The following is a 57,280-nucleotide window of genomic DNA, read 5'->3' on the forward strand; positions in this document are numbered from 1 at the left end:
ATCTGCCGGAGCGATTGCCCGGCTTCATGAAGCCGGGCAATCGCACACCGTTCCTCGATCGAAAGCTGGCGGTATCTCGACATGGCAACACCTGTACGTGGTGTTGCACTTCGTTTGTGAACTCAGAGGGGTCCATGGCGCCGCGAACACCAATGCCTGCGGAGCTTGCGGAGCGATGGACCCCGGAACAAGTCCGGGGTGACAAATGACGTAGGAGGTGTCCGAGGGCGCTCACAACCTCACAAGTCCGCCAGCCGCATCGCGACGTCGTTCATGAAGCGCACGTCGTCGCCCGCCGCCAGCCATCCGGCCTCGGCGGCGATCGCGCCCAGCATGTCGGAAAGCGGCTCGATCTCGGTCTTGTGATAGCGGCCCAGCACATGGCCGGTGACCAGCGCCTTGTCGCCGGGATGGCCGATGCCGATCCGCACGCGGCGAAAAGCGTTGCCGATATGCGTCTCGGTCGAGCGCAGGCCGTTATGCCCGGCCGTGCCGCCGCCGGTCTTCACCTTGACCTTGAACGGGGCGAGGTCGAGCTCGTCGTGGAACACCGTCACCGCGTCGAGGCCGAGCTTGTAGAAGCGCATCGCCGCGCCGATCGCCTGGCCGCTCTCATTCATGAAGGTGCCGGGCTTCAAGAGCAGGATCTTGTCGCCGCCGATGCGGCCTTCCTGCGCCCAGCCCTGGAACTGCTTCCTGGGCGGATCGAACCGGTGCACCTCGGCGATCGCGTCCGCCGCCATGAACCCCACATTGTGGCGGTGCATGGCGTAGGACGCGCCGGGATTGCCGAGGCCGACCCAGAGCTGCATTTGAATCTCCCCTCCCCTTCAGGAGCGTTGGGTCGAACGTGCCCCGCACGTTCTGAACAGCGCGGGGCGCTATTCACCCAACGCTGGTCGGGGGAGGGGCATGTGCGGCAAGTGACCGCATGCGTCCACCAACAGGCCCCTCTCCCAACCAGTTCAGGGTGAATATCACCCCGTGATATTCAGGTCATGCCGGGGGCATGACCGACCCTGAACTCCCCTGAAGGGGAGAGGGCTTTGATGCCGATTACTCGCCCTTGGCTTCGCCTTCGCCCTCGGCGGGCGTTTCGCCGGCGGTCTCGCCCTCGGGCGCGCCGCCTTCGGTCGCCTCGGCCTCGGCGGCATGCTCCGCGGCGGCTTCCTCGGCCAGCGCGGCTTCTTCCGCGGCGGCTTCCTGCACCTCGGACTTCATCGCCGACGGGGCGATCAGCGTGGCGACGGTGAAGTCGCGGTCGTCGATCGCGGAAGCCGTGCCCTTGGGCAGCTTGACCTGGCTGATATGGACCGAATCGCCGATGTCGAGGCCCTTGAGGCTGATCTCGATCTGCTCGGGGATCTCGGCCGCGTCGCACACCAGCTCCAGCTCGTGGCGGACGATGTTGAGCACGCCGCCGCGCTTGATGCCGCGCGATTCCTCCTCGTCGCTGAACACCACCGGCACCGCGACGGTCACCTTGGCGTGCTCGGAGATGCGCAGGAAATCGACATGCACCGGGCGGTCGGTGACGGGATCGAACGCCACGTCCTTGGGCAGCGTGCGCACGGCCGATTTGGCGGCGCCTTCCACCATCACCACGGAATTGAAGAAGTGGCCGGTCATCAGCGCCTTGACCAGCGCCTTTTCCTCCACGTGGATGGACACGGGGTCCTGCTTGTTGCCGTAGATCACGGCGGGTACGCGGCCTTCGCGACGCAGCGCACGGGAGGCTCCCTTGCCAACCCGGTCACGCGTCTCGGCCGACAGCGACAGCTGCTCGCTCATCTCATGTCTCCGTTTGCGCTATATGCCCGCCATGCCTCCAGGGATGTCAGCGGCGGGAAGCTGGCGCGCATAGGCGAAAGCGGGGCGGGAGGCAAGGTGCAGCCCGGCCCTTGGCGATTCGTCAATATTCGACGCGCTCGGTCCTGATCCCGCGCTTGCTGAGCGCGTCCTGCACGCTGCCCTTGCCCGACAAATGCCCCGCGCCGACCGCCATGAACACCGTGCCGGGCTTTTGCAGCCGCGTCCTGATCCAGTCCGCCCAGCGATCGTTGCGGTCGGTCAGCAGGATCTTCTGGACATTGGGCATCTCGCCCAGCTGCGCGTTCATCTCCTCGGCCAGCGCATCGGGGTTGCCCGCCGCCCATTCGTCGACCATCCGGTCGAGCGTCGCCTCGATCTCGTCGAAGCCGTCGATGGTGGAGACCAGCAGGCCGGTCTGGTCCGCCTCGGGCATGGTGTCGAAAAAGCCCAGCTGCTCCTCGAACCCCTCGAGCGCGATGACCGGCTTGTTCGTCGCCTTGGCCGCCGCCGCCAGCTGCATCTCGACCCCGCTCGCCGGATCGTATCCCGCCTTGGTCAGCGGCAGGAGGCCGAGCAGCACCGACGCGTACCATGGCTCGAACTGGTCGAACGCGGCCGGCGGCAGGCCAAGCGAGGCGAGCGCGGCGGCATAGGGCGCGCGCCTCGCCTCCGGCAGCTTCTCAGTCAGCGGCGGCCCGTCGGGATCGATCGCGAGCGGCATCATCGCCTTCGCCGCCGCCTGCTGGTCTTCGGGCTGGATCACCTCGACCACCATCTCGCCGGACATGTCGAAGGCGTTCTTCACCGCCTCGTCGAACCAGCCGAGGCCGGGCTTCAGCACATGCACCGTGCCCAGCATGTAGATCGTCGTGTCGGCGTCCTTCACCACCCACAAGGCCGGATCGGCGTCCTTGAGCGGAGCGGGGGCGGGGGTGGGAGCCGCCGCCGGCGCGGTCTGCGCCGCGGCGGGGAGCGATCCCAGCGCGAGGGCGCCGGTGGCTATGGTGGTCAGCAAGCGGGACAACATAGGTTTTCCTTCAAGGCAGGAGGGGCAACAATTCAGCGGTATTTGAGCCACAGCCAGACGACGCCGGCGGCGACGATGGTGCAGAAATAGATGGCGATGCCATCAGGGGCCGGCAGCAGCCCGCCGCGCCACAGCAGCCACCAGACGGGCGCGCCGATCCAATAGGCGTAGATCGCCAGGAGCGCGCCCTTGTTATAGGCGGCCGCCTCCTGCTCGTCGGCGACACGCAGATGCCAGTAGATCGAGATGAGCGGCGCCGGCACGCCGATCAGCAGCGCCAGCGCGATCGCGTAGCCCGCCGGTATCGGATCGTCGTTGAAGATGCTGGGCGATGTTCCCGCCATCAGCATCACGATGGCGATCACGCCGCCAAGCGCGCCGGCGACGGCCAGCGTCACCACATTGCGGCGGTCGCGCGGCGCGGCCTCCTTCAGCGGCGACATCGAACGCAGCCCGCGATAGCTGACGTAGATGCACAGCGCGGCGAACAGCGAGACCCCGGCGAGCAAGGCTATCAGCGTCGTGGACATCGCCCCGCCGCCCTTTTCGGCATGGCCGACGATTATTCCGGCGATCATCGAACAGGCGCACAGCGCGCCGATCAGCGAAGCGACCAACAGTGCGATCCTACCCAATGTCCTGGGCCCGCTCCGCACATCCTCATCAATCGCCATGGCCGTCCCCATCATCGAAAATCTCCTCGATCCGCATGTCGAACAGGCGCGCAAGCTTGAACGCCAGCGGCAGCGACGGATCGTATTTTCCCGTCTCGATCGCATTCACCGCCTGGCGCGAGACATCCAGCCGCGCGGCGAGTTCGGCCTGGCTCCAGTTGCGCTCGGCGCGCAGCACCTTCAGCCGGTTCTCCAACGATCGCTCCGTGTCAGCGTCGCCTGACCGAATGTCAGGTTTCCATGACCAATGCCAGCGAGTCGCGGTTGTGTCAACAACACCTGACATTTTGTCAGCCATGGGTGACTTTCGCGAGGGAATCCGCGCTAGCGATCGATTCGCGGGCTCGCCACGCCGCGCTTCGCCAGCATCGCCTGCACCGAATCGGGGCCGACCAGATGCCCCGCGCCGACCGCGAACAGCACGGTGCCCGGCCGCTTCATCCGCTCGATCAGCCAGCCGGTCCAGGCGCGGTTGCGGTCGCGGATCAGCGCGGCATAGACCGCCGGGCCCAGATCGGCCTCGCCCAGCCCTTCGGCCAGGCCGGAAACGTCGCCCCTGGCCCAGGCCTCGTCCTCGTTCGCGGCGTCGCCGGCATAGGCCTCTTCATCCTCCAGCAGCCGCAGCAGATCGGCCTCCGGAATCGCGCGGACCGCCGCGATCACCGCGTCCGGGTCCTCGACGCTCAGCACCGGCTTGCCCGCCTTCAGGAACAGGCGTTCGAGCGTCGCGTCCGCGCCCGCCTCGTCGGTCGCGCCGTCGTCGGGCAGCCCGCCCATGCCCAGCGCGAACACCGCCATCCAGGTCGGCAGATGGTCGAACATCGCCGCGGGAAAGCCGCTCTCGTCGATCGTCCGCTTGACCGCCGCGCGCTTGCCCGGCCGCACCCGGTCCAGCAGCGGCGGGCGCTTGACCTCCATATCGGCGGCCATCTCGGCGACCAGCTTGCCCTCCAGCGCCGCGAAATCGGCGTCGCTGCTCTCGACCACCAGCTCGTCCGCCCGCGCGATCACCCGGTTCAGCGTGCGCGACCGCCATTTGAGCGTCGGCCGCAGGATGTGGATCGTGCCGAACAGATAGATCACCGTGTCGTGATCGGCGATCCGCCAGATCGCCGGCGCGGGGGTGAAGGTCTGGACGCGCTCGGCCCCGGGCGGCGCCTGCTTGTGCAGGCGATCCGCCTTCTGCGCCGGCGCGGCCGCGGCGGTCAGCGCCAGCACCGCGGCAAACGTGGCGCGCACCAGGAAAGTCAGGGACATCACGACCGGTTCTCGCTGCGCTCGCGAAACGGGTCAAGCGGCTTGCCGAAGTCGTCGCCTTGACCCTCCGCGCGCCTTGCCTGTAGGCGCGCCTGCGTGACCGGGCCCTCGCTTTCGTTCCAGGACATGATCCTGACGCTCCACCGCTACTGGGCGGACCGCGGCTGCCTGATCCTGCAGCCCTATGATATGGAGATGGGGGCGGGCACCTTCCATACCGCGACGACGCTGCGCGCGCTCGGCCCCGATCCGTGGAACGCCGCCTTCGTCCAGCCCTGCCGCCGGCCGACCGACGGCCGCTACGGCGAAAATCCCAACCGCCTCCAGCATTATTACCAGTATCAGGTGATCCTGAAGCCCAGCCCGCCCGATCTCCAGGCGCTCTATCTCGGCAGCCTCGACGCGATCGGCATCGATCCGCTGAAGCACGACATCCGCTTCGTCGAGGACGATTGGGAATCGCCCACGCTCGGCGCCTGGGGCCTCGGCTGGGAGGTCTGGTGCGACGGCATGGAGGTCACCCAGTTCACCTATTTCCAGCAGATGGGCGGCTACGACTGCAAGCCCGTCTCGGGCGAGCTGACCTACGGCCTCGAACGCCTCGCCATGTACATCCAGGGCAAGGATTCGGTGTACGATCTGGCGTTCAACGCGCCAGTCTCCCTCTCCCCTTCAGGGGAGAGGGCCGGGGAGAGGGGCAGTTCGCCATCCTATACCTATGGCGACGTCTTCCTCGAAAACGAGCGCCAGATGAGCGCGTGGAACTTCGAGGTGGCGGACACCGATCGCCTGTTCGACGGCTTCCGCAAGGCGGCCGCCGAATGCGAGCTGTGCCTCGACAGGAAGCTGCCGATCCCCGCCTATGAGCAGGCGATCAAGGCCAGCCACATCTTCAACCTCCTGAACGCCCGCGGCGTCATCTCGGTCGCCGAACGCCAGGCCTATATCGGCCGCGTCCGCGATCTGGCGAAAGGCGCCTGCGCCGGCTGGATGGAGAAGAACGGATGGAGCGCGTGAGCGCCACCAAGATCCGCCCCCGCGAAAGCGGGGGAGAGGGACCGCTCGCGAAGCGAGTGGTGGAGGGCGCGCGCGCCACCGCGACGGGAAGAAGGTTGGTTCACGCGAAGGCGCAAAGCCGCGAAGAATTTTTGTTTACGCGGAGGCGCGGAGACGCGGAGATCTGTCCCCGCCGCGCCAGCGGCCCTCATTTCCATGCGTCAGCCAAGGCTCCTGCATTTGAAGGGACAGGCAAGGTCGCGCCGCTGCACAACAGCTCCGCGTCTCCGCGCCTCCGCGTGAACCATCCCTTTTCTCCTCGCGCCTTCGCGCCTTCGCGCGAAGGATGTTTGTTCGCGCAGAGACGCGGAGACGCGGAGGTGCTGGTTTCCCGCGCGAAGCGCCCGCAAACCCTCACCGCTGCCGCGCGCCGGACCCGTGAGGGGAAAGAGCCGCTGCGCGGCAGTGCCGCCTCTCTGCGTCTCCGCGCCTCCGCGCGAACCAGCCTTCTCCTTTCTCCTCGCGCCTTCGCGCCTTCGCGTGAACCCATCTTATGACCGACTTCCTCCTCGAACTCCGCTCGGAGGAAATCCCCGCGCGCATGCAGGAAAAGGCGCGCGCGGACCTCGAACGGCTGTTCGCCGCCGAACTCGCCAAGTCCGGCCTCGCCGCGGCGGAAATCATCACCTACGCCACGCCGCGCCGCCTCGCGCTGATCGCCCGCGATTTGCCGGGCGAAACCGCAGCGGTCAGCGAGGAGATCAAGGGCCCGCGCGCCAACGCCCCCGAACAGGCGCTCGAAGGTTTCCTCCGCAAGACCGGCCTGACCCGCGACCAGCTCACCGAGCGCGATGGCGTGCTCTACGCAATCACCGAAAAGCCCGGCCGCGCCGCCGCGGAGGTGCTGGCCGAGGCGATCCCGGCGATCGTCCGCGCCTTTCCCTGGCCCAAGTCGATGCGCTGGGGCGCGGCCTCCGCCTCCACCGAAAGCCTGCGCTGGGTCCGCCCGCTGCAGGGCATCGTCGCGCTGCTGGGCGAGGATGTCGTCCCCTGCGAGATCGTCGGCGTGCAAGGAGCATCGGCAGGAAAAGTGGGTACCGGTTTTCCGTCCGCCGATGCGACCCTCAAAAGCTCCGCGGCGACGGTCGGCCACCGCTTCCACCACCCGGGCGTCATCACCATCGGCAGCGCCCACGATTATGTCGAAAAGCTGCGCGCCTGCCACGTCGTCGTCGACGGCGCCGAACGCCGCCGCCTCATCGCCGATGGCGCGGCAAAGGCCGCCGCCGACGCCGGCCTCGAGCTGATCGAGGACGAAGGCCTGCTCTACGAGAATGCCGGCCTGACGGAATGGCCCGTCCCCCTTCTCGGCCGCTTCGACGAGGCGTTCCTGACGGTCCCCCCCGAAGTCATCCAGCTCACCGCCCGCGTGAACCAGAAATACTTCGTCCTGAAAAATCCTCCCCCGGCGTCGCCGGGGGAGGGGGACCACCCGCAGGGTGGTGGAGGGGGCTCGCCCCAGACGATCCGTCTCGCCAACGCCTTCATCTGCACCGCCAACATCGACGCGACCGACGGCGGCAAGGCGATCGTCGAAGGCAACCAGAAGGTCCTCGCCGCCCGCCTCTCGGACGCGCGCTTCTTCTGGGACCAGGACCTGAAGGTCCCGCTCGACGAGCAGGCGAAGAAGCTCGGCCAGATCGTCTTCCACGAAAAGCTGGGCACCGTCGCCGACAAGGTCGACCGCGTGGCGAAGCTGGCGAGATGGCTGGTCGAAGAGGGGATCATAAAACCCTCTCCCCTTCAGGGGAGAGGGAGGAGCCGCGAAGCGGCGGAGGGAGAGGGGCAGGACGCTTCGCACTACGACCCGGCTTCGATGCTAGACACACTGCCCCTCTCCCCAGCCCTCTCCCCTGAAGGGGAGAGGGAGCATCTCGCCGCCCTCGCCGAACGCGCCGCGCGTCTCGCCAAGGCGGACCTCGTCACCGGCATGGTCGGCGAGTTCCCCGAGCTCCAGGGCGTCATGGGCGGCTACTACGCCGCCGCGCAAGGCGAAGACCCCCAGGTCGCCGCCGCCATCCGCGATCACTACAAGCCCGTCGGCCAGGGCGACGAGGTGCCGACCGATCCGGTGACGGTTGCTGTGTCGCTGGCAGATAAGTTGGATACGTTGTCCCAATTCTTCATCGTTGAGGAGTTTCCGACAGGTTCCAGGGACCCGTTTGCATTACGCCGTGCTGGATTGGGCGCGCTAGCTCTGCTCCAGGAAAACAACCTGCGGGTCTCGTTGCGCGCGGCTTTGTTCAAACCTCTGCTCGACCGGTCGATGCAGATGTTCGCCGGCGATGAACTTCGAGCAGCGAGCGAAGTTCGTGAACTTGTGGCTCAGTTTTCGGATCCAGAAAGAGGTGAAAGTCTTTATCTCTCAATGATATCAAATACTAAGGACCGTGCGCGAAGCGAGCGAGACACTTGGTTCGCAGACAAGATACTCGGTACAATCTACTATGTATCTGCGTTTCTCGCCGACCGCCTCAAGGTCCAGCAGCGCGAGGCGGGCGTCCGCCACGACCTGATCGATGCGGTGTTCGCCTTGGGCGGCGAGGACGATCTCGTCCGCCTGCTCGCCCGCGTCCATGCATTGCAGGCGTTCATGGCCACCGCCGACGGCGCCAACCTCCTCGCCGGTTACAAGCGCGCGGCGAACATCCTGAAGAAGGAGGGTTGGGAAACCCAGCCCTCTCCCCTTCAGGGGAGAGGGAGGAGCCGCGAAGCGGCGGAGGGAGAGGGGCAGGACGCTCGGCCCAATGACCCGGCTTCGATGTTGGACACACTGCCCCTCTCCTCGGCCCACTCCCCTGAAGGGCAGAGGGGGAAGATTCCGCTGTCCTACACGCCCGAACCGGCGGAGAATGCCCTCATCGCCGCGCTCGATTCGGCCGCGCCGCGCGCCGAGGCCGCAATCGGGGCGGAGGATTTCGAGGGGGCGATGGCGGCGCTGGCGACGCTCCGCGCCCCTATCGACGCGTTCTTTGACAGTGTGACCGTGAACGACCCCGATCCCGCCAGGCGCGAGGCCCGGCTGAACCTCCTCGCGCGGATGCGCGATGCGGTCCATTCGGTCGCCGATTTCTCGAAGATCGAGGGCTGACCAGAACCACGCCAGACACTGAACATACTGAACACAGCGTGATCTCCTCCCCGGAAAATCAGACGCTTGCGACAGGGACTTGAGAATGACCCAATATGTGTACCGCTTCGGTGGCGGCGTTTCGGACGGGGGCCAGGGCGACAAGAATCTGCTCGGCGGCAAGGGCGCGAACCTCGACGGCATGGCCGCGATCGGCCTGCCCGTGCCCCCCGGCTTCACCATCTCCACCCCGATGTGCGCGCGCTATTATGACGAGGGCGAGCGCTTTCCGGAGGATGTGAAGGCGGAGGTCTCCGCCGGCATCGCGCATATCGAGAAGGTCACCGGAAAGACATTCGGCGACGCCGCCGATCCGCTGCTCGTCTCCGTCCGCTCGGGCGCGCGCGTGTCGATGCCGGGCATGATGGACACCGTCCTCAACCTCGGCCTCAACGACCGGACGGTGGAGGGCCTCGCCGCCGCCTCCGGCGACGCCCGCTTTGCCTGGGACAGCTATCGCCGCTTCATCCAGATGTATGCGGACGTGGTGCTGGAGCTCGATCACGGCGCGTTCGAGGAAGCGCTCGAAATCGCCAAGGAAGACAAGGGCTACACGCTCGATACCGAGCTGACGTCCGAAGACCTGCAGGCGCTTGTCGCCGAGTTCAAGTCGCTGGTCGAGGCCGAATGGGGCAGGCCCTTCCCCCAGGATGTGCACGACCAGCTCTGGGGCGCGATCGGCGCGGTGTTCGGATCGTGGCAGTCCGAACGCGCCAAGGTCTATCGCCGGCTGAACGACATCCCCGGCGACTGGGGCACCGCGGTCAACGTCCAGGCGATGGTGTTCGGCAACATGGGCGAGACCAGCGCCACCGGCGTCGCCTTCACCCGCGATCCGGCCAAGGGCGACCGGGCCTATTATGGCGAGTTTCTGATCAACGCCCAGGGTGAGGACGTCGTCGCCGGCATCCGCACGCCCCAATATCTGACCAAGGCGGCGCGCGAGGCGGCGGGGGCCAGGCCGCTGTCGATGGAAGAGGCGATGCCCGAGGTGTACGGCGAGCTCGCCCGCGTGTTCGATCTGCTCGAGCGGCATTATCGCGACATGCAGGACATCGAATTCACGGTGCAGCAGGGCAAGCTGTGGATGCTGCAGACACGGAGCGGCAAGCGCACCGCCAAGGCCGCGCTCAAGATCGCGGTGGAGATGGCGGCCGAAGGGCTGATCAGCGAGGAGGAGGCGGTCGCCCGCGTCGATCCGGCGGCGCTCGATCAGCTGCTCCACCCGACGCTCGATCCGCAGGCGCAGCGCGACGTGCTGACCAAGGGGCTTCCGGCGTCGCCAGGCGCGGCCAGCGGCATCGTCGTGTTCGATTCGGACACCGCCGAGAAGCGTGCGGGGACGGGGGAGGACGTCATCCTCGTCCGCGTCGAGACCAGCCCCGAGGATATCCACGGCATGCACGCCGCGAAAGGCATCCTGACGGCGCGCGGCGGCATGACGAGCCATGCGGCGGTGGTCGCCCGGGGCATGGGCCGCCCCTGCGTCTCGGGTGCCGGCACGCTCGCGATCGACGCGAAGAACGGCGTGATGCGCGTCGGCGCGCGCGAGGTGAAGGCCGGCGAGGTCATCACCATCGACGGCGCGAGCGGGGAGGTGATGCTCGGCGCGGTGCCGACGGTGCAGCCCGAACTGGCCGGCGATTTCGCCACGCTGATGGTCTGGGCCGACAAGGTCCGTCGCCTGAAGGTGCGGACAAATGCGGAGACTCCGCTCGATTGCCGCACCGCGCGCGAGTTCGGCGCTGAGGGTATCGGGCTTTGCCGCACCGAGCATATGTTCTTCGACGCCGCGCGCATCACCGCGGTCCGCCAGATGATTCTCGCCTCGGACGAGGCGGGAAGGCGCGCCGCGCTCGACAAGCTGCTCCCCGAACAGCGCGCCGACTTCACCGAGATCTTCGAGGTCATGGCGGGGCTGCCCTGCACCATCCGCCTGCTCGATCCTCCCCTGCACGAATTCCTGCCGCACGAGGAGGCCGAGTTCGCCGAGGTCGCCGCCGCCGCCGGGCTCGATGTCGAGACGCTGCGCCGCCGCGCCGCCGAGCTGCACGAGTTCAACCCGATGCTCGGCCATCGCGGCTGCCGCCTGGGCGTGACCTATCCCGAGATCTACGAGATGCAGGCGAGGGCGATCTTCGAGGCCGCGTGCGACGTCGCGGCGAAATCGGGCGAGGCGCCGATTCCCGAGATCATGATCCCGCTCGTCGCCACGAGGCGGGAGCTGGAGCTGATGAAGGCGGTGGTCGACAAGGCGGCCAGGGCGGTGTTCGCCGAAAAGGGCGGGGAGGTCGCCTATCTCGTCGGCACGATGATCGAGCTGCCCCGCGCCGCGTTGAAGGCGGGCGAGATCGCCGAGGTGGGCGAGTTTTTCTCCTTCGGCACCAACGATCTGACCCAGACCACTTTGGGCGTCAGCCGCGACGACGCCGGGCGCTTCCTCACCACCTATGTCGAAAAGGGCATCTTCGCGCGCGATCCCTTCGTCTCGATCGATGTAGAGGGGGTGGGCGAGCTGATCCGCCTCGCCGCCGATCGCGGCCGCGCCGCCCGCTCGGGCATCAAGCTCGGCATCTGCGGCGAGCATGGCGGCGACCCGGCGAGCATCGCCTTCTGCGAGGAGGTGGGGCTGGATTACGTCTCGGCCTCGCCCTACCGTGTGCCCATCGCCCGCCTGGCGGCGGCGCAGGCGGCGTTGAAGGCGAGGTAGGATGGACGAGGCCGTCACGGAACCGCCCCCCGAACAGGCGCCCCGCCGGAGCCTGAAGCTCTGGCATCGCATCCTGATCGCCGCCCTTGTCGGCGTGGTGCTCGGTCTGCTGCTGACGGTCTGGGCGGTGCGCGGAAGCGGCATGGGCGGCGACCGGCAGATCGGCCCCTGGTCGACCTCGACCGCCACCGGTTCGGCCGATGCCGGCCCGTTGCTACGCGCCCGCGTTGCGCTCAGGGGCCTGCTCGCGCTCACCGCGCGCGAGGCGGTCTACCTCAACGCCACGGCCGACAGCGCCGCCCGCCCGCTCGATGGCGGCTGCACCTATCGCCTTGCGGGCGCGGCTCCTGCGGCGCGCTGGTGGAGCATCACCGCCTATGACAGCGAGGGTTATCTCATCGGAACACCAGCCGCGCGCTACTCGATCGGCGGCGCCGGCGACGCGGCGATCGATGCGACCGTCGGGCCGGACGGTCGCATCACCACGCTTCCCGGCCAGCCTTTCGAGCTCACCCTGCGCGCCTACAACCCGGAACCGTCGCTCCTTTCCGGGGAGATGCCCGTGATCACGCGGCTGTCATGCTGAAGCGCTTCGTCCCCTGGATCGCGCTGGTCGCGGGCGTCGCCATGCTGACCTTCGTCGTCGCGCTCTACGCGACGCCCGGCCTGCTCATGCGCGCGGCGGTGGGGCGTCTCGCCGATCGCGGCGGGGTCAACCGGATGGCGCACGCGCCGCTCGCCACCGCCGAGGCGCGCACCATCGTCCGTCCCAGCCCCGATCTCGCCTATTCGAGCTGCCCGTTCGATCTCGCTGACGGCGCGGTGACGGTCACCGTCATGCCGGTCGACGCGCCTTATTGGTCGCTGTCGGTCTATGACAGCCAGACAGACGCGGTGTTCGTCCGCAACGATCGCGAGATGCGTGGAGAGCCCGTCCGCATCGCCATCGCGCGGCAGGGCCAGACCATCCCGGCGGGCTATGTGCCGGTGTGGGTGGACGGCCGCCGCGGCGTCGCGCTGCTGCGGATACTGGTGCCGAACGCCGCCGCCTTCCCGGGGATCGACGCCGCGCGCAAAGCCTCCAGCTGTCAGGTTGCGACGCCTAGCTGAACCAGCGCCTTTTGTGCCCTTCGCGGTCGCCGCTGCGCAAGGTCGCCGCCTGCTCGCGCCAGTTCTCGCGCTCGATCGTGCCGGGGGCCAGGCCAAGCCGGCCTTCGAGCGCGGCCTCGTCGCTGGCGGACATCTTCTCGATATCCTTGAAGCTGTGATAGCCGGCGTCGTTCAGTCGCGCCTCGCCGTCGGGGCCGATACCCTTGATCGCGGACAGGTCGTCACGGCCGCCGCGCGCCGCGGCGCCGACCGCACTCGCGCCGACTCCCGCGGGAGCATGCTTCTCAAGCTCTGCGATCCGCCTGTTCGACGCCTCCACACGGGCATCGTTGGCGCGCAGCCGCTCCTCGTAGCCCTTACGCTCCTCGGCGCGGGACGCGCGTTCGGCCGCCAGTTCTCGCTTCCATTTCTTGCCGCCCGATCGGCTGAGCAGGCCGAGCACCCAGCCGAGCAGCAGGACAAGGGCCAGGATCGCCCATTGGGTCGGGGTCTGGAAAAGCATCGCCGGTCATCCTCCACGTTACGCGGGGAGAACGACCGGCCATGCCTACACGTTCCGCGTCAGATGTTGCCGCCCGCGAACGCGTCGCTGATGTCGCAAGCCGCGGGGCCCAAGATGACGATGAACAGCACCGGCAGGATGAACAGGATCAGCGGCACGGTCATGATCGCCGGCAGGCGCGCGGCCTTCTCCTCCGCGCGCATCATCCGCTCGTTGCGGAACTCGGCGGACAGCACGCGGAGCGCGGAGGCGAGGGGCGTGCCGTATTTCTCGGTCTGGATCATCGTCGTGACGACGCCCTTCACCGCCTCCAGATCGACGCGCAGGGCGAGGTTCTCGAACGCCTGGCGGCGGTCGGTCAGGAAGGACAGCTCGATCGCGGTCAGCGCGAATTCGTCGCCCAATTCGGGATAGGCCTTGCCCAGCTCCTTCGCCACGCGCTGGAAAGCGGCGTCGACGGTCAGGCCCGCCTCGGCGCAGATCACCAGCAGGTCGAGCGCGTCGGGCAGGCCCTTGCGGATCTCGTGGCTGCGCTTGGTGACCTTGTTCTTCAGCCAGATGTCGGGCGCCTTGTAGCTCAGCACCAGCGCGCCAGCGACCGCGCCATATTTCTTGATCGCGCCCCATTCGGGAAAATAGTCGACGCCGTAGATCATGAAGGCGACGAACCCGCCGAGGACGATGGGCGTGACGAGCCGGCCGAAGATGATGGCGACCGCCATGTCCTTGGACCGGATACCCGCCTGCACCAGCTTCGCCTGCACCACCTTCAGCTGTTCGTCCTGCAGCACCTTCAGGCTGCCGAGGAGGCTGCGGATGCGGTCGGTCGTCTCGTTCTTCTGGACGAGCTTGGCCCGCCTGCGCGACGTGGAGGCCGCGATACCCGCCTTCAGCTGCTCGCGGCGTTCGTTGAGCGCCTTGACGCGCTTCGCCATCGGGTCCTTCACCGTGGTCGCCGCATAGACCGCCAGCATCACGGCGAACGCCGCGACGGCCGACAGCATCGTCGCCACCATCAGGACATCGACACCCAGAAGCGTGGGGCCGCCGCTCGTTCCCGTCATCTCCAACGCCCCCGCATCAAATCTCGAAATCGATCATCTTGGCCATGATGAATGCGCCGATGCCCATCCAGATCAGGCCGCCGCCGCCCGCGACCATCAGCCGCTGATCGACGAAGAAGTTTTGCATATAGCTGCCGTTGATCATCCAGATCATGCCGAACACGATGAAGGGCAGCGCGCCGATGATATAGGCGGAGGCCTTGGATTCGGACGACATCGCGCGGATCTTCAGCTTCATCTGCCCGCGCTTGCGCAGCACGTCGGCGAGATTGCTGAGCGTCTCGGCCAGATTGCCGCCGGTCTCGCGCTGGATGGCGAGCGTGATGCAGAAGAACTGGAACTCCGGCGTGCCCAGGCGGTCCGCGGTTTCCTGCAGCGCCGCTTCCATCGCCCGACCGATCTTCATCTTGTCGACCACGGTGCGGAATTCGACGCCGACGGGGCCGGGAACTTCCTGGGCGACGACCGACATCGTCTCGGTCACCGGCAGGCCCGAGCGCAGGCCGCGCACGAGCAGCTCGATGGCGTCGGGAAACTTGGCGTTGAACTGCATGATCCGGCGCTTGATGTAGAAATTGACCACCATGTGCGGCAGCCCGCCGCCCACGACGACACCCACCAGGAGCGCCAGCAGGAACGGCGCGCCCTTGATCATCAGCAGCCCGGCGACGACCACGACGATCGCCGCCGAAGCGATCATGTACTGGCCCATCGTCCAGGTCTTGCCCGTCTGCGACAGGCGTTTGCGGATCAGCGCCGGGTTGGGCAGCAGCCGGTTGGCGTAGCCGTCCATTTTGGTCTGGCGATTGGCAATCGCGCGGCGCATCTGCGCCTCGACCGCGCCGGACGCGGTATCGGCATGGCGATCCTTGAGCCCCGTCATGCGGCGCTCGACCGCCTTCTTGGGCGAAGGGCCGGCGAACGCGAAGGCGATCATGCCCAGCACCACGAGCGCGCCCAGCGCCATCGTCAGGATCGGCATCATTCCCATCGTCGTCGGCCCAGTTCCTTCAACGGGCGGCCGTGCGCGAGGCGCACGGCGCGCCGATCACTTCGCCCTTTTGGGCATCATCGCCTTCAGATCGCCGAACTTGCCGAGCAGCGACATGCCCTTGGGCTTGTCCTTCGCCTTCTTGCCGTCGGCGGTCTGGTTCTCGGCCTGCTCATCCGCTGCGCCCAGGATGCGTTCGGCAAGCTGCGCAACCGGCTGGATCGTCTTCGATCCCTTGCCCGCCTCGGCCATTGGCTTGCCCAGCTTGGCGGCGTTGGCGGCGACCTTCTGGTCGAACGGCACGCAGTAATCGAGCTTGCGCTCGATCGAGGTCTCGAAGTCCTTGCGGCTGATCTCGAGCGCGCCGCTCGCAGGCACGCGGTTGCCGACGACCAGCACCTGCGCATGCGGCGCGTTGGACTTGAGCCAGGAGAGGATGCGGATCGAATCGCGCGCCGCCGCCAGCGTGATCTCGGTCACCACGACGGCGACCTGCACGTCGTTGATCAGGTGCGGATGCTGGACCAAGATCGATCGCGGCATGTCGATGACGGTGCATTCGAACGCGCCGCGCATCTCCTCCTGCAACTGGAAGAAGGCGCTCCCGTCGGACAGGATCGGCTGGTGGATCGGCGCCTCGGCGGAGAGGATCGCCAGCCGCTCGGTCGCCTTGACCATCGCGCGTTCGATGAACAGCCCGTCGATGCGGCTCGGATTCTCGATCGCATCGGTCAAGCCGCGCCCCGGTTCGACATCGAGCGCGAGCGCCCCCGTACCGAAATGCACGTCGAGATCGAGCAGCGCCGTATTGCGCTTGTCGCGTTCGCTGAACAGCCAGGCGAGCGAGGTGGCGAGCGTCGACGCGCCGACGCCGCCGCGCGTGCCGATCACCGCGGCGGAGATATGCGGGCGCTCGCTGCCGGTGTCGACCTTGGGCGCGGAAAGGATCGCCTGCGCATGCGCGAAGGATTCGCGCAGCATGTCGGGCGACAGCGGCTTCAGCAGGTAATCCTGAATGCCGCTCGCCAGGAGGTCGCGGTACAGCCGAACGTCGTTGACCTGGCCGGCGGCGATCACCACCGTGCCCGGCTCGCAGACTTCGGCGAGCGCGTTGATGTCGTTCAGCGGATCGCCCGATTCGGACAGATCGACGAACAGGATGTGCGGGCTCGCCGAGACCGAGAGCGATTGCACCGCGTTGCGCAGCCCGCCCTTGTTGATCTTGTCGCCCGGCCAGCCGAGCTCGACCGCGATCGGGCGGATCGCCTCGGCGGTCGTCTCGTCGCAGGCATAGGCAACGAACGCGTCACGCGTAGAGCTGCTCGCTTTCCAAGGTGCGTTCATCAGTTGGATCCTCCGCCAGAGCCGCCCGTGGCGCTTTCCGATTTGAGACCGCCCTTGCCGGTCGGCTCCGCCTCGCGATAGGTGTCGATCGCCTTGGTTCCGCGACCGGCGTCATAGACGAGCGGACGGTCCTGCCCGCGGACGAGATCCTCTGGGTTGGCGACCATCGCCGCCAGGTTGCTGTTGGTCCCGCAGCCGAAGTTGGACGAGGCGTGCGCATCGAAATTGGGCTGCGACATGCGGCTATAGTCCGGGCAGCCCGGCACCTCGGCGCGGCTGCGCGTGACGATCACGCGCACCGTCCCCGGGGCTACCGCTCCGACCGTGACGGGGGCTGCATCCGACACCAGGATGCCGTGGCGCGCCGCCTGACGGGCGATGTCCGCGCGAACGCCGGTGTTATAGGCGCCGCCGTCGTCGATCGAGAGTCGATCGCCGTAACCGAGCTTCATCGACGCGAGCCAGCCGCTCAGGCGACTGGGCTCTCCCATGCCCAGTCCGTCGCCATGGACGCCGAGATCGAGCGCATAATCGGCGCGGCTGACAACGGGCTGCTGGACCGATTCCACGCCGCGATTCTCGGTGCCCGCGCACGCGGCGAGGCCGAGCGTCGCGATCAGGAGGCCGGTGGATGCAAGAAGACGCTGCATGTCTTGTCCTTCCTGAGGGCTTAGAAGCTGAAACCGGGCGTCGCGCTCGACGATGCGGTCTTGGGACCGGTCGCGGGCGGCGGCGCCTTGGCCTGCACGGGCGGTGCGGGAAGCGTCGGGCCTGCGGGCAGCGGCGCGGATCCGATGACCGGCCCGGCAGATGGCGCGGTCGTCGGCTTGGGCCGCTCCTCACCGGACTTGCCGCCGCCGGTCTGGCCGAGCAGCACGCGCTCGAGATCGGTTGGCGCCTTGAAGCCGTCGGTCGGCAACTTGATGTCCCCGGCATTGACCGGCTTCACCAGATACGGCGTGATCACGATCACCAGCTCGGTTTCCGAGCGCCGGAACGCGTTCGAACGGAACAGCGAGCCGAGGATCGGCACGTCGCCAAGGCCTGGCGTCTTGTCGATCGAGTTGTCGACGCTGTTGGACAGAAGCCCGCCGATCATCATGCTCTGGCCGGAGCCCATCTCCAGCGTCGTTTCGGCGCGGCGGGTGGTGAGGCCAGGGATGGTGACCCCGCCCAGCGTGACCGAGCCGGCCGCGCTCAGCTGGGAAACCTCGGGGCGAACGCGCATCGAGATGCGGCCGTCGGCCAGCACCGTCGGGGTGAACGCCAGGCTGACGCCATATTGCTTGTATTCGACCGTCACCGCGCCCAGCCCCTGGCTGATCGGGATCGGAATTTCGCCGCCCGCCAGGAAGCTGGCGGTCTCGCCCGACAGCGCGGTCAGGTTGGGGCTCGCCAGCGTCGTCACCTGGCCGTCGCGTTCTCCCAGGTCGAGCACGTCGGCAATATCGAGACCGAGGAACCGGCCCGCGAATCCCAGGGACGTGCGTGCGCTGCTGCGGATATCGCTGAAATCGAACGCCGTGCCCGAATTGGGATAGACGAAGTCGCCGATGCGCGGATCGAACGGCAGCGTGATCGAGCCGGCCGGCAGGCCGAACCGCGACGACGCGTCAAGCTGCGGCAGGTCGGAGGTGTCGACGTTGCCGATCGAACCGAACTCGCGGCCCGACACGCCGATCTTGAACCCGCCGGTGTCGCGCGTGATCAGGTTGTTGCCGATATTCTTGGCGAAGTCGCGGCTCACCTCGGCGATCTTGACCTGCAGGTTGACCTGCAGCGGCGTCGCCGTCTTGAGGCGGCTGATGACCGTGGTCTCCTCACCGACAAAAGCTTTGGCCAGCCGTTCCGCCTCCGCGCTGTCGCTGGGGCTGAGCACGGTGCCGGTCAGCAGCACGACGCCGTTCATCGTCGATGCCGTGATGTCCGCTTCCGGCATCGCCATATCGAGCATCGCATCGAGCGAACCGAAATTCGCGCCGACCCGAATGGTGGTGGAATAGACCACCTTGCCCGACTTGGATGTTGCGTAGACCGTCGTCTCCCCGGCTTTCTTACCGAAGATGAACAGCTGGGTCGGCGACCGCACCTGCACATCGGCGATCTCGTCGCTGGCGACGAACAGGTCCGACATCGGCGCATCGAGCTTGACCATGCGGCCCTGGCCGACGCTGATCTGGATCGTTTCGTTCGGTGTCCGGGCCACGACCTGGGCCGCGGCCGGGGCGGACGCGGTGGCGGCGAGGCCGACCGCGAGCGCCGCAGCGAGGGCGGTGCCCAGGCTCGTGCGGGCAACCAGCTTATTGGTGCGCATCTTACTTACCCCCAACCGGAACTTCGGTTACATTGTTGCCGCGCGCCACCCGGACGACTGGCCCCTTGGCAACGGCCGCGCCCGGGAAGGCGCCGCTGCTGCCGCCCGAATCCCGGCTGCCGCGATCGTCCGCAGGCTTGGCCGGCACCGTGCGGCGCTGGAAGCGCGACACGTCGGCGCCGGTGACGAATGTGGTTTCGGTATCGATCGGCCGACTGGCGACGGCGAGCAGAACCTGCTTGTCGGCCGCGGCGTCGTCGCCCTCGGGCACCGAGACCTCGCCCGAAGCGATGGCACGCTCCAGCTCGGCGTTGTTGTCGGCGAGCGAGCGCAGCGACAGCGAAAGCTGGCCGATGGTCTGCGCGACCGCGATCTTCTCGGCGATGCGCGGCGTCGCCTCCAGCGTCACGGTGGAGAATGTCTGCACCGTAGGCTTGCCTTCGTCGTTGATCGCATCGGTGCGCTGATCGGTGGCGAGCACGCGAACGTTGCGGAGGATCGTCTCGGTCGCCTTGAGCGGCGGCCCATCGCCACCGCCAGAGACCGATTGGGTCAGGACGATGTCCACCCGGTCGCCCGGGAAGACGAAGCCGGCGACGCCGGATTGGGCGGAGACGGACACCGTGACCGCGCGCATGCCTGGGCTCAGCGCCGCGGCGAGGAAGCCGCGCTCGCCCGGCTGCACCAGTGATCCCTGCGTGATCGGCTGGCCGGCGGTGATCGCGTTGCGCACCACCGCGCCCTGCAGCCTGGCGGCGTCGACCGGGCCGCCCTTGACGAAATAGGCGGTGTCGTTGACCAGCTCCTGCGGCCAGGGCTGATAGCGGAAGCTGTCCGGCTCGATGATGGTGCCGACGGGCAGGGCGCGGGTGGCGACGAGCACTTCCGGTCCCTCGACCTTCGTCGGCATCACTGCCGCCGCCTGTGGCGCGGCCGCGCCGGCAAACATGCTGCGCGCCATGAAGGCCGTCAAAGCGGCGACGATCAGTGCGCCGACCAGCAGAGCGATTTTCTTGGCATCCATGACGTTACAGCGCCTTTCCCCGAAGCAGGTCGATTGAACCCGCGTTAAGCATCATCCGAAATGGTTAAGGATCGGTTGGTGAATGGAAACGAGTCCGGCGAAGGCGATCGCGACGCCGTAAGGTATCTCAGGTTGCCCGGATTTCCGCCGGATTCGGCGTTCGATGACGAGCAGGATGGTCAAGGCGCCGCCCGCCAGCGCCATCACCATCAACAGGCTCAAGAGCGGTTGCCACGGGAACCACAGCGCAAGCGCGCCGAGCATCTTGACGTCGCCGCCGCCCATCTGGCCGGCCATGAAGGCGAGCGTGAACAGTCCGAACACGGCAAGGCCGAGCCCCAGCTGGATCGCGACGTCGGGCCACAACTGATAGCCGGTCGCCCACCAGAAGGCGGGCGCGAGCGTGGCGATGGCGATGTTCTTCCAATCGGCGATCTCGCGGATGCGGATATCCTCGACCGCCGCCGAAACCAGCAGCATCGCGAGCACGCCCAGCAACGCTATCGAGACCTGATCCCACCCCATCGGGAAATGTCCTAGACGGGATGGCTTTCAAAAACGTAACCAAGCCGGATGGCAGATTTCCCGCACCGCGCCACGATCGACGCGGAAGGATCGATCGATCACTGGACCGCGCCCGACGGCTGGCGCCTGCGTCGCTTCTCGCTGCCGCCGGGCGGCGCGTCGCCGCGCGGATCGATCCTCTTCCAGGGCGGGCGCGGCGACATCTTCGAGAAATATTTCGAGGCGTTCGATCGCTGGCAGGCGGCGGGCTGGGGGGTGACCTCTTTCGACTGGCGCGGGCAGGGCGGCTCGGGGCGGCTGGGTGGCGATCCCAAGGTCGGCCATCTGGCGGACTTCACGCCGCTGGTGCGAGATCTCCATGATTTCTGGCACGTGTGGCGAGACGCCACGCCGGGGCCGCACGTCGTGATGGGGCATTCGATGGGCGGCTATCTGGTGCTGCGCGCGCTGGTCGAGGACGCGATCGACCCGGATGCGGCGGTGCTGGTCGCGCCGATGCTCGGCCTGCATGGCGCGCCATTCGGCGTCGCGGCGATGGAGCGCATCGCCCGCTTCATGACGCGCATCGGCAAGCCCGACCGCGCGGCGTGGAAATCAAACGAGAAGCCCGCGACGCTCACCACGCGGCAGAAGCTCCTTACCCACAGCCTCGAACGCTACGACCAGGAGATCGCCTGGAAGCTGGAGCGGCCGGAGATCGCGATCGGGCCGCCCAGCTGGGCCTGGGTGACCGCGGCGTTCGAAGGCACGCGCCTGCTCCGCGCCGATCCGCGGCTGGCGACGATGGCGGTGCCGACGCTGATCCTGTCGCCCGACGCGGACAAGCTGGTCGACGCATCGGCCGGCCGCGCGATCGCCGCGCGGCTGCCCGATACGAAGCTGGTGCGCTTCGGCCGCGAATCCGCACATGAGATCCTGCGTGAGGCCGATCCGGTTCGCAACCGCGCGCTTGCGGAGATCGACGCGTTTCTGGGCGCGCGGGCGCCGCGCGCCTGATGTTCGATTTCGCCATCGTCGGGGCGGGCATCGCCGGGGCGAGCCTCGCGGCGGAGCTCGCCGCACACGGCCGCGTGGCCATCCTCGAAGCGGAGGCGCAGCCCGGCTATCACGCCACCGGCCGCTCGGCGGCGTTCTGGAGCGAGACCTATGGCGGCGCGGCGATCCAGCCGCTGACCACCGCGTCCGGCGCGGCGCTTCGCGCCGGCGGTTTCCTCGCGCCGCTGGGATCGCTCCACATCGGCCGGATCGGGGATCGCGCCGCGGTAGATGCGTTTCTGAACGCGTTCGCCGATACGCCGATCACGCTCGAGGAAGTCGATCCCGCCACGCGCATTCCCGGCCTGCGCGCCGAATGGCGGCTAGGCGTGCTGGAGCCGAGCTGCGCCTATATCGATGTCGCCGGGCTCCATGCCGATTGCCTCGCTCGTGCCAGGCGGGCCGGCGCGGTGCTGATGACCGACGCCGCGCTCCGCTCGGCGCGGCGTATTGCCGGCGGATGGGAGATTGAAGCCGGTGCGGAGCCGATCGCCGCGCGCATCCTGGTCGACGCCGCGGGCGCCTGGGCCGATCAGGTCGCGGTGTGGGCGGGCGTGGCGCCGCTCGGCATCCGCGCCTTTCGCCGCACCATGGCGCAGCTGCGCACCGATCCCGCCGCGCCCGAACATCTGCCCCATGTCGCGGCGATCGACGGCAGCTTCTATTTCAAGCCCGAAGCCGGCGGGAAGCTGTGGCTCAGCCCGCATGACGAGATCGCGACCGATCCCTGCGATGCGCAACCCGAGGAGATGGACGTCGCCATCGCCATCGACCGGTTCGAGCACGCCGTCGATTGGCGCGTCGCGGCGGTCGAGCGCAAATGGGCGGGCCTCAGGAGCTTCGCGCCCGACCGGCTGCCGGTCTACGGTTTCGACCAGCGCGCGGAGGGCTTCTTCTGGTTCGCTGGCCAGGGCGGTTTCGGCATCCAGACCGCACCCGCCGCCGCGATGCTCGCGGCGAGCCTGATCACCGCCGCGCCGCCCGATCCGGCGGTCGCCGCTATCGATCCGGCGCAATACGGCCCCGACAGATTGAGCTAGGCGAGCGCCTGTTCGCCCGGATCGCTCGGCGCGGTGGTCCAGCCGAGGCTCGGCACCGCGAAGGAGCGCTTGCCCGACAAGTCGATGCGCGAGGCGATCAGCCCGCGCTGCTCGATATTGGCGATCAGGCGGCGGACCCGGCCTTGCGAATGGGTGCCGTAGACGCGGGCGATTTCGGCATCGCCCGGTGTTTCGGCGCCCTCGCGCGCGGCGCGGGCGATGAGGAGGAAGGGGCCGAGCATGTCGTCGGGCAGGTCGCCCGCCGCCGCCAGCGCCTCGCCCCAGTCGTGCCGCTCCGCCGGATCGATCCCCGCGCGCGCCATCGCCAAGCGGCGGGCGAAATCGGCGAGCGCCACGGGCGGCTTGACGAAGCCGCGCATCCGGCAGCGCATCTGGAAATCCTGGTAGAGCGCAGGCGCGGGACGAAAGGCCGCTTCGGGATCGGCGACGAGATCGCGCATCGCATCGGCCGCGGCCGCCTCGAACGCGTCCTCGTCGAACGGGGCGGCTTCCGCCGGCGCGGGCGTCTCGATCCGCGCCGCCAGTTCCTCTGGCTCGATGCGCGTGGGCGGTGGCGGAGGAGGGGGAGCCGCAGCGGGCTCGACCGGCGCCAGCAGCGTGTCGCGGATCGTCTCGGCCGGCCGTTCGGGAAGCGGCAGCAGCGCGACATTGCCGCTGCGCGCGGAGGTCTTGACCGCACCGATGCGGATCGCCACCGGCCGCCGCGACAGCGCCGGACCGAGCGCGAGGAACGATCCGCGCTGCAGATCGCGGATCTGCTCTGCCTGCCGCCGCTCCATGCCCAGCAGGTCGGCGGCGCGCGCCATGTCGATATCGAGGAAGGTGCGGCCCATCAGGAAGTTGGACGCCTCCGCCGCGACGTTCTTGGCGAGCTTCGCCAGCCGCTGCGTCGCGATGATGCCGGCCAGCCCGCGCTTGCGGCCGCGGCACATCAGGTTGGTCATCGCGGAGAGCGAGGCGCGGCGGACATCGTCGGCCACCTCGCCGGCCGCGGCCGGGGCGAACAGCTGCGCCTCGTCGACCACCACCAGCGCGGGGAACCAGTGCTCGCGCGGGGCATCGAACAGCGCCGAGAGGAACGCCGCGGCGCAGCGCATCTGCGCCTCTGCCTCCAGCCCCTCCAGGCTCAGCACCACGCTCGCGCGGTGCTCGCGGATGCGCTGGGCGAAGCGCCCCATCTCGCGCTCCGAATAATCGCTCGCCTCGATCACGACATGGCCGAACGGCTCGGCCAGCGTGACGAAGTCGCCCTCCGGATCGACGATCACCTGCTGGACCAGCCCGGCGCTGCCCTCCAGCAGCCGGCGCAGCAGGTGCGACTTGCCCGATCCCGAATTGCCCTGGACGAGCAGCCGGGTCGCCAGCAGCTCCTCCACGTCGATCGGCACCGGCCTGCCGGCGCCGTCCACCCCCATGTCCACGCATACGCTCACCGCTGAGCCTTTGGCCGAGCGGGAGGCGGAAGGGCAAGGGGGAAGCGGCGAGTATAGCTCGCGTCTATGACGGCCGGTGCAGAATCTTGGGGCGCGGGCGCGCGCGCCAGGGCATGACGACCACGAAGGAGAAAACGCATGTCCGCCAAGCCGCCGCTCAGCCCTGCCCGCGTCGTCGGGAACCTGGTCTTCACCTCGGGCCAGCTCGCGCGGGGGGCGGACGGCGCCATCGTCGCCGGCGGGATCGAAGCTCAGGCGAAGCAGGTGATGGCGAACCTCGCCGAGGTGCTCGCCGACAATGGCTGCACTCCCGCCGATGTCGTCAAGGTCACCGCCTGGCTGACCGACGCGAGCTACGGCGCGGCGTTCAACGCCGCCTATCGCGAGGTCTTCGGCGAGCCCTATCCGGCGCGCTCCACCGTCGTGTCGGGCCTGCTCGCGCCCGACGCGCTGATCGAGGTGGAGGCGATCGCGCTGAAGCCCTAAGAGAGGCGCATGCGCTTTCGTCACATCGAGATCTTCCACTCCGTCTACACCAACGGATCGATCAGCGGAGCGGCGCGCGCGCTAGGCGTGTCGCAGCCTTCGGTCAGCAAGATGCTGCGCCATGCCGAGGATCAGCTCGGCTTCGCGCTGTTCCGCCTGGTGCGGGGACGGCTGGCGCCGACCGACGAGGCGCACGCGCTGTTCCGCGAGGCGGGCGACGTGTTCGAACGGCTCGCGTCGCTGCAGCACACCGCGCGCAATCTGGCGCAGGCCGGTGGGGGGCATATCCGCATGGGCATGGTCCCCAGCCTGGCGCTCGACGTCGTGCCGCAAGCGCTGGCCCGCTTCCGCCGCGACCATCCGCGCGTGACCTTCGAGGTCCACACCCACCATCATGACGATCTGGTCCGCTCGTTGATCGAACGCGAGACCGATCTCGCCATCGCCTACACCCCGCCGCCGCACCCGCGGCTGGCGCGCACCGTGCTGACCGAGGGCGAGCTGGTGGTGATGTTCCCCAAGGGCAGCTTCGTCGCCACCGGCGAGCGTCTGCCATTGACCGCGCTCACCGGCAAGGATGTGATCGGCGTCGCCGCGACCGGGCCGATCGGCGACGTGCTGACCGCCGCCGCGGCGCGCGAGGGCGTCGCCTTTCGCGAAACCGTGTCGGTCCAGACCTTCTTCATCGCCGCGCGTCTGGCGCAGCTGGAGCGCGGCATCACGGTGATCGACGAATTCACCGCGCGTGCCTGGCGATCGGACGATTTCACGGTGCTGCCGACCGATCCGCCGCTCGGCTTCACCATCAGCCACGTCACGCTGGAGGATCGCCCGCCCTCGCGCGCAGCCCGCCAGTTCCTCGCGGTGCTGGCGCAGGTGCTTGCCGATAGCCGCAGCGGCCATCCATAACTCCGATCTATAGCTGTCACAAATGATTCATCGGTGGCAAGCCCGCGCCAAGGGCTAAGTTGCCTCCAAACCGGCGACGTAACGATCGATGCCGGAATTGGGGGATCGCGAAACGAAATGACGCTGCTGGCGCAATCATTGTTCAATCCGGTCGTCGGATGAAGGGCGATGGCGATGTGCTCGTCATCGGCGCAGGCGTGGTTGGGGTGACCACCGCGCTCGCGCTGATCGAGCGGGGCCGGCGGGTGACGCTGGTCGACGCCGCGGAAGGGCCGGGACTGGGCACGTCCTACGCCAACGGCGCGCAGCTGAGCTATGCCTATACCGATGCGCTGGCCAGCCCGGCGATGGTCGCGCAGATGCCGCGGCTGATCGCCGCCGCCGATCCCGCCTTTCGCCTGCGCCCCTCGCTCGATCCAGACTTCCTGCGCTGGGGCCTGGCCTTTCTGCGCAACGCCACCGCCACGCGCTTTCACCGCAACACGATCGCCGGGCTGACGCTGGCGATCGAATCGCGCCTGGCGCTGCACGGCCTGGTCGAGCGTCACGGCATCGAGTTCGCCCACGCCACGCCCGGCAAGCTGCACATCTACCGCAACGCGAAGGGGCTGGCCGCCGCCGCGGAGCTGGCCGCGATCAAGCGCACGATGGGCTTCGATCAGCATGTGCTGGGCGTGGACGAGGCGGTCGCCGCCGAGCCGATGCTCGACGCGATCCGGCGCGACATGGCCGGCGCGCTGCACACGCCGGAGGAGGAGGTGGGCGATCCGTACCGGTTCTGCCTCGGCGCGCTCGCCGCGTTGAAGGCATCGGAGCGCTTCACCGGCTGCTTCCGCTCGCGCGTGTCGCGGATCGATGCGCGCGGCGGCCGTCCTGCGGTCGTCACCGACAATGGCGGGCGGATCGACGCCGCCACGATCATCCTGTGCGCCGGCGCAGATGCGGCCAAGCTCGCGCGGACGGCGGGCGCGCGGCTGCCGATCCAGCCGATGAAGGGCTATTCGCTGACCGCCCCACCGGGGGCCGCGGCGCCCGAGGTGAGCATCACCGACGTATCCAACCGCGTCGTGTTCGCACGGTTGGGCAACCGGATGCGCATCGCCGGCCTGGCCGATCTCGGCGTGCGCGACCGGAGGGTCGATCCGAGGCGCTTCGCCGCGCTGGTCGGCAGCGCGCGGGCCGCGCTGCCCGGCGCGGCCGACTACGACAATATCGAGCAAAGCTGGGCCGGCCTCAGGCCGATGACCCCGGATTCGCTGCCGATCATCCGCAAGATCGCGCCCGGCGTGTTCGCCAATGCCGGCCACGGCGCGCTGGGGTGGACCTATGCGGCGGGCGCGGCCGAACGCGTCGCGCGGCTGATCGGCGAAGGAAATTGACGGCGCGGCAGACGCCGGACGGACAGTGGGACCAGGGATAAGGGGAATGACAATGAAGACCGGATTTCGCATCGCCATGCTGATGGGCGGCGTCTCGCTGCTCGCGACCGCCGCCGCCGCGCAGGACACCCCCGCGCCGCCGCCGCAGACCGCGGAGGAGGTGCAGGAACAGGCCGAGGCGCAGGGGACCGCCGACGACATCGTCGTCATCGGCTCGCAGATCAAGGGCGCGGATGTGGCGGGCAACCTGCCCGTCACCGTGCTCAACCAGGACGATATCGATGCGGTCGCCGCCACAAGTGGCGACGAGCTTTTTCGCGCGATCCCGCAGGCCGGCGATGTCGCCTTCAACGAGAGCCGCGATGCCGGCGGCATCAACGATGCGCGAGGCGACACCGCCTCGATCAACCTGCGCGCGTTGGGCACCGGCAACACGCTGGTGCTCTTGAATGGCCGCCGCATGGTCCTTCATCCCGGTACACAGTCCGAAAATCTGGTTCCGGTCCAGAGCGTCAACACCAATGCGATTCCCGTGATGGGCATCCGCCGCGTCGAGGTGCTGCTCGACGGCGCCGCCGCCATCTACGGCTCGGACGCGGTGGCGGGCGTGATCAACACGGTGCTCAAGGACAATGTGAAGGGGGTCCGCGCCACCGGCGAACTCGGCTTCACCGATGATTCGGGCCAACTCGAATATGAGTTCGCGTTCGAGGCCGGCCACAGCTTCAACGGCGGCAATTCCAACATCTCGCTGCTCGGTTCGTACAACCACCGCGATCCGCTGTACGCGCGTGAGCGCCGCAACTCGCGCTCGTCGGACATGCGCCCGCTGTTCGTCGGCACGCCGTGGGAAGGCAATGCCGATTTCGACAACACGTCGACCAGCACCGGCTGGGGCGAATTCTATCGCCTGCACGGCGACTATTCGCGTCCGACGGCGGTTTCGCCCGTTACGACGACGCGCGTGAACGGCGTCACCCTGGCAACCGGAACGGGCGGCTCGTTCCACATCCAGCCCGATACCAACGAGGGCTGCCTCGCACCTGGCTTGGCGCCGAGCACCTGTTTTGACAACAGTACGCTCGCGACCACTAGTGCCGACCGCAACCTACGGTACGACATCAACACCGAACGCACCATCCAGGGGCTGAATGACCGGATCAACCTGTTCGGCTTCTTCAACCATGATTTCGGCAGCGTCGAACTCTTCGCCGAGGCCGGCTGGTATCGCGCCGATTATCAGGCGTTCCGCGAACAGGAGACCGCGCTCGCCAGCCAACGGCTGATCGTCCCGGTCGACGGCTATTGGAACCCGCTCGGCCCGGTCGGCAGCCCGAATCGGATCCCCGGGCTGACGGGTGTCCCCACGGCGGGGGTAGCGGTCGAAGTCGACGACTATCGCCTCATCGATGCCGGCCCGCTCCGCGTCAACGTCCGCAACGATACGATCCGCGCTCTCGCCGGATTGCGCGGCGAAGTCCTCGGCTTCGATTTCGATTCAGCGCTGCTGTATTCGAAGGCGCGCACCAACGACACCATGTATCAGCCGAGCCTGACGCTGCTCCAGGAAGCGCTCTCGCGTACCGATGCCAGCGCCTATAACCCGTTCGCCGGCGGTGATCCGCGGAACCCGTCGCGCTACGGGTCGAACAGCAATCCGCAGGACGTCATCGACAGCTTCATGGTCGATGTCTCGCGCATCAGCACCACCGAGTTGATGATGGCCGACTTGAAGCTCTCAAAGAACGACCTGTTCACCCTGCCCGGCGGCCGGGTCGGCATGGCGACGGGCGTCGAGTTCCGGCGCGAGACCTTCGCGGACGACCGCGACGATCGGCTCGACGGCACCGTCGCTTTCGTCGCGCTCGACAAGTCGAGCAACGGCAGCGACGTGATGGGCGCGAGCCCTACGCCTGATAGCTCGGGCGCGCGCAACACCATCTCGGCCTATCTCGAATTCGCGGTGCCACTGGTGTCGCCGGAGATGGACGTGCCGCTGATCCGTTCGCTCGACCTCCAGCTCGCCGGCCGGATGGAGGCTTATCAGGGCTTCAGCACCGTCGCGAAACCCAAGGTCGCGCTGTCCTGGTATCCGGTCCGCAACCTCCAGTTCCGCGGCAGCTGGTCGCAGGGTTTCCGCGCGCCGAACCTGCCGCAGCTGTTCGAGAGCGGAATCCAGCGTTCCAACACGCGCACCGATTGGATTCGCTGCGAAGCCGATCTCCGCCTGGGGCGCATCTCGACCTTCGCCGATTGCACTGATCTTCCGGGCCGCAGCCAAGGCGTGGTCAGCAACCGTTCGGGCAGCCAGGATCTGAAGCCTGAGGAGTCGGAAAACCTCTCGGTCGGCGGCACCTTCCAGATGGATCTTGGCCGCGCCGGGCGTCTCACCTTCACTGCGGATTATTGGGAAATCCGCCAGAAGAACGTGATCGGGCTATTCGGCGACAGCAACGCGTTGATCCTCGACTATCTCCTGCGGCTGCAGGGCTCGTCCAACCCGAACGTCCAGCGCCTGCCGCATGACCAGGAGGATACCGAAGCTTTCGAGAACAGCGGGATCGCACCGGTGGGCGAGATCATCCAGGTGATCGACAACTACACCAATCTCAGCCCGCGCACGGTGCGCGGCTACGATCTCGGCCTCTATTATCGGGTCGAGGACACCGGCATCGGCGACTTCAGCCTGCGCGTGAACGCCGCGCGCCTGCTCGAATTCTTCCAGACGCCCGATCCGCTTACCCAGAGCCTCATCGATGCGCAGGGCGCAGGGACGATCAACGACTTCATCAATATCGCGGGCGCCGAGAGCCTGATCGAGGAGAATGGCCGTCCCAAATGGCGTGGGTCGGCAAGCCTCACCTGGCGTTACGACCAGTTCGGCGCGGGCTGGTACACGAGCTATACTGGCCCGGTCACCGATACTTCGGCCGCGCTTGACGACGGTACGCGTTTCCGGGTCGACGACCATTTGACCCACAGCCTCTACCTACAGGTCGAAGCCGAAGGCGGGTTGCTCGACGATACCCGGTTGCGCGTCGGCGCGCGCAACATCTTCAATCGTCTCGCACCGCTGGCGGACGGGACCTATGGCTATATCGGCGACCTCTACAGCAACCGCGGCCGCCAAGTATATTTTCAACTCAGCAAGCGCTTCTAACTGGCGCGCGCCTGCGTCCGCTGCGGCGCAGGCGCCTTCATTTCGCGATCGGCCTTGATGGCCAGGCTGACCAGCCTCGCGCCCACGCCGCCACTCCGTCGGAGCATCCCAATGACCGAGACGACCGCACCCGAGGCGCCGATGCCCGAAGCAAGTGAACCCACCGCCCGATCCCGCGTGCTCCACCGCGCCGGGCGGGCGTGGTTCGGCATCGCCTTGTGGAAGCGCATCCTCGCCGCGCTGGTCTTGGGCGCGGCGGTCGGCATCGCCTGGGGTGAGGGGGCGACCAGCATCGGCTGGATCGGCGAGCTGTTCGTCCGGCTGATCCGGATGCTGGTCGTGCCGCTCGTCTTCCTCACCATCGCCTCGGGCGTCGCGGCGCTGGCCGATCCGAAGCGGCTGGGGAGCATCGGGGTGAAGACGCTCGGCATGTACGTCCTCACCACCGCGCTGGCGGTGACGACGGGGCTGGTCGTGGCGACCCTCATCGCCCCCGGCCTGGGCGCAAGCTTCGCCGATGCGGTGCCGCGCGCGGTCGCGCCGCCCAAGGATACCGCGCGGATGTTCATGGAGATCGTGCCCGACAATCCGATCGGCGCGATGGCGAGCGGACAGACGCTGTCGGTGATCTTCTTCGCGGTACTGGTCGGCGCCGGCGTGATCGCCGCGGGCGAGGGGGCGGAGCCGGTCCGTCGCCTGCTCGCCGGCGGATCGGAGGTGATGCTCAAGATCGTCGGCTTCGTCATGGAGACCGCGCCCTTTGGCGTGTTCGCGCTGATCGCGGTGGTGATGGGGACGAGCGGGCCGGCGAGCTTCCTCGCGGTGCTGAAGCTCGGCTTGTGCGTCGTCGTCGGCTCGGCGTTCGTCACGCTCGTCATCCATGGCGGCATCGTCGTGCGGCTGCTCGCCTGGTTGCCGCCCTTGCCCTTCTTCCGCGGCATCGCCGATGCGATCATGGTCGGCTTCTCGACCTCGTCGAGCTCGGCGACGCTGCCCGTCGCGATCCGGGTGGCGGAGCGCAATCTGGGCGTCTCCCCGCCGGTCGCCTCGACCGTGCTGCCGCTTGGCGCGACCATCGGCATGGACGGGGCGGCGATGTACGTCGCGATGCTCACCCTGTTCGCCGCGCAGGCGTTCGGCGTCCAGCTGAGCCTCGCCGACTATCTGGTGATCGCAGCGACCACCACCATCGTCGCCATGGGCGTGGCGCCGGTGCCGTCGGGATCGCTGTTCGTCCTCGCCGCCGTCCTCGCGGCGATCGGCATCACGCCCGAGCAGACCGCGATCGTCGTCGGCTTCATCCTGCCGTTCGATCGCATCCTCGACATGATCCGCACCGTTCCCAACGTCACCTCGGACCTGTCGATCGCCACCGCCGTCGCGCGGTGGGAGGGCGAGATGGATGTCGGCGCCTATAACTCGCGGGACGACGTATGATGATGATCCTTCGCCACCTCCTCCTTGCGCTCGCCGCGCTGGCGCTGCCTGCCGGCGCGATCGCGCAGAGCCGCCAGCTCCTCGAATATCCCAGCATCCATTCGCCCGTCATCGGCACGCGCGGGATGGTCGTCAGCCAGAACGAGATGGCGAGCGAGGTGGGCGCGGCGATCCTGCGCAAGGGCGGTAACGCGGTCGACGCCGCGATCGCCACGGCCTTCGCGCTCGCGGTCACATTGCCCCGCGCGGGCAATATCGGCGGCGACGGCTTCATGACCGTCTATGACGCGAAGACCGGGCAGGTGCGCGTCATCGATTTCCGCTCGGTCGCGCCGCGCGCGGCGACGCCGGCGATGTTCGTCGACGAGGCGGGCAAGGAGCGCGCCATCGCCAGCTTCGGCTATCTCGCGCCCGCCGTGCCCGGCACCGTCGCCGGCCTGGCGCACGCGCACAGGAAATGGGGCAGGCTCCCCTGGGCCGATCTGGTCGCGCCCGCGATCGGGTTGGCGCGCGATGGCGTGAAGCTGACCGCCGATGAGGCGTTCGTGTTCGGCTGGGGCGAGAAGCGGCTGTCCAACAGCATCTCCGCCAAACGCACTTTCTACAAGCCCGACGGCACGCGCTACGCCAAGGACGAGGTGCTGAGACAGCCCGATCTCGCCTGGAGCCTGCAGCAGATCGCCAAAGGCGGGGCGGACGCCTTCTACAAGGGAGAGATCGCCCGCCGCATCGCCGCCGACATGAAGGCGAATGGCGGCATCATCACGCTCGCCGATCTCGCCGTCTATCGCCCGGTCGAGCGCGCGCCGCTGGTCGGCACCTATCGCGGCCACACCGTCTATACTGCGCCACCGGCCAGCGCGGGCGGGGCGACGCTCCTCAACATGCTCAACATCCTCGAGCATTTCGACCTGAAGCCATTGGGCGCCGGCTCCGCCGCGTCGCTCCACCTGATGGCCGAGACGATGAAGCTCGGCTATCTCGACCGCTACCGTTCACTGGGCGACCCCGCTTTCGTCACCGCGCCGGTCAAGGGCTTTATCTCAAAGGAATATGCCGCCGAACGCGCCAAGCTGATCAAGCGCGACGCGGCGACGCCGCCCGATACGCTGGGCGCGGGCGACCCGACGCGCTTCGAAAGTCCCTCCACCACCCATTTCTCAATCGCGGACAAGGACGGCAACGTCGTCTCGACCACCTATACGCTGGGCGCCGATTTCGGATCGGGGGTGATGATCGCGGGCACGGGCATATTGCTCAACAACCAGATGAACAATTTCAGCCACGAGCAAGCCTGGGAAGCCCAGCGCAGCGGCACGCCGCCGCCGCTCAACGCGCTTACGCCGGGCAAGCGGATGCTCTCCACCCAGATGCCGACGATCGTGATGAAGGACGGCAAGCCATGGCTGGTCACCGGCACGCCGGGCGGCAGCACGATCATTGACACGGTGCTGCAGGTGATCGTCAATGTCATCGATTTCGGCCTGAACATCGACGAGGCGACGCATCAGCCGCGCATCTATCAGGGAACGGGCGACAGCTTGCGGGTCGAACCCAATTTCAACCCGGACACCGTCGCGGCCTTGAAGGCGAAGGGTCATAAGATCACCAGCGACGAAACGATGGGAAGCGCACAATCGATCATGATCGAAAACGGGCTGTTCCTCGGCGCAGCCGATCCGCGGCGGCCGGGCGCTAAGGCGATCGAGCCGTGATGCGGCGCGTTGTCCTCATCGCCGCGCTGGCGCTCGCCGCCTGCGCCCCCAAGCCGGCCGCGCAGGCGCCCGCATCCACCGAACGGCAGGGCTTCGTCGCGGCCGCGCATCCGCTGGCAGTGGAGGCGGGCCTCGCGGTGCTGCGCCGCGGCGGCGATGCAAGCGATGCGGCGGTTGCGGTGCAGGCGATGCTCGGACTGGTCGAGCCGCAAAGCTCAGGGCTCGGCGGCGGTGCGTTCATGGTGCGCTACGATGCCGCGACCAAGACCGTTGCGGTCTATGACGGGCGCGAAACCGCCCCCGCCGGCGCGACGCCGGACATGTTCCTGGACGCAAACGGCAAGCCGCTGCCGCGCGGCGCGGCGATGACCAGCGGGCGCGCGACCGGCGTGCCCGGCGCGGTGGCGATGCTGGCGATGGCGCATGGGCGGCACGGCAGGCTCGCCTGGAACAGCCTGTTCGGCGACGCCGCGCGCGTGGCGGATGAAGGCTTCACCGTCACCAGCCGGCTCGAACGCTTCGTCCATGGCGATTTCGCGCAGGTGAGCGCGCCCGACGTCGTCGCCTATTTCAGGAATGCGCAGGGTGAGAAGGTCCAGGCCGGCGATACTCTCCGCAATCCCGCTTATGCCCATTTCGTGCGACGGCTGGCGACCGAGGGGACGGACGCGCTCTACAAGGGGGAAACCGCGCGGCGCATTGTCGCGCGGCTGCGCCAAGGGCCCAATCCCGGCAGCATGACCGAGGCCGATCTCGCCGGTTACCGGCCCGAGGCGCGCGAGGCGTTGTGCAACGGCTACCGCGTCTACCTGCTCTGCGTGCCGCCGCCGCCTTCGTCGGGCGTCGGGCTGTTGCAGCTGATGGCGATGCTCGAGCGCACCGACATCGCGTCGCGCGGGCCGGGCGATCCCGTAGCCTGGGTTCAATTCGCCGAGGCGAGCCGGCTGATGTACGCGGATCGCGACGCCTATGTCGGCGATCCGGCCTTCGTCCGCGTGCCCGTTGCAGGGTTGCTCGATCCAGCCTATGTCGCGAGCCGCGCCAGGCTGATCGGCAACGCCGCCGCCGCGCCGCCCGAAGCGGGCACGCCTCCGGGCGTGCCTCCGGCGCGGATCGACGCGACCCACGAGGTGCCCGGCACCTCACACTTCGTCATCATCGACGGCTTCGGCAACGCCGTGTCGATGACGACCACGGTCGAAAGCTATTTCGGATCGGGCCGGATGGTCGACGGCTTCTTCCTCAACAATCAGATGACCGATTTCTCCTTCGTGCCCGAAGGCCCTAACGCAGTCGCACCGGGCAAGCGGCCGCGATCGTCGATGACGCCGCTCATCATCCTGTCCAAGCAGCGCGATCTGGTCGGTGCACTGGGATCGCCGGGCGGCACAGCCATCCTCGCCTATGTGGGCAAGGCGCTGGTCGGCAGCCTCGATTGGGGGCTGACGATGCAGCAGGCGATCGACCTGCCGAACCTGGTCGCGCGCGGCGACAGCTTCGCCGGAGAGGCGGACAAGTTCGCTCCCCCGTTGCGCGCGGCACTGGCGACGCGCGGCGTGAAGGTGCGCTCCGGCTCGGGCGAGGATTCGGGACTGCACGGCGTCATCATCAGGAATGGCCGTTTCGATGGCGGCGCGGATTCGCGGCGCGACGGCGTCGTCCGAACCACGGGAGGACAGTGACAATGCGGCATGCGCTCATGGCTCTGGCGGTCATCATAGCAGCGCCCGCTGCGGCGCAGGACGCGGCGCCGGTCAAGGTGGAGCCTGTCACCTTCCTCAGCCGCGACGGCAAGACCCAGGTGAAGGGCTATCTGTTCAGGTCCGCCGCCACGCCGGAGAAGAACGCGCCCGCGGTGGTTATGCTGCACGGCCGCTCGGGCGCCTATTCGAGCCTTTCCAAGGGCAAATATGACGCGACCACGCTCAGCGCGCGGCACAAGGCCTGGGGCCGCCTGCTCGCGCGGTCCGGCTATGCCGCGCTGATGGTCGACGATTTCGGACCCGTGGGCTATCCCGGCGGCTTCAAGGCGGGCACCTACAAGGATCGCCCGGCGGCGGTGGACGAGGTCGTCTACCGCCCGCTCCACGCCTATGGCGCGCTGCGCTACCTGCAGCAGCGGCCCGATGTGGACGGCACGCGGGTGGCCTTGCTCGGCTGGTCCAACGGCGGCAGCGCGACGCTCGCAGCGATGGCGGACGACAAGCCGGGCGACATGAAGAAACTGGGCTTCAAGGCGGGCGTCTCGCTCTATCCGGGCTGCGGGCTCAAGCGCCGTTTCGCCAAGGACGGTTATACGTCCTATGCGCCGGTGCGCGTGTTCATGGGCACCGCCGACGAGGAGGTTTCGCCCAAATTGTGCGAGAGCCTGGTCGCGCGCAGCAGGGAGAAGGGCGGGGACATCGCCATCCGCATGTTCGACAGCGCGACGCACAGCTATGACACGCCGACCAAATCGCGCCAGTCGGTCAAGGCCAATGCCGAGGCCAAGGCCGCGACCGAGGCGGACATCCTCGCCTTTCTCGACCGGATGTTGAAGGACCCTGCGCAATGAGCGACCTGACCCCGTTCCACTTCGCCTTTCCCGTCGACGATCTCGACGCCGCGCGGCACTTCTACGGCACCGTGCTGGGATGTCCGGAGGGGCGCAGTGACGCCGACTGGATCGATTTCGATCTGTTCGGCCATCAGATCGTCGCGCATAATGTCGGCGGCGGCAGGCGTGTTGCCGGGCATAATCCGGTCGACGGCCACGCCGTGCCCGTGCCGCATTTCGGCGTGGTGCTGACGCCCGAGCGCTGGCGGGCGCTCGCCGAGCGGCTCAAGGCGCACGGCGTCGCCTTCGTCATCGAACCGCACACCCGCTTCCCTGGAGAGCCGGGCGAGCAATCCACCATGTTCTTCCACGATCCCGCCGGCAACGCGCTGGAGTTCAAGGCGTTCGCCGATCTCGGCCAGCTGTTCGCGCGATAGCCGCTACATGGAGTCCAGGTAGCGGCGCATCGCGTCGGCGGTCGGCCCGGTCAGGCGGACGAGGGTGCGCCGCCGGTCGTGCGGATCGGCGTAGCGCTCGACCAGGCCGCGCGCCTCCAGCACCGCAATCCAGCGCTGCGCCGAATTGGCCGATGTGCAGGCGCCCGCCGCGGCGTCGGACATCGTCGTCTCGCGCCCCGATTCACCGGCGATGAACAGGTCCAGCAGCGCGTCCCAGGCGGGTTCGCCGAACAGATCGTCGCTGCCGGGAAAGAACTTCGTCCGCTCGCGGCGCGCCTGGTAGATTCGCCGCGCGAAGGCCTCGTCCCTTTCGACCCCCACTTCGCCGATCAGCGTCGGCCGCAGCTCGGCCAGGTTGCGGCGGAACTCGTCGATCGATTTCGCCAACTCGTCGATGGCGAAACCGTGACGTGATGTGTCGGACGGGTCCGTCTTTCGATCCGCGTTCATCATAGCAGCCCCCTCTGCCGCATGCTGGTCAGCCGCCCGCTCGCGACGATCAGATGGTCGTGCACCGTGATGTCGAGGAAGCGGGCGAGCATCATGATCTGATGGGTGATGTCGATATCGGCCCGGCTCGGCTCCGCCTGGCCGCCGGGATGGTTGTGGACGATGATCAGCGCGCTCGCCCTGAGCTCCAGCGCGCGGACGATGATCTCGCGCGGGTAGATGCGGGCCTGGCAGACCGTGCCCTGCGCGACCATCTCGTCGCGGATCAGGTGATTGCCGCGATCGAGGAACAGCACGCGCAGCTGTTCGAGCGGCAGGTCGGTCATGGTTGCGATCAGATAGTCGGTCAGCAGCTTGTCGCTGGAAGCGATCGGAAGCGCGGTCGCCCGCTTGCGCAGCGCATGGGAAATCGCTTCGCTGGTCGCGCTCAATAGCGCGACGGCGCCTCGCGCGTCACGTCCCAGCACCCGCGCCACTGCCTCGTCCGGCATCGCCAGCGTCGCGCCGAGCGAGCCGAATTCGTCGATCAGCGCATCGGCCATCCGGGCGGCGCGTCGGCCGGCGAGGGGGGCGAGAAGGCGCTCCAGGACCTGTCGGCACCGAAGGCCGCCATCCGCCTCCAGTGGCGCCACGTGCCGATCGCGAGCAAGGCCATCATGGGATAGCTCCAGAACGCCAGCATCGCGGCATAGGCCCATGGGATCACCTCCGGGCTCGCCATCTTGGCCAGATGGGCCGCAACCGCGACCGCTTGCAAACCAGTCATCCATAACGGCCAGAATCTTTCGGCGCGTAGCGCGACCGCGAGCAGCGCGGCGAGCATGGCGCAGTCCACCATGAAAATTCCCAGCTCGACGCCGTGAAAGCGCACCGGGAATTGCGATTGAACCAACATCGAAACGGCATAGGCGACCAGCATCAGCACGGCGACGATGCGTTCGGGGGCTCCCCCTCGAACCAGAGCATAGGCGCTGACTGCCAGCTGCAAGCCGAGGAAGATGTAGAGTCTGAGCATCGCTTGACCGGACCACGGTGGGGCGGGTCCGGTCAAGGATCCTCGCGACCGGCGTCAGCCGACCGCGCGAAGGCGTCCCTTGGTGCGGGTCTCTTCGATCTCCGGGCATTCGGACGTGTCGCCGTAACCGGTGGTCAGCACGCCGACATCGCCGCCCGCTTCGATCAGCGCCTTGTGCGCGCGGATCAGCGCGCGCCGCGCCTCGACCATCTGGGTTTGCGCCGCGGAGACCTGGGCGATCGCGGTATGGCCGATCGCGGCGCCGACGCCGGTGTCGGCGCGCGCCTTGATCATCGCCGCGATCAGCTGCGCCGAACAGGCAATGGCTTCGTCGATCTTGTCTTCGGTCGGCAGCAACTGGGCGCGGATTTCTTCCGCAGCTGCAATCTTCTGGTGCATCATCATCGTTCCCCACCGCGTCTGCGGTGGGCAGCGCGGATGCCAAGTTAAGTCAGGAGAGGGCGCGCTTCGCGGCTGTGGCGATTGTGCCGAGAGCCTCGATTCCGGAAAGGAAGATCCCCGCCGAAAGGGCTGTTCCCACCGCCACCGCGATGGTCCAGCCCAGCCTTTGCATGATGGTCAGGTCATTGCGTTCCCCTCTGCGGACGGGAAGCGGGGCTATGAAGCGGGCCGGTTGCGAAGATGCGAACGCCAGATAGGGCGCCTGCATCTCGTGAACCGCGTTTGCTTCCCGCCACCGGTCTCCGATGTCCGGCGACAGGGCTGGGGCAGGATCGGCATCCTCGGCAATGTACGGCGCTTGATATATCAACGATTGATATCCGTCGGCCTCAGCCGCGGCGAAGGCGCGCGCGGCCTCCACGCGTGAGGATACGCCGAGAATCTCGATCGCCTGGCGCAGGCGCTGGTCGACGGTGTGCGGCGATATGCCGATCTCGCGCGCGATGTCCTTCGAGGTCAGGCGCTGATGGACCAGCCGCAGGCAGACCCGTTGACCGGGCGTCAGGCGCGCGAGTCGCTCGATCGGCACGGCGGGAACGGATTTGCTGGCCATCGGTCACTCTCCGGCAGGCGCCATATTGCGCCCGCGTTTTGCGGCACACGCTACAGAGACATATCCAGAATGGATGGTTTTTTTCAGGCGTTCAAGCGGCGCTTAGGGTAAATCGTCCGCTTACGCCCTCATCCTCGGCATGATCGGCGATCCAGATGTCGAACTCGCCCGGTTCGACCATCCAGCCGCCGTCGCCCCAGAACATCAGGTCCTGGTGGTCGAGGGTGAAGCGCACCACCTCGCTGGCCCCCGGCGCGAGCGTGACCGGGGCGATTCCCTTCAGCTCGCGCACCGGCCGGGTGCGGCTCGCCACGCGGTCGCGGATGTAGAGCTGCGCGACATGGCGCCCGGTGCGCTCGCCGGTGTTGGTGACGCGCGCGGTGATCGCGATCTCGCCATTCCAGGCCATGGTCTCGGGAAGCTCTAGCGCGTCGATCGCGAAGCTGGTGTAGCTGAGGCCGTGGCCGAAGGCGTAGCGCGCCTCGTTCTTCGTGCTGCGATAGCGCGCCTTGAACTCCTGGCTCTCGGTCTGGGGCGCCGGCCGGCCGGTGGTGCGGTGGTTGTAGAAATAGGGCTGCTGCCCGCTTTCCCGGGGGAAGCTCACCGCCAGCCGGGCGGAGGGGTTGACCTTGCCGAACAGCACGTCGGCGACCGCGTTGCCCATCTCAGATCCCAGGAACCAGGTCGCGAGGATCGCCGGCGCATCGCCGATCGCGCCCGACAGCGCCAGTGCCCGGCCGTGGCGGAGCAGCACGACGACCGGCTTGCCCGTCGCCACGACCGCTTCCGCCAGCGCGCGCTGCGCATGCGGCACGCGGATATCGGTCACCGACTGCGCCTCGCCCGACATGCCCGACGATTCGCCGATCGCGAGCAGGACGACATCGGCATTCTCGGCGGCCGCGACCGCGGCGGCGATCCCGCCCTCGATCGGGCTTTCGATGTCGGATCCGCGCACGACCGAAAGCGACCCGCCCGGCCCGAGCGCGGCGCGCACGCCGGCTTCGATCGAGATGTTGCGTTCCGCATCGCCGTAGAAGGACCAGGGGCCGAGCACGTCTTCGTCCGCGCACGGGCCGATCAGGGCGTACCGCCCGGCGTCGGGCGACAGTGGCAGCAGACCGCCTTCGTTCCTGAGCAGCACGATCGACCGCGCCCCGGCATCGCGCGCCAGGCTGGTCATCGCCGGTGTTTGCACCCGACGCTGCTCGGCGCCCGTATCGAGCGATCGGTAGGGATTGTCGAACAGTCCCAGCGCCTCTTTCACATGCAGCACGCGTCGGACCGAGGCGTCGACCACCGCCATCGGCACCACGCCCGATTCGACCAGACCGGGCAGATAGTCGACGTAAAGCCCCGATTGCATCGAGATATCGACCCCGGCCAAGATCGCCAGCCGCGCCGCATCACGGTCGTCGGCGGCATAGCCATGCGCGACCAGCTCCTGATCGGAGGTGTAGTCGCTGATGACGAGTCCGGCGAAACGCCACTGACCGCGCAGCAGGCCGGTGATGAGCGCGCGGTTGCCGCTCGCCGGCACGCCGTTCACGTCATTGAACGCGGACATCGCGGTCAGGGCCCCTTCGTCGAACGCCTCGGCGAAGGGCGGCAAGTGGATTTCGCGCAGGCTCGCCTCGGACAGCTCGACCGAATTATAGTCCATCCCGCCCGAGACTGCGCCATAGCCGACGAAGTGCTTGGGACAGGCGAGCATGGTGTCGTCGCGCTTCAGGTCGGCGCCCTGGAAGCCGCGGACGCGCGCGCGGGCCAGTTCGCCGCCCAGCCAGGGATCCTCGCCCGCGCCTTCGGCGACGCGGCTCCAGCGCTGGTCGCGCGCCACGTCGACCATCGGTGCGAAGGTCCAGTGCAGGCCGACCGCGGTCGCCTCCAGCGCGGCCCCGCGCGCGGTCGCCTCGGCGAGGTCGAGGTCGAAGCTGCACGATTCGGCGAGCGGGATGGGGAAAACGGTCTTGAGGCCATGGATCACGTCCGCGGCAAACAGCAGCGGGATGCCCAACCGCGATTCCTCCAGCGCCGCCTTCTGCGCCCGTCGCGCGCCGGCCACGCCGATGCCGTTGAACAACGTGCCCACTCGGCCGGCGCGGATCTCGCCCAAGGTCGCCTCGGCGTTCTGATTGCCAACCAGCGGATTGATGTTGGGCGCGAACGGCCTGAGCGTATCGGCGAAGCACGACAATTGCCCCGCCTTCTCCTCGATCGTCATCCGCGCGATAAGCGCTTCGATGCGCGGGCTGGCGGCGAAGGTGGCGCTGGGGACCGCGGCAAGCCCCGTGACCGCGTCCGCCCTAACCAGGCGGCGGTCGATAGTGGCGGTCATTCGGGGCCCCTCCGGCGGCAAAATACTGTAACCGGTTACATGGTCGGCCAGCTGGCGGGAAAAATCAACCCGCAGCGGATCGATCCGACGGACTTCGAGCTCACTTGCCGTCGGCGCTCGGCATCGGCTATCCAGCCAAGAGTTCTGGGGGGAACGGGCATTTGGGGAGCGTCCATATCATAGCCGCGATTGCGGCCATCGTAATGGCCGGACAGGCAGCGGCGCAACCGCAGGATGCCTCGCCGGCGCCTGTGCCGCCATCGGCTGCCCCGCCCGCGGCATCGCCCACCGATGCATTGCGCCTGCCGGCGAAGACGCTGGTCGATATCGAGATCACCCAGGCGCTCGATTCCAAGACGGCGAAATCCGGAGACCGCTTCACGCTCAGGCTGGCCAGCCCGATCGTGGTTGCCGGCCAGACATTGGTGCCCGCCGGAGTGGTCGGGGAAGGCGAGGTGGTCCACGCGGCCAAGGCGCGCTTCGGCGGCAAGGCGGGCGAGCTGGTGCTTGCCGCTCGCTTCGTCGATTGCGGCGCGGTGCGAGTGCCGCTTGGCTATTTCAAGTTCGGCGCAGCCGGCGAAAACCGTCCCGGCACCGCGCTCGCGGCCAGCATGGTGGTGCCGTTTGCCGGCCTGCTCATCGCCGGTGGCGAGATGCGCGTGGTGCCTGGCGCGCGCGCCAACGCCAAGGTTCGATCCGATGTCCAGTTCACCGAAGGCGCGGTTCCGGCCTGCGCGCCGCCGGTCGAAGTGCAGCCACAGCCGGATGGGGGAATTTCATGAAGTTTACCGCATTGAGGCTCGCGGTTGTCGCCGGCCTGATGGTCGCCGGCGTGGCCCATGCTCAGGAGGCGGCGGTGACGGCCTCTGCACCGGCTCTCCCGCCGATCAAGACCAAATCGGGCGTGCTGGACGAGCCGGAGGCCGGCAAGGGCCAGGTGGTGTTCTTCCGTCCCGGCTCGATCATGGGGATCGCGCTGGGGTGCACCGTTCGCGAGATGGAGGGCGCTGTGGTGAACGAAGTCGCGCGTCTCGGCTCGGGCAAATATTACGTCGTCCAGGTCGAACCCGGCCGGCATGAATATTTCACCACGGGCGAGCGTACCGATACGCTCGCGCTCGAGATCGAGCCCGACGAAACCTATTTCGTGAAGTGCAATATCGGCATGGGCCTCGTCGCCGGAGGCGCCAACCTGTCGCCATCGGATCGCGAAGCCTTCGCCAAGAAGGCCAAGGGCCTCAAGATGTGGGCCGGACACGACGAAGACAAGAAGAAGCCGAAAGGCTGATCCGTGGCGAGTTCTGAAGGCCGCCGGTCCTGATGGACGGGCGGCCTTCCTATTCCGCCGCCACAACGCGGGCCGGAGCCCGTGCGCGGCTGCGCGGACGGCGGAACCAGAAGCTCCACACGGCGAAGCTGCCCAGCATCGCCAGCGCCAGGCCTGAGAGGGTCATCACCAGCCGATAGGGCAGGCCGCCCACCTTCGCCGCGTGCAGCGGATAGGCGTAGTTGAACACGCGCCAGCCGAGCGGCAGCGCGAAGGCGTCGCGCGCCTCGATCAACCGGCCGCTGTCGGGTGCGAAATAGAGCGTGGTGCGGCCGTTGGGCAGCCATTCGGCAGGCTGGCGGGTGCGCAGCGAGATCAGCCCGCCCGGCTGGCGCGGCAGGCTCAGGATGCGGATCTCGGCATCGGGATAGAGCCGGCGCGCCTCGCGGATCATGCCCGCCCAATCGAGATCGGCCGCCAAAGGCGCGCCTTCGACTTCGGGCGGCAGCAGCGCCATCTTCATCTCGGCGGGGCTCGACAGGGGTGAGAGCAGGGCGTTGCGTACCGGCTCCAGCGCGAGCATCGTCCCGGTGACGAGCGAAATCAGCAGCAGCGGCGCGGCAACGACGCCCAGGTCGCGGTGATGCATCAGGATCGCCGGCCGACTCATCCGTTTGGGCCAGGGGCGGAGCTTGAAGGTCCGCCGCGTGCGCCACCACAGGATCACGCCTGTGATGACGAAGCCCAACCCCGCGAGCCCCGCGATCCCCGCCACTATCTCACCCGTGTCGCCGGAGAAGAGATGGTGGTGGAAATCGAACAGCCACACCTCCGGCCGGTCCCATTTGCCGTCCCAGCGCGTCACGATCCGGCCCGCCTGATCGGCGTAACCGCCCGCGCCCTCCGGATAGGTCAACCGCGACAGGCCGAAATCGCTGGTCGCGAACAGGATCGATTGCGGCCGATCCGCCGGATCGGCCATCAGCTGCTCGACCTGGGCAACGATCGCCGCGGTCGATTGTTGCTGCGCCGCCTCCGCGCCGGGCAGCGAAACCCAGGCGTCCTTGTGCACCAGGACAGCGCCGGACAAACCCATCAGCGCGAGCAGCAGCCCGATCACGCCGCCCGTCCAGCGGTGGATCAGGTCGAGCAGCCGCATCAGAAGCGCACGTCCCAGCCCAGCGTGAAGGTCCGTCCGCGGCCCGAGAAGAAGCGCAGGTCGTCGTTCGTCGAGATCGTGTCGCTGTTGTAGGTGATATAGGCCGCGTCGAAGATGTTCGATGCCGCCAGCGTCACTCCGCCGAAGCCGGTGTCGTAACGCAGCACCGCGTCGGCGGTCTCATAGCCGACAAAGGCCGTGTCGTTTTCCAGCGCGTCATTCTCGCCATCGAAACGGCGCGACAGATAGAACTGCCCCTGCAGCCGCGCGCTGAACGGTCCGCGACGGAAATCTGCGGCCAGGTTCAGCCGGTCGGGCGAGATATTGGCGCCGTCCAGGTCGATATCGACAACACCGTCCTCGTCGCTGTCGGTCCGTCCGGAGAGGTGGGCGTAGCCCGCCGAAACGCGCAGGCCCGGAACCGGCGTTTGGACGCCCAGGTTGATCTCCAGCCCCTCGATCTCGATGCGCTGGCGCTGCACGTCATAGACTCCGCCCTCGTTGAGGACGAGCAGCCCGCCGAGATCGCTCGACGACCAGAAATAGGCGGCGCTCGCATCGAGCGGACCGCGCTTCACCTCGATGCCGATCTCGCGATTGTTCGACACCACCGGGCTGACGTCGAGGAAGTCGTCGATATCGACGCCGACCTCGCGGATCCCGCGCAGGATGCGGCCGACATCGGCGATGGTGTAGCCCTCGGCATAGCTCGCATAGCCGCGTACGCCCTCGACCGGCTCGACCACCACGCCGCCGTTCAGCAGCAGATCGTCGAAGGTCGGCTGGCCGCCGCCAACCTCGCGCCCGCCATAGAAGGCGAGGGTGCGGAAATCGTCGACCTTCAGCTGGACATTCTCCCAGCGCGCGCCGCCCGCCAGGCGCAGGCGATTGTCGAACAGCCCCAGGTTGAGCTGGCCGAAGGGCGCCAGGCTGCGGAACTCGGTGGGCGGCACCCAGGCCCGGCCGGTGTGGATCAGCGACTGCTCGGTCTCGTCCCACAAGCTGTCGAAACCGATCGTCGCGGTCAGCGCGCCCGCGATCTCGCGTTCATAGCTGAAGCGGCCGCCGAACTTGCGCGACTTGTTGGCCGATTGGTCGAACAGCGTTCCCTCGGGCGCGATCGCCTCGTCCTGGAAGGTGCCGGTGATGCTGCCGCCGAAAATGTCGCGCGAGCGGTTGAAGAACGCCTGGAGCACCAGGCTGCCTCCGGCGAGATCGCTGTCGGTCAGCGTCAGGCTGACGGTTTCGACCCGGTTGGACGGCGGCTCGCCGCCGTTGGTGCCGCGCACGCTGGTGGACGGAATGCCCAGTTCGCGGTCGCCCGGTATCCGGACATAATGGTCATAGCCCTTGAGCTCGAACCGGTTGGCGATCAGCTCGACGCGCGCGCTGCCCGAGAGTTGATAGCCCAATAGGCCGAATGCGGACCAGCTTTTGCTGTCCTGCACGTCCCCCTGCGCTTCGTCGACGCCGATGATCCGCCCCGCGCCGTCATAGAATACGCCGCGCCGTTCGAAGGCGCCGCCCACCGAAACATCGAACGCTCCGGCGCGGTAGGAGACGAGCGCGGCCGCCTTGCCGCCCAGTCCGTTGTCTTCGAACCCGCTAGATGCGGTGCCCTGCAGCAGCGCGCGGCCGCTGATGCCATCCTCGCTCGGCGCGGGCACGATCACCTGGTTCACCACGCCGCCGGTCGCGCCGATGCCCTGCAGCGCGTTCGATCCGTAGATCAGCTCGATCCGGTCGATGAAGAACGGGTCGATCGTGTAGCCGTCACGCGATCCGTCGCGGATCGGCGTCGATTGCGGGATGCCGTTGATCGCATAGAGCGGCGATCGCCCGCGCAAGGTCTCGCCAGATCCGGAGAGCTTCTGGCGGGTGGGTGAGAAGGAGGGGGAGAGGTTCGCCACCGCATCGACGATCGATCCGGCAATCGCCACCTGCTGCGTCAGCTCCTCGGTATCGATGATGTCGACCGTCAGCGGCAGCGCGCTTGCCGGCAATTCGGTGCGAGCGGCGGTGATGACTATGTCGCCGGCGTCCCCCCGCTGATCGTCCGCTGCCGCGGCGGGATCGGCGTTCGGCCCCTCGGCCTGGGCGAAGAGCGGCGCAAGCGGCGTCGCGCCGGCGAGCAGCGCGGTAAGCAAAACGGTACGGTTCATGGCCCTCCCTTTCGAGCAGGCGCGCCATAGCCGCGACTATCCGCAATTGCAAACCATTCGCATTAGAAAAAAGACGCGCGGCAAGGAAAAGCCGCCGCCCGGCTTACCGGACGGCGGCTCATTCCTGCGGCGCTGTTCCGAACGATCAGTCGTTCAGATAATCGCCCGCGGCCTCGTCCGAACCGTCGCCCGAGACCTCGACCTTTTCCAGCGCATCTGCGGTGACGCGCGCGTCGTCCGCATCCTGCGCCAGCTCGGCCGCATGCTCCTCGGCCGCCGAATCCGGCGCGATCAGCGCTTCCTGCAGCTTGCGCTGTTGCGCGCGGAGCGCGGCGTCGCGGCTGGAGGCGGCGATGCGCAGGCGGTTCATGCCCGCGCCGGTGCCGGCGGGGATGAGACGGCCGACGATGACGTTCTCCTTCAGACCGATCAGCGTGTCCTGCTTGCCCTGGACCGATGCTTCGGTGAGGACGCGCGTGGTCTCCTGGAACGACGCCGCCGAGATGAAGCTGCGGGTCTGCAGCGACGCCTTGGTGATGCCGAGGAGAACCGGCTTGCCCTGGGCGGGCTGCTGGTTCTTGGCGAGCTTGGCGTTCATCTCGTCCATTTCGTCGCGATCGACCTGTTCGCCCGCCAGCAGCGTGGTGTCGCCGCCGTCGGTGATCTCGACCTTCTGCAGCATCTGGCGAACGATCACCTCGATGTGCTTGTCGTTGATCTTCACGCCCTGAAGTCGATAGACCTCCTGGATCTCCGACACGAGATATTCCGCGAGCGGCTCGATGCCGAGCACCTCGAGGATATCGTGCGGATCGGGCGAGCCGCCGATCAGGTTGTCGCCGCGCTTGACGTAATCGCCTTCCTGCACGTCGATGACCTTGGACTTGGGCACCAGATATTCGACGATCTCGCCGCCATCCTCGGGCTGGATGCCGATCTTGCGCTTCGCCTTATAGTCCTTGCCGAACACGACACGCCCCGAAACCTTGGCGATGATCGCGTTCTCCTTGGGCTTGCGCGCCTCGAACAGCTCCGCCACCCGCGGCAGACCGCCGGTGATGTCGCGGGTCTTGGCGGCCTCGCGGCTGACGCGGGCGAGCACGTCGCCCGCCTGCACCTGCTGCCCATCCTCGACCGACAGCGTGGCGCCGGCGGCGAGCATGTAGCGGCCCGCCTCGCCCGACTGGTCGTCGAGCAGGGTCAGGCGAGGGCGCAGATCCTCCTTGGTGCGGCCGGCGGCGCGATATTCGGTCACCACGCGCTGCGCGATGCCGGTCGCCTCGTCGGTCTGCTCGGCGAGCGTCTTGCCCTCGATCAGGTCCTGGAACTTCACCACGCCCGGATTTTCCGTGATCACCGGCATGGTGAACGGATCCCATTCGGCCATCCGGTCGCCCTTCGAAACGATGTGGCCGTCGTCGAACATGACGTACGCGCCGTACGGGATGCGGTGCACCGCGCGCTCGCGGCCGTCCATGTCGACGATCGCGATCTCGCCCGAACGGCTGAGCACCACGCGGCGGCCGCGCTGGTCCTCGATCACGCGCAGGTCGCGGAACTCAATCGTGCCGTCGGCCGGAGCCTCCAGGTTGGACTGCTCGTTGAGCTGCGCCGCGCCGCCGATGTGGAAGGTCCGCATCGTCAGCTGCGTGCCCGGCTCGCCGATCGACTGCGCCGCGATGACGCCCACCGCTTCGCCGATATTGACCGGCGTGCCGCGGGCGAGATCGCGCCCGTAGCACTTGCCGCACACGCCGATCTTGGTCTCGCAGACGAGCGGCGAGCGGATCTTGACCGCCTGCGTGCCGATCGCCTCGATCTTCGCGATCATCGCCTCGTCGAGCAGCGTGCCCGCCTCGATGACGACCTCGCCCGTCTTCGCATCGACGATGTCCTCGGCCGTAGTGCGGCCCAGGATGCGCTCGCCGAGCGAGGCGATGGTCGATCCGCCCTGCACGATCGCGCGCATCTCCAGCGCCCGGTCGGTGCCGCAGTCATTCTCGACGATCACGCAGTCCTGCGACACGTCGACCAGGCGGCGGGTCAGATAACCCGAGTTCGCCGTCTTGAGCGCGGTGTCGGCCAGGCCCTTGCGCGCGCCGTGGGTCGAGTTGAAATATTCAAGGACGGTCAGGCCTTCCTTGAAGTTGGAGATGATCGGCGTCTCGATGATCTCGCCCGAAGGCTTGGCCATCAGGCCGCGCATGCCGGCGAGCTGCTTGATCTGCGCCTGCGAGCCGCGGGCGCCCGAATGCGCCATCATGTAGATCGAGTTGATCGGCGCCTCGCGGCCGTCGGCCTGCTTCTTCACCGACTTGATCTCGTCCATCATGGCGTTGGCCACCTGGTCGCCGCAACGGCTCCAGGCGTCGATCACCTTGTTGTACTTCTCCTGCTGGGTGATCAGGCCGTCCTGATACTGCTGCTCGTAATCCTTCACCAGCGCGCGGGTCTCCTCGACCATCCCCTCCTTGGCGTCGGGGATGATCATGTCGTCCTTGCCGAAGCTGATGCCGGCCTTGAACGCGTGGCGGAAGCCCAGCGCCATGATGGCGTCGGCGAACAGCACCGTCTCCTTCTGGCCGGTGTGGCGATAGACCTCGTCGATCACGTCGCCCACGTCCTTCTTGGTCAGCAGGCGGTTGACCGTCTCGAACGGCACCTTGTGGCTCTTGGGCAGCGTCTCGCCCAGCAGCATGCGGCCCGGGGTGGTCTCGTACCGCTTCAGGTAGGTCTCGCCGCTCTCGTCGGTCTGCGGCACGCGGCTCACCACCTTGGTGTGCAGCGTCACGGCGCCGGTATCGAGCGCCTGATGCACCTCGGCCATGTCGGAAAGCAGCATGCCCTCGCCGGGTTCGCCTTCCTTCATCATCGACAGATAATAAAGGCCCAGCACCATGTCCTGCGACGGCACGATGATCGGCTTGCCGTTGGCGGGCGACAGGATGTTGTTGGTCGACATCATCAGCACGCGCGCTTCCAGCTGCGCCTCTAGGCTCAGCGGGACGTGCACGGCCATCTGGTCACCGTCGAAGTCGGCGTTGAACGCCGAGCAGACCAGCGGGTGAAGCTGGATCGCCTTGCCCTCGATCAGCACCGGCTCGAACGCCTGAATGCCCAGGCGGTGGAGCGTCGGCGCGCGGTTCAGCAGGACGGGATGTTCCCGGATGACCTCATCCAGGATGTCCCAGACTTCCTTGCGCTCCTTCTCCACCCACTTCTTCGCCTGCTTGAGGGTCATGGAGAGACCCTTGGCGTCGAGCCGGGCGTAGATGAACGGCTTGAACAGCTCGAGCGCCATCTTCTTCGGCAGGCCGCACTGGTGCAGCTTCAGCTCCGGCCCGGTCACGATGACCGAACGGCCCGAATAGTCGACGCGCTTGCCGAGCAGGTTCTGGCGGAAGCGGCCCTGCTTGCCCTTGAGCATGTCGCTGAGCGACTTGAGCGGACGCTTGTTGGCGCCGGTGATCGTGCGGCCGCGGCGGCCGTTATCGAACAATGCGTCGACCGCTTCCTGCAGCATGCGCTTTTCGTTGCGGACGATGATGTCCGGCGCGCGCAGCTCCATCAGCCGCTTCAGGCGGTTGTTGCGGTTGATGACGCGGCGATAGAGGTCGTTCAGATCCGACGTCGCGAAGCGGCCGCCGTCCAGCGGCACCAGCGGGCGCAGCTCGGGTGGAATGACCGGGATCACTTCCAGGATCATCCATTCGGGGCGGTTGCCCGAATCGATGAAGCTCTCGACGACCTTCAGCCGCTTGATGATCTTCTTGGGCTTCAGCTCGGACTTGGTGGTGGCGAGCTCTTCCAGCAGCTGCGTGCGCTCACCCTCGAGGTCAAGGTCCTCGAGCATCTTGCGCACGGCCTCGGCGCCGATGCCGGCGGTGAAGGCGTCCTCGCCATATTCGTCCTGCGCTTCGAGCAGCTCGTCTTCGGTGAGCAGCTGATACTTCTCCAGCGCGGTCAGGCCGGGCTCGGTGACGATATAGCTCTCGAAATAGAGCACGCGCTCCAGCTGCTTCAGCTGCATGTCGAGCAGCAGGCCGATGCGCGACGGCAGCGACTTGAGGAACCAGATGTGCGCGACGGGGGCGGCGAGCTCGATATGGCCCATCCGCTCGCGGCGGACCTTGGACACGGTCACCTCGACACCGCACTTCTCGCAGACGATGCCCTTGTACTTCATCCGCTTGTATTTGCCGCACAGGCACTCGTAATCTTTGATCGGACCGAAGATGCGCGCGCAGAACAGCCCGTCCCGCTCGGGCTTGTAGGTGCGGTAGTTGATCGTCTCGGGCTTCTTGATCTCGCCGAACGACCAGGACCGGATGCGCTCGGGCGAGGCGATGCCGATCTGGATCTGGTCGAAGGTCTCCGGCTTGGCGGCGACCGGATTGGCGAAGTTGGTCAGTTCGTTCATTATTTTGCTCCGCTTTAAGCCCTCTCCCCTTCAGGGGAGAGGGTTGGGAGAGGGGCCTGAAATCAGCGGTTCAGGCACTGCCCCTCTCCCCGGCCCTCTCCCCTGAAGGAGAGAGGGAGGAAGAAGTTCATTCCGCGGCGATCGCGATATCGTCCTCGTCGACCTCGTTGTTCTTGAGCTCGACGTTCAGGCCCAGCGAGCGCATCTCCTTGACGAGCACGTTGAAGCTCTCGGGAATGCCGGCCTCGAAGGTGTCATCGCCCTTGACGATCGCCTCATAGACCTTGGTGCGGCCGACCACGTCGTCGGACTTCACCGTCAGCATCTCCTGCAGCGTGTACGCGGCGCCGTAGGCCTGGAGCGCCCAGACCTCCATCTCGCCGAAGCGCTGGCCGCCGAACTGCGCCTTGCCGCCCAGCGGCTGCTGGGTGACGAGGCTGTACGGCCCGATCGAACGCGCGTGGATCTTGTCGTCGACCAGATGGTGCAGCTTCAGCATGTAGATGTAGCCGACGGTCACCTTGCGATCGAACTGCTCGCCGGTGCGGCCGTCGAACAGGTCGCTCTGGCCCGACGTGTCGAGGCCCGCCAGCTCCAGCATCGCCGACACATCGGCCTCGCGCGCGCCGTCGAACACCGGCGTCGCCATCGGCACGCCGCCCTTCAGGTTCTGCGCCAGCTCGATGATCTCCTCGCCCGAACGGGCGTCGATCTCGGCATGATACTGCTCGCCGTAGACCGTCTTGAGCTGTTCCTTCACCGCGTCGGGCATCGCGCCCGGCTTGGGATCGGGGTTGGCCTCGCGCCAGTCTTCCAGCGCCTGCGAGATCTGCCCGCCCAGGCCGCGCGCGGCCCAGCCGAGATGCGTCTCGAAGATCTGCCCGACATTCATGCGCGAAGGCACGCCGAGCGGATTGAGCACCAGATCGACCGGGGTGCCGTCGGCCAGGAAGGGCATGTCCTCCTGCGGCAGGATGCGGCTGATGACGCCCTTGTTGCCGTGGCGGCCGGCCATCTTGTCGCCCGGCTGCAGCTTGCGCTTCACCGCGACGAACACCTTGACCATCTTGAGCACGCCCGGCGGCAGCTCGTCGCCACGCTCCAGCTTCTCGCGCCGGTCGTGGAACTTGTCGGTGATCAGCTTGGCGGCTTCGTCATACTGCGCCTTGACCGCTTCCAGATCGCTCTGGCGCGCATCGTCGGCGACGGCGAACTTCCACCATTCGTGGCGCTCGACCGATTCCAGCACGGCCTCGTCGATCTCGATGCCCTTCTTGATGCCCTTGGGCGCAGCAGTCGCGGTCTGGCCGAGCAGCATCTCCCTGAGGCGGCTCCAAGTCGCGCGGTTGAGGATGGCGCGCTCGTCGTCGCTGTCCTTCTTCAGCCGTTCGATCTCCTCGCGCTCGATCGCCATCGCGCGCTCGTCCTTGTCGATGCCGTGGCGGTTGAACACGCGCACGTCGACGATCGTCCCGGCGACGCCCGGCGGCAGCCGCAGCGAGGTGTCGCGCACGTCGCTCGCCTTCTCGCCGAAGATCGCGCGGAGCAGCTTCTCCTCCGGCGTCATCGGCGATTCGCCCTTGGGCGTGATCTTGCCGACCAGGATGTCGCCCGGCTCCACCTCGGCGCCGATATAGACGATGCCGGCCTCGTCGAGGTTCCTGAGCGCTTCCTCGCCGACGTTCGGGATGTCGCGGGTGATGTCCTCCGGCCCCAGCTTGGTGTCGCGGGCCATCACCTCGAACTCGTCGATATGGATCGAGGTGAAGATGTCGTCCTTGACGATCCGCTCGCTGATAAGGATCGAGTCCTCATAATTGTAGCCGTTCCAGGGCATGAACGCGACCAGCGCGTTGCGGCCAAGCGCCAGCTCGCCGAACTCGGTCGAGGGACCGTCGGCGATGATGTCGCCCTGGTTGACCACGTCGCCCACCTTCACCAGCGGGCGCTGGTTGATGCAGGTCGACTGGTTGGAGCGCTGGAACTTCATCAGCGTGTAGATGTCGACGCCGGACTTGCCCGCCTCAACTGCGCCGGTGGCGCGGACGACGATGCGGGTGGCGTCGACCTGGTCGACCACGCCCGAACGCTTGGCGGCGATCGCCGCGCCCGAATCCCTGGCGACCGTCTCTTCCATGCCGGTGCCGACGAACGGCGCCTCGGCGCGGACCAGCGGCACCGCCTGGCGCTGCATGTTCGATCCCATCAGCGCGCGGTTGGCGTCGTCATTCTCCAGGAACGGGATCAGCGACGCGGCGACCGACACCAGCTGCTTGGGGCTGACGTCCATCAGCGTGATCGAATCGCGCATCGCCATCAGGAACTCGCCCGCCTGGCGGCTGGAGACGATGTCCTCGACGAACGCGCCCTCGCCATCCAGATCGGCGTTGGCCTGCGCGATGGTGTGCTTGGCCTCCTCCATCGCCGAAAGATAGACGACGTCGTCGGTCACCTTGTTGTCGACGACCTTCCTGTACGGCGTCTCGATGAAGCCGTATTTGTTGACGCGGCTGAACGAGGCGAGGCTGTTGATCAGGCCGATGTTCGGTCCTTCGGGCGTCTCGATCGGGCAGATGCGGCCATAATGCGTCGGGTGAACGTCGCGGACTTCGAAGCCCGCACGCTCACGGGTGAGGCCGCCCGGCCCGAGCGCCGAGACGCGACGCTTGTGCGTCACTTCGGAAAGCGGGTTGGTCTGGTCCATGAACTGCGACAGCTGCGACGATCCGAAGAACTCGCGCACCGCGGCGACCGCGGGCTTGGCGTTGATCAGGTCGTTGGGCATCACGGTCGACACGTCGACCGAGCTCATCCGCTCCTTCACCGCGCGCTCCATGCGCAGCAGGCCGACGCGGTACTGGTTCTCCAGCAGCTCGCCCACCGAACGCACGCGGCGATTGCCGAGATTGTCGATGTCGTCGATCTCGCCCTTGCCGTCCTTCAGGTCGACCAGCGTCTTGACCACGGCGAGAATGTCCTCGGTGCGCAGCGTCGTCACCGTGTCCTCGGCGTCGAGGTCAAGGCGCATGTTGAGCTTGACGCGGCCCACCGCCGACAGGTCGTAGCGGTCGGGATCGAAGAACAGTCCGGCGAACAGCGCCTCCGCCGTCTCCAGCGTCGGCGGCTCGCCGGGGCGCATCACGCGGTAGATGTCGCTCAATGCCTGGAAGCGGTCCTCGGCTTTGTCGGCTTTCAGCGTGTTGCGGATCCACGCGCCGGTGGTGACGTGATCGATGTCGAGCAGCTCGATCCGGTCGATCCCCGCCTTGTCGAGCTTTTCGAGGTTCTCAGGGCTGACCTCGTCGCCCGCCTCGATATAGATCTCGCCGGTCTTCTCGTTGATCAGGTCATAGGCCGAATAGCGGCCGTAGATTTCCTCGGTCGGGATCAGCAGGTCGGTCAGGCCGTCCTTCTGCGCCTTGTTGGCGGCGCGGGGCGAAATCTTCTGGCCGGCGGCGAACACCACCTCGCCCGACTTCGCGTCGACGATGTCGAACGCCGGCTTCTGCCCGCGCCAATTCTCGGGCGCGAACGGGATCTGCCAGCCGCCTTCGCCGCGCACATAGGTGACGCGGTTGTAGAATTCGTTGAGGATCTCCTCGCCCGACAGGCCCAGCGCATAGAGCAAAGCCGTCACCGGCAGCTTGCGCTTGCGGTCGATACGGACGTTGACGATGTCCTTCGCGTCGAACTCGAAATCGAGCCACGATCCGCGATAGGGGATCACGCGCGCGGCGAACAGATACTTGCCCGATGCGTGGGTCTTGCCGCGGTCATGGTCGAACAGCACGCCCGGCGAACGGTGCATCTGGCTGACGATCACGCGCTCGGTGCCGTTGATGATGAAGGTGCCGTTCTGCGTCATGAGCGGCATGTCGCCCATGTACACGTCCTGCTCCTTGATATCGAGGACCGAACGGGTCTCGGTATCGGCGTCCACCTCGAACACGATCAGGCGCAGCGTGACGCGCATCGGCGCGGCATAGGTGATGCCCCGCTGGCGGCATTCCTCGGTGTCGAACTTGGGCGGCTCCAGCTCGTAATGGACGAAGTCCAGCTCGGCGGTGCCGGCGAAGTCGCGGATCGGGAACACGCCGCGCAGCGTCTTTTCGAGGCCGGAGACATAGCCGATCGAGGGATCGGAACGCAGGAACTGTTCGTAGCTTTCGCGCTGGACCTCGATCAGGTTGGGCATCTGCACCACTTCGTGGATGTTGCCGAACACCTTGCGGATGCGCCGCTTGGCCGCGCCGCTGTCGCTCGCGCGCTGCTTGGCAGCGCCACCCTCGATTGCCTTGGTCGCCATGGAGATATTTCGCCTCTTCGCGTAAGAATGTCGCAGCGCAGGCAGAGACGCAAAAAGCCGCGCATCTCCATCGCTGGAAATGGCAGCTTCAAGCGTCCTGAAACCCCAGCCGATCCATGCGTGGGACACGCTGCGCGACGGCGTGTCCTGTTCCGAAAGGCTGTGGTGAAGGCGCGATGTAGGGTTTGGCGGGCAATATGTCAAACGGTCGGCCACAGTTCGACCCCATACGCAACCGAGGCGACGATCAGCGCTCCGTCGCTCGCATCGGGCGCTTCATCGCAAGGGGAGGCGCGGTCCGTTCCGTCTGGCCCCAATGCCGCGGCTATGAATCGCTCGTATCCGGTCAAGGCGCGCCTGTATTCGCGCGCCGCGCTCATTGCCCTCCTGATCGCGCCCGCATCCGTCGCGGCGCAGGACACTCAGGACATGCCGCCGTCGCTGGACGATTTCTCGCTCCAGCCGGGGCAGAACCAGGTCCAGCCCGCGCAGCCGCCCGCGGTGGTGCCGACGGTGCCGCAGAACCAGGTTACCCCAGCGCCGACTCCCGCGCCAACCTCGCCGCCGACGCCAGCGCCGGCTCCGCCGCCCCGCAGTCCCGATCCTGCGCCGGTGCGACAGGAGCAACCGCAAGAGCCAGCCGCCTCCGCTCCAACTCCAGCTCCAGTCGAAGCTGCACCCCCGGCCAACAACATGGCGCCGGTGCCGACGCCGGTGATCGAACCCACCGCGCCCGAGGCCGCCCCGGCCACCGCGAACGTCGCGCCGCCGGAGCCCGCCGGGGAGGGAGGCCGCGCGTGGCTTGCCCTGCTCGCTGCGGGGCTCGCGCTCCTCGCCGGCGTTGGCGGTTTCCTGCTGTGGCGGCGCTCGCGCGCGAACCGTTACGACGATAGGGACCGGATCATCAGCTTCGACGAGGCACCGGAGGGAACCGCGCCTCCTGCCGCCGCGCCGGCGGACCCGGTGGCGGTGGCGGAGCGCGAAGCCGCCCCGCTCGATGGGGCGACCGCGGATGAGGCAGCGCCGATGGCCGACGCGGCGATCTCCGAACCGGCCGCCGAAGGGGTCGCCGCCGCGACCATCCCCGCGCAGGCGCAGGACGGCCGCCCGTGGATCGAGTTCGCGCTGCGGCCGGTCAAGGCCGGGGTCAATGTGATGGACGCGGTGGTCGAGTTCGAGCTGACGGTCGGCAATGCGGGTGCGGTGGCGGCGGACGATGTGCGGATCGCCGCCTGGCTGCTGAGCGCCAGTCCCAATCAGGAAGCGGAGATCGCCCGCTTCCTCGAAGATACGCCGGCGGAGGCGGTCATGGCGCCAATCGAGATTCCGCCAGGCGGCGGTCAGCAGGTGAATGCAGCGATCGCCCTGCCGCGCGCCGGCGTGAACGTGGTCACCGTCCGCGACAGACGGTTCTTCGTGCCGCTGGTCGTCGCCGATGCGCGCTATCGCCTGCCGGACGGTGGAGAGGGCCGCACCTCCGCGACCTTCGTCGTCGGCACGGCGCGTGACGGCCAGGAAAAGCTCGGCCCGATCTGGCTCGACCGCGGCATCCGCATGCACGCCAATGTCGAGGCGCGCCTCCACGGCGATCCGGCAAGGGCATGATCGCGCGGGCGCTCGGCTTGGCGCTGGCATCGGCAGCTCTGTGGCCGGCGTCGCTCGCCGCGCAGGAGGCCTGGGTCGGCGTCGCCGCTCACGGCGTCGACACGCCGCTGACCTTCGATACCGGAGAGGGAGGCGTCGATCTGCAGGCGGGCTACCGCTTCGCGCCCGAGCGCGCACTGGCCGTCATCGGATCGCCTGCGCCCTATGTCTTCGCGCTGGTCAACAGCGATGGCGACACCAGCCTGATCGCTGCGGGGCTGAGCTGGAAGCGGGGCGAACGGCTCTATGCCCGCCCCGGCATCGGCGTTGCGGTGCATGACGGCCCGTCGCTGCGCGTGCGTGCCGGCGATGATCTGCGCACCGATCTCGGCAGCCGCCTGCTGTTCGAGCCCGAACTGGCGCTTGGCTGGCAGGCGACGCCACGGCTGGGGATCGAGGCGAGCTGGGTCCATGTCAGCCACGCCCAACTCTTCAGCGGGCAGAATCCGGGCCTCGACGTCATCGGCGCGCGCTTGGTGGTGAAGCTATAGAGCCTGTCCTGCTTTGGCTGACCCACTTTCTCTTGGTCGCCCCTGGTCAGTGAGTTGCGCGCGCACATCGCGGCTAGGCTCCCGTCCCCCCGCTTATCCAGTGCTGCAAGGTTTTGAGGAGCAAGGCATCCGACGCTGCAGTTCGGCAGCTATCTGATCTTCTACATCCATCCAGAGGCCGTCAGGGTTGTGCACGTCCTTCACGACGCGCGCGACTATCCCGGCTTGCTGGAGCAATAGAAAAGGGCGGCCCGTCGCCGGACCGCCCTTTTTCCGTAATCGCAAAGAAGCAAAAGCTTACTTGAGTTCCACCGTCGCGCCGGCTTCCTCGAGCTGCTTCTTGATCTTCTCGGCCTCGTCCTTCGACACGCCTTCCTTGACGGCCTTGGGTGCGCCTTCGACCAGCGCCTTCGCCTCGGTCAGGCCGAGCTGGGTGATCGCGCGGACTTCCTTGATGACGTTGATCTTCTTGCCGCCGTCGCCGGTCAGGATGACGTCGAACTCGGTCTTCTCTTCGGCGGCGGGAGCGCCAGCACCGGCGCCACCGGCGGCCGGGCCGGCAACTGCGACAGCCGCGGCGGCGGACACGCCCCACTTCTCTTCGAGCAGCTTCGACAGTTCGGCCGCTTCGAGGACGGTCAGCTCGCTCAGCGCGTCGACCAGCTTGTTCAGGTCTGCCATGATATTCACTCCAATCTAAAAAAGGGTCAGTTCAAAGGGATATTCGAAGTTCAGGCGTTCTCTTTGGCACCATAGGCGCCGAACACGCGCGCCAGCTGCCCCGCCGGGGCCGCGGCGATCTGCGCCAGCTTGGTAGCGGGCGCCTGGACGAGGCCGACGATCTTGGCCCTGAGCTCGTCGAGC

The 57,280-nt window shown here is 67.6% G+C and carries 48 protein-coding genes (1 of these 48 cut by a window edge); 20 read left to right on the forward strand and 28 right to left on the reverse strand.

Features of this window, described 5'->3' with window-relative positions; all coding sequences use genetic code 11:
• From D1610_RS17610 to D1610_RS10150, 7 genes are all read right to left on the reverse strand, one after another.
• The coding region (locus tag D1610_RS17610; protein WP_222926996.1) for a helix-turn-helix domain-containing protein at positions 1-83 on the reverse strand (83 nt) is incomplete at its 3' end.
• A gap of 156 nt (positions 84-239) precedes the next feature.
• Complete coding sequence (gene pth, locus D1610_RS10125; RefSeq protein WP_118864075.1) at positions 240-812, reverse strand: aminoacyl-tRNA hydrolase; 573 nt, start codon at positions 810-812, stop codon at positions 240-242.
• A 244-nt stretch (positions 813-1,056) separates the two neighbouring features.
• Entirely contained in the window at positions 1,057-1,791 is a 735-nt protein-coding gene (locus tag D1610_RS10130; protein WP_118864076.1) for a 50S ribosomal protein L25/general stress protein Ctc, read from the reverse strand.
• 121 nt (positions 1,792-1,912) lie between these two features.
• Entirely contained in the window at positions 1,913-2,839 is a 927-nt protein-coding gene (locus D1610_RS10135; RefSeq protein WP_118864077.1) for a TraB/GumN family protein, read from the reverse strand.
• 32 nt (positions 2,840-2,871) lie between these two features.
• Positions 2,872-3,528: a hypothetical protein gene (locus D1610_RS10140; protein WP_182466782.1), complete on the reverse strand. Its 657-nt coding sequence runs from the start codon at positions 3,526-3,528 to the stop codon at positions 2,872-2,874.
• Positions 3,503-3,709 (reverse strand): helix-turn-helix transcriptional regulator, encoded by a 207-nt coding sequence (locus D1610_RS10145; protein ID WP_118864079.1) that lies wholly within the window; start codon positions 3,707-3,709, stop codon positions 3,503-3,505. Before D1610_RS10145 ends, D1610_RS10140 begins: the two co-directional genes overlap by 26 nt.
• 128 nt (positions 3,710-3,837) lie before the next feature.
• Positions 3,838-4,770: a TraB/GumN family protein gene (locus tag D1610_RS10150; protein ID WP_118864080.1), complete on the reverse strand. Its 933-nt coding sequence runs from the start codon at positions 4,768-4,770 to the stop codon at positions 3,838-3,840.
• A gap of 126 nt (positions 4,771-4,896) precedes the next feature.
• Between D1610_RS10150 and D1610_RS10155 the strand changes: the two genes are divergently transcribed.
• The 5 genes from D1610_RS10155 (at position 4,897) to D1610_RS10175 (ending at position 12,776) form a co-directional block, all read left to right on the forward strand.
• On the forward strand, positions 4,897-5,787 hold the full coding sequence (locus tag D1610_RS10155) for a glycine--tRNA ligase subunit alpha (RefSeq protein ID WP_118864241.1): 891 nt from the start codon (positions 4,897-4,899) through the stop codon (positions 5,785-5,787).
• A 532-nt stretch (positions 5,788-6,319) separates the two neighbouring features.
• Entirely contained in the window at positions 6,320-8,917 is a 2,598-nt protein-coding gene (gene glyS / locus D1610_RS10160; RefSeq protein ID WP_118864081.1) for a glycine--tRNA ligase subunit beta, read from the forward strand.
• Positions 8,918-9,002: 85 nt separating this feature from the next.
• Positions 9,003-11,666: a pyruvate, phosphate dikinase gene (ppdK, locus tag D1610_RS10165; protein WP_118864082.1), complete on the forward strand. Its 2,664-nt coding sequence runs from the start codon at positions 9,003-9,005 to the stop codon at positions 11,664-11,666.
• A gap of 1 nt (position 11,667) precedes the next feature.
• Positions 11,668-12,252, forward strand: a complete 585-nt coding sequence (locus D1610_RS10170) for a DUF1214 domain-containing protein (protein ID WP_118864083.1) — start codon at positions 11,668-11,670, stop codon at positions 12,250-12,252.
• Entirely contained in the window at positions 12,246-12,776 is a 531-nt protein-coding gene (locus D1610_RS10175) for a DUF1254 domain-containing protein (RefSeq protein WP_118864084.1), read from the forward strand. Before D1610_RS10170 ends, D1610_RS10175 begins: the two co-directional genes overlap by 7 nt.
• On the opposite strand, the gene D1610_RS10180 is transcribed toward D1610_RS10175, so the two are convergent.
• The 8 genes from D1610_RS10180 to D1610_RS10215 are packed head-to-tail and all read right to left on the reverse strand — an operon-like array spanning position 12,769 to position 20,540.
• Positions 12,769-13,278, reverse strand: coding sequence for a hypothetical protein (locus D1610_RS10180; RefSeq protein WP_118864085.1), 510 nt, complete (start codon positions 13,276-13,278; stop codon positions 12,769-12,771). The genes D1610_RS10175 and D1610_RS10180 overlap by 8 nt on opposite strands.
• Before the next feature lie 59 nt (positions 13,279-13,337).
• Positions 13,338-14,342, reverse strand: a complete 1,005-nt coding sequence (locus D1610_RS10185; protein WP_118864086.1) for a type II secretion system F family protein — start codon at positions 14,340-14,342, stop codon at positions 13,338-13,340.
• A gap of 16 nt (positions 14,343-14,358) precedes the next feature.
• Positions 14,359-15,333: a type II secretion system F family protein gene (locus D1610_RS10190; RefSeq protein ID WP_118864087.1), complete on the reverse strand. Its 975-nt coding sequence runs from the start codon at positions 15,331-15,333 to the stop codon at positions 14,359-14,361.
• A gap of 57 nt (positions 15,334-15,390) precedes the next feature.
• The gene (locus tag D1610_RS10195; protein WP_118864088.1) at positions 15,391-16,677 is read right to left on the reverse strand and encodes a P-loop NTPase family protein; all 1,287 of its coding nucleotides are present in this window, start codon (positions 16,675-16,677) and stop codon (positions 15,391-15,393) included.
• On the reverse strand, positions 16,677-17,327 hold the full coding sequence (locus D1610_RS10200; RefSeq protein ID WP_118864089.1) for a CpaD family pilus assembly protein: 651 nt from the start codon (positions 17,325-17,327) through the stop codon (positions 16,677-16,679). The genes D1610_RS10195 and D1610_RS10200 overlap by 1 nt, the downstream gene beginning before the upstream one ends.
• Before the next feature lie 20 nt (positions 17,328-17,347).
• On the reverse strand, positions 17,348-18,991 hold the full coding sequence (locus tag D1610_RS10205) for a type II and III secretion system protein family protein (protein ID WP_118864090.1): 1,644 nt from the start codon (positions 18,989-18,991) through the stop codon (positions 17,348-17,350).
• Between the two features lies 1 nt (position 18,992).
• Positions 18,993-20,015, reverse strand: coding sequence for a Flp pilus assembly protein CpaB (gene cpaB, locus D1610_RS10210; protein ID WP_118864091.1), 1,023 nt, complete (start codon positions 20,013-20,015; stop codon positions 18,993-18,995).
• A 51-nt stretch (positions 20,016-20,066) separates the two neighbouring features.
• The gene (locus tag D1610_RS10215) at positions 20,067-20,540 is read right to left on the reverse strand and encodes an A24 family peptidase (protein WP_118864092.1); all 474 of its coding nucleotides are present in this window, start codon (positions 20,538-20,540) and stop codon (positions 20,067-20,069) included.
• Between the two features lie 48 nt (positions 20,541-20,588).
• Between D1610_RS10215 and D1610_RS10220 the strand changes: the two genes are divergently transcribed.
• Both D1610_RS10220 and D1610_RS10225 read left to right on the forward strand, forming a co-directional pair.
• Entirely contained in the window at positions 20,589-21,536 is a 948-nt protein-coding gene (locus D1610_RS10220) for an alpha/beta fold hydrolase (RefSeq protein ID WP_118864093.1), read from the forward strand.
• Positions 21,536-22,615: an NAD(P)/FAD-dependent oxidoreductase gene (locus D1610_RS10225; protein WP_182466783.1), complete on the forward strand. Its 1,080-nt coding sequence runs from the start codon at positions 21,536-21,538 to the stop codon at positions 22,613-22,615. Before D1610_RS10220 ends, D1610_RS10225 begins: the two co-directional genes overlap by 1 nt.
• Here the strand turns inward: D1610_RS10225 and D1610_RS10230 are convergent.
• Positions 22,612-24,069, reverse strand: a complete 1,458-nt coding sequence (locus D1610_RS10230; protein ID WP_118864095.1) for a helicase HerA domain-containing protein — start codon at positions 24,067-24,069, stop codon at positions 22,612-22,614. The two genes, D1610_RS10225 and D1610_RS10230, sit on opposite strands and share 4 nt — an antisense overlap.
• 138 nt (positions 24,070-24,207) lie before the next feature.
• On the opposite strand from D1610_RS10230, the gene D1610_RS10235 reads away from it, so the two are divergent.
• The 9 genes from D1610_RS10235 (at position 24,208) to D1610_RS10275 (ending at position 36,128) form a co-directional block, all read left to right on the forward strand.
• Complete coding sequence (locus D1610_RS10235) at positions 24,208-24,555, forward strand: RidA family protein (RefSeq protein ID WP_118864096.1); 348 nt, start codon at positions 24,208-24,210, stop codon at positions 24,553-24,555.
• Positions 24,556-24,564: 9 nt separating this feature from the next.
• Positions 24,565-25,464 carry a LysR family transcriptional regulator gene (locus D1610_RS10240; RefSeq protein WP_118864097.1) on the forward strand — a complete coding sequence of 300 codons (900 nt, stop codon included), beginning with the start codon at positions 24,565-24,567 and terminating at the stop codon, positions 25,462-25,464.
• 158 nt (positions 25,465-25,622) lie between these two features.
• Positions 25,623-26,843, forward strand: a complete 1,221-nt coding sequence (locus D1610_RS10245) for an FAD-dependent oxidoreductase (RefSeq protein WP_118864098.1) — start codon at positions 25,623-25,625, stop codon at positions 26,841-26,843.
• Positions 26,844-26,895: 52 nt separating this feature from the next.
• Positions 26,896-30,003, forward strand: coding sequence for a TonB-dependent receptor domain-containing protein (locus D1610_RS10250; RefSeq protein WP_118864099.1), 3,108 nt, complete (start codon positions 26,896-26,898; stop codon positions 30,001-30,003).
• 111 nt (positions 30,004-30,114) lie between these two features.
• The gene (locus D1610_RS10255) at positions 30,115-31,440 is read left to right on the forward strand and encodes a dicarboxylate/amino acid:cation symporter (protein WP_245942133.1); all 1,326 of its coding nucleotides are present in this window, start codon (positions 30,115-30,117) and stop codon (positions 31,438-31,440) included.
• On the forward strand, positions 31,440-33,155 hold the full coding sequence (gene ggt / locus D1610_RS10260) for a gamma-glutamyltransferase (RefSeq protein WP_245942134.1): 1,716 nt from the start codon (positions 31,440-31,442) through the stop codon (positions 33,153-33,155). Before D1610_RS10255 ends, ggt (D1610_RS10260) begins: the two co-directional genes overlap by 1 nt.
• The gene (ggt, locus tag D1610_RS10265) at positions 33,155-34,837 is read left to right on the forward strand and encodes a gamma-glutamyltransferase (RefSeq protein WP_118864100.1); all 1,683 of its coding nucleotides are present in this window, start codon (positions 33,155-33,157) and stop codon (positions 34,835-34,837) included. Before ggt (D1610_RS10260) ends, ggt (D1610_RS10265) begins: the two co-directional genes overlap by 1 nt.
• Before the next feature lie 2 nt (positions 34,838-34,839).
• Positions 34,840-35,709, forward strand: coding sequence for a dienelactone hydrolase family protein (locus D1610_RS10270; protein ID WP_118864101.1), 870 nt, complete (start codon positions 34,840-34,842; stop codon positions 35,707-35,709).
• Positions 35,706-36,128, forward strand: a complete 423-nt coding sequence (locus tag D1610_RS10275; RefSeq protein WP_118864102.1) for a VOC family protein — start codon at positions 35,706-35,708, stop codon at positions 36,126-36,128. The genes D1610_RS10270 and D1610_RS10275 overlap by 4 nt, the downstream gene beginning before the upstream one ends.
• A gap of 3 nt (positions 36,129-36,131) precedes the next feature.
• Here D1610_RS10275 and D1610_RS10280 read toward each other — a convergent pair whose 3' ends face one another.
• The 6 genes from D1610_RS10280 to D1610_RS10300 all read right to left on the reverse strand — a co-directional run bounded on the left by D1610_RS10280 (position 36,132) and on the right by D1610_RS10300 (position 40,967).
• Positions 36,132-36,599 (reverse strand): helix-turn-helix domain-containing protein, encoded by a 468-nt coding sequence (locus D1610_RS10280; protein WP_118864103.1) that lies wholly within the window; start codon positions 36,597-36,599, stop codon positions 36,132-36,134.
• Complete coding sequence (locus tag D1610_RS17060) at positions 36,599-37,141, reverse strand: JAB domain-containing protein (protein WP_182466784.1); 543 nt, start codon at positions 37,139-37,141, stop codon at positions 36,599-36,601. The genes D1610_RS10280 and D1610_RS17060 overlap by 1 nt, the downstream gene beginning before the upstream one ends.
• Positions 37,126-37,614 carry a hypothetical protein gene (locus D1610_RS17065; RefSeq protein WP_182466785.1) on the reverse strand — a complete coding sequence of 163 codons (489 nt, stop codon included), beginning with the start codon at positions 37,612-37,614 and terminating at the stop codon, positions 37,126-37,128. Before D1610_RS17065 ends, D1610_RS17060 begins: the two co-directional genes overlap by 16 nt.
• 54 nt (positions 37,615-37,668) lie before the next feature.
• Entirely contained in the window at positions 37,669-38,013 is a 345-nt protein-coding gene (locus D1610_RS10290) for a hypothetical protein (RefSeq protein WP_147414310.1), read from the reverse strand.
• A gap of 52 nt (positions 38,014-38,065) precedes the next feature.
• On the reverse strand, positions 38,066-38,629 hold the full coding sequence (locus D1610_RS10295) for a helix-turn-helix domain-containing protein (protein WP_118864106.1): 564 nt from the start codon (positions 38,627-38,629) through the stop codon (positions 38,066-38,068).
• A 91-nt stretch (positions 38,630-38,720) separates the two neighbouring features.
• A complete protein-coding gene (locus D1610_RS10300; protein WP_118864107.1) occupies positions 38,721-40,967 on the reverse strand; it encodes a glycoside hydrolase family 3 N-terminal domain-containing protein in 2,247 nt (748 codons plus the stop codon).
• 203 nt (positions 40,968-41,170) lie between these two features.
• Between D1610_RS10300 and D1610_RS10305 the strand changes: the two genes are divergently transcribed.
• Together D1610_RS10305 and D1610_RS10310 are read left to right on the forward strand one after the other, a co-directional pair.
• A complete protein-coding gene (locus D1610_RS10305; protein WP_222926989.1) occupies positions 41,171-41,749 on the forward strand; it encodes a hypothetical protein in 579 nt (192 codons plus the stop codon).
• Entirely contained in the window at positions 41,746-42,255 is a 510-nt protein-coding gene (locus D1610_RS10310) for a hypothetical protein (protein WP_147414312.1), read from the forward strand. Before D1610_RS10305 ends, D1610_RS10310 begins: the two co-directional genes overlap by 4 nt.
• 49 nt (positions 42,256-42,304) lie before the next feature.
• Here D1610_RS10310 and D1610_RS10315 read toward each other — a convergent pair whose 3' ends face one another.
• The 4 genes from D1610_RS10315 to rpoB all read right to left on the reverse strand — a co-directional run bounded on the left by D1610_RS10315 (position 42,305) and on the right by rpoB (position 54,281).
• The gene (locus D1610_RS10315; RefSeq protein ID WP_118864110.1) at positions 42,305-43,393 is read right to left on the reverse strand and encodes a PepSY-associated TM helix domain-containing protein; all 1,089 of its coding nucleotides are present in this window, start codon (positions 43,391-43,393) and stop codon (positions 42,305-42,307) included.
• A complete protein-coding gene (locus tag D1610_RS10320; RefSeq protein WP_118864111.1) occupies positions 43,393-45,555 on the reverse strand; it encodes a TonB-dependent receptor in 2,163 nt (720 codons plus the stop codon). The genes D1610_RS10315 and D1610_RS10320 overlap by 1 nt, the downstream gene beginning before the upstream one ends.
• Before the next feature lie 145 nt (positions 45,556-45,700).
• The gene (gene rpoC / locus D1610_RS10325) at positions 45,701-49,975 is read right to left on the reverse strand and encodes a DNA-directed RNA polymerase subunit beta' (protein ID WP_118864112.1); all 4,275 of its coding nucleotides are present in this window, start codon (positions 49,973-49,975) and stop codon (positions 45,701-45,703) included.
• 127 nt (positions 49,976-50,102) lie between these two features.
• On the reverse strand, positions 50,103-54,281 hold the full coding sequence (rpoB, locus tag D1610_RS10330; RefSeq protein ID WP_118864113.1) for a DNA-directed RNA polymerase subunit beta: 4,179 nt from the start codon (positions 54,279-54,281) through the stop codon (positions 50,103-50,105).
• A 327-nt stretch (positions 54,282-54,608) separates the two neighbouring features.
• On the opposite strand from rpoB, the gene D1610_RS10335 reads away from it, so the two are divergent.
• Together D1610_RS10335 and D1610_RS10340 are read left to right on the forward strand one after the other, a co-directional pair.
• Positions 54,609-55,886 (forward strand): hypothetical protein, encoded by a 1,278-nt coding sequence (locus D1610_RS10335; RefSeq protein ID WP_147414313.1) that lies wholly within the window; start codon positions 54,609-54,611, stop codon positions 55,884-55,886.
• A complete protein-coding gene (locus tag D1610_RS10340) occupies positions 55,883-56,416 on the forward strand; it encodes an acyloxyacyl hydrolase (RefSeq protein WP_118864115.1) in 534 nt (177 codons plus the stop codon). The genes D1610_RS10335 and D1610_RS10340 overlap by 4 nt, the downstream gene beginning before the upstream one ends.
• Positions 56,417-56,713: 297 nt before the next feature.
• Here D1610_RS10340 and rplL read toward each other — a convergent pair whose 3' ends face one another.
• Entirely contained in the window at positions 56,714-57,097 is a 384-nt protein-coding gene (gene rplL / locus D1610_RS10345; protein ID WP_118864116.1) for a 50S ribosomal protein L7/L12, read from the reverse strand.
• Positions 57,098-57,147: 50 nt separating this feature from the next.
• Positions 57,148-57,280, reverse strand: the end of a protein-coding gene (rplJ, locus tag D1610_RS10350) for a 50S ribosomal protein L10 (RefSeq protein ID WP_118864244.1). It continues 383 nt past the right edge of the window; the window shows 133 of its 516 coding nt (coding positions 384-516); the start codon falls outside the window, past its right edge; its stop codon occupies positions 57,148-57,150.

The sequence above is a fragment of the Sphingomonas gilva genome (genome assembly GCF_003515075.1).
Classification (GTDB): Bacteria; Pseudomonadota; Alphaproteobacteria; order Sphingomonadales; family Sphingomonadaceae; genus Sphingomonas; species Sphingomonas gilva.

What these genes read in the sequence shown, in the direction of transcription:
- pth (WP_118864075.1), bottom strand. Translation starts at nt 812, where the DNA reads ATGCAGCTCTGGGTCGGCCTCGGCAATCCCGGCGCGTCCTACGCCATG.
- D1610_RS10130 (WP_118864076.1), bottom strand. Translation starts at nt 1,791, where the DNA reads ATGAGCGAGCAGCTGTCGCTGTCGGCCGAGACGCGTGACCGGGTTGGC.
- D1610_RS10135 (WP_118864077.1), bottom strand. Translation starts at nt 2,839, where the DNA reads ATGTTGTCCCGCTTGCTGACCACCATAGCCACCGGCGCCCTCGCGCTG.
- D1610_RS10140 (WP_182466782.1), bottom strand. Translation starts at nt 3,528, where the DNA reads ATGATGGGGACGGCCATGGCGATTGATGAGGATGTGCGGAGCGGGCCC.
- D1610_RS10150 (WP_118864080.1), bottom strand. Translation starts at nt 4,770, where the DNA reads ATGTCCCTGACTTTCCTGGTGCGCGCCACGTTTGCCGCGGTGCTGGCG.
- D1610_RS10155 (WP_118864241.1), top strand. Translation starts at nt 4,897, where the DNA reads ATGATCCTGACGCTCCACCGCTACTGGGCGGACCGCGGCTGCCTGATC.
- glyS (WP_118864081.1), top strand. Translation starts at nt 6,320, where the DNA reads ATGACCGACTTCCTCCTCGAACTCCGCTCGGAGGAAATCCCCGCGCGC.
- ppdK (WP_118864082.1), top strand. Translation starts at nt 9,003, where the DNA reads ATGACCCAATATGTGTACCGCTTCGGTGGCGGCGTTTCGGACGGGGGC.
- D1610_RS10170 (WP_118864083.1), top strand. Translation starts at nt 11,668, where the DNA reads ATGGACGAGGCCGTCACGGAACCGCCCCCCGAACAGGCGCCCCGCCGG.
- D1610_RS10175 (WP_118864084.1), top strand. Translation starts at nt 12,246, where the DNA reads ATGCTGAAGCGCTTCGTCCCCTGGATCGCGCTGGTCGCGGGCGTCGCC.
- D1610_RS10180 (WP_118864085.1), bottom strand. Translation starts at nt 13,278, where the DNA reads ATGCTTTTCCAGACCCCGACCCAATGGGCGATCCTGGCCCTTGTCCTG.
- D1610_RS10185 (WP_118864086.1), bottom strand. Translation starts at nt 14,342, where the DNA reads ATGACGGGAACGAGCGGCGGCCCCACGCTTCTGGGTGTCGATGTCCTG.
- D1610_RS10190 (WP_118864087.1), bottom strand. Translation starts at nt 15,333, where the DNA reads ATGGGAATGATGCCGATCCTGACGATGGCGCTGGGCGCGCTCGTGGTG.
- D1610_RS10195 (WP_118864088.1), bottom strand. Translation starts at nt 16,677, where the DNA reads ATGAACGCACCTTGGAAAGCGAGCAGCTCTACGCGTGACGCGTTCGTT.
- D1610_RS10200 (WP_118864089.1), bottom strand. Translation starts at nt 17,327, where the DNA reads ATGCAGCGTCTTCTTGCATCCACCGGCCTCCTGATCGCGACGCTCGGC.
- D1610_RS10205 (WP_118864090.1), bottom strand. Translation starts at nt 18,991, where the DNA reads ATGCGCACCAATAAGCTGGTTGCCCGCACGAGCCTGGGCACCGCCCTC.
- cpaB (WP_118864091.1), bottom strand. Translation starts at nt 20,015, where the DNA reads ATGGATGCCAAGAAAATCGCTCTGCTGGTCGGCGCACTGATCGTCGCC.
- D1610_RS10215 (WP_118864092.1), bottom strand. Translation starts at nt 20,540, where the DNA reads ATGGGGTGGGATCAGGTCTCGATAGCGTTGCTGGGCGTGCTCGCGATG.
- D1610_RS10220 (WP_118864093.1), top strand. Translation starts at nt 20,589, where the DNA reads ATGGCAGATTTCCCGCACCGCGCCACGATCGACGCGGAAGGATCGATC.
- D1610_RS10225 (WP_182466783.1), top strand. Translation starts at nt 21,536, where the DNA reads ATGTTCGATTTCGCCATCGTCGGGGCGGGCATCGCCGGGGCGAGCCTC.
- D1610_RS10235 (WP_118864096.1), top strand. Translation starts at nt 24,208, where the DNA reads ATGTCCGCCAAGCCGCCGCTCAGCCCTGCCCGCGTCGTCGGGAACCTG.
- D1610_RS10240 (WP_118864097.1), top strand. Translation starts at nt 24,565, where the DNA reads ATGCGCTTTCGTCACATCGAGATCTTCCACTCCGTCTACACCAACGGA.
- D1610_RS10245 (WP_118864098.1), top strand. Translation starts at nt 25,623, where the DNA reads ATGAAGGGCGATGGCGATGTGCTCGTCATCGGCGCAGGCGTGGTTGGG.
- D1610_RS10250 (WP_118864099.1), top strand. Translation starts at nt 26,896, where the DNA reads ATGAAGACCGGATTTCGCATCGCCATGCTGATGGGCGGCGTCTCGCTG.
- D1610_RS10255 (WP_245942133.1), top strand. Translation starts at nt 30,115, where the DNA reads ATGACCGAGACGACCGCACCCGAGGCGCCGATGCCCGAAGCAAGTGAA.
- ggt (WP_245942134.1), top strand. Translation starts at nt 31,440, where the DNA reads ATGATGATCCTTCGCCACCTCCTCCTTGCGCTCGCCGCGCTGGCGCTG.
- ggt (WP_118864100.1), top strand. Translation starts at nt 33,155, where the DNA reads ATGCGGCGCGTTGTCCTCATCGCCGCGCTGGCGCTCGCCGCCTGCGCC.
- D1610_RS10270 (WP_118864101.1), top strand. Translation starts at nt 34,840, where the DNA reads ATGCGGCATGCGCTCATGGCTCTGGCGGTCATCATAGCAGCGCCCGCT.
- D1610_RS10275 (WP_118864102.1), top strand. Translation starts at nt 35,706, where the DNA reads ATGAGCGACCTGACCCCGTTCCACTTCGCCTTTCCCGTCGACGATCTC.
- D1610_RS10280 (WP_118864103.1), bottom strand. Translation starts at nt 36,599, where the DNA reads ATGAACGCGGATCGAAAGACGGACCCGTCCGACACATCACGTCACGGT.
- D1610_RS17060 (WP_182466784.1), bottom strand. Translation starts at nt 37,141, where the DNA reads ATGGCCGATGCGCTGATCGACGAATTCGGCTCGCTCGGCGCGACGCTG.
- D1610_RS17065 (WP_182466785.1), bottom strand. Translation starts at nt 37,614, where the DNA reads ATGCTCAGACTCTACATCTTCCTCGGCTTGCAGCTGGCAGTCAGCGCC.
- D1610_RS10290 (WP_147414310.1), bottom strand. Translation starts at nt 38,013, where the DNA reads ATGCACCAGAAGATTGCAGCTGCGGAAGAAATCCGCGCCCAGTTGCTG.
- D1610_RS10295 (WP_118864106.1), bottom strand. Translation starts at nt 38,629, where the DNA reads ATGGCCAGCAAATCCGTTCCCGCCGTGCCGATCGAGCGACTCGCGCGC.
- D1610_RS10300 (WP_118864107.1), bottom strand. Translation starts at nt 40,967, where the DNA reads ATGACCGCCACTATCGACCGCCGCCTGGTTAGGGCGGACGCGGTCACG.
- D1610_RS10305 (WP_222926989.1), top strand. Translation starts at nt 41,171, where the DNA reads ATGGCCGGACAGGCAGCGGCGCAACCGCAGGATGCCTCGCCGGCGCCT.
- D1610_RS10310 (WP_147414312.1), top strand. Translation starts at nt 41,746, where the DNA reads ATGAAGTTTACCGCATTGAGGCTCGCGGTTGTCGCCGGCCTGATGGTC.
- D1610_RS10315 (WP_118864110.1), bottom strand. Translation starts at nt 43,393, where the DNA reads ATGCGGCTGCTCGACCTGATCCACCGCTGGACGGGCGGCGTGATCGGG.
- D1610_RS10320 (WP_118864111.1), bottom strand. Translation starts at nt 45,555, where the DNA reads ATGAACCGTACCGTTTTGCTTACCGCGCTGCTCGCCGGCGCGACGCCG.
- rpoC (WP_118864112.1), bottom strand. Translation starts at nt 49,975, where the DNA reads ATGAACGAACTGACCAACTTCGCCAATCCGGTCGCCGCCAAGCCGGAG.
- rpoB (WP_118864113.1), bottom strand. Translation starts at nt 54,281, where the DNA reads ATGGCGACCAAGGCAATCGAGGGTGGCGCTGCCAAGCAGCGCGCGAGC.
- D1610_RS10335 (WP_147414313.1), top strand. Translation starts at nt 54,609, where the DNA reads ATGAATCGCTCGTATCCGGTCAAGGCGCGCCTGTATTCGCGCGCCGCG.
- D1610_RS10340 (WP_118864115.1), top strand. Translation starts at nt 55,883, where the DNA reads ATGATCGCGCGGGCGCTCGGCTTGGCGCTGGCATCGGCAGCTCTGTGG.
- rplL (WP_118864116.1), bottom strand. Translation starts at nt 57,097, where the DNA reads ATGGCAGACCTGAACAAGCTGGTCGACGCGCTGAGCGAGCTGACCGTC.